Raw genomic sequence first — 57671 nt, 5'->3', positions numbered from 1 at the left:
GATGGTGCGTTTGCCGATGTCGGACATGAGCCAATCCCTGAACACATTCGTATAGGGCGCGTCGGTTTGCGACAGATGCCAAAGGGTGCCGCCGCCGCGAAAAACCGGTGTGCCGGTGTGGCCGATGGTGACATCCGCGTCTTGCGGCACGCGGGTAATCCGGATGCCAGTTTTCAGGGAAAAGCGTGGCAACAAGTGGTTGGCAAATCCTGTTTCGCTCAGGGATTGGGGCAGTTGCAGACTGAAACTTTTTTCCTGAGCCGCCAGTGGCGCGGCCAGCAGGCTGACGCACAGAGCGATTTGTTTCCACATTCCAACGGCTCCAATCTTGCGCCCCAGCCTAGGAGCGTTAGGGTCGCGGCGTCAACATTTCAGGTAATTCAGGGGACTATGTGATGAGTGAAGATTTCAACATGTCGATGCGCAAATTTCTTAAACAGGTTGGTGTGACATCCCAGCAGGCGATTGAAGAAGCGATGCGCAAGGCGGGGGATACCTCGGGCCAGAGCTTTGAAGCAAAGATGGTGTTGACCATTGATGGTGTGGACCTTGAACATGTCGTTACCGGCAAGATTGAAGGCGCATAAATGTCTCTGACCCGCGAAGCAGTTCTTGCCTGCCTGAAAGAAATCAAAGCGCCTTCGGGTGTTGATCTGGTCGAGGCCGGGTTGGTCCGCGCATTGAATGTCGATGATAATTCGGTGCGGTTCGTGATGGAAGTCGACAGCCCAGACCCGTTTATGGCGGCCAAGGTCGAAGCGGAGGCGGCGCTGGCGGCATTGGGTGCATCCGCTGTGTCTATTGTGATGACAGCCCACAGCAAGCCGACTCCGCCGCCGGATTTGAAGGCGGGGCGCAAGGCAGAACCTGCAGGGCCGGAGAAGGTGCCGGGTGTGGACCGCATTATTGCCATTGCGTCGGGCAAGGGTGGGGTTGGAAAATCCACTGTTGCGGCAAATCTGGCATGTGCGCTTGCCGCTGAAGGCCGGCGTGTCGGCATGTTGGATGCGGATGTTTACGGGCCGTCACAGCCGCGGATGCTGGGCGTGTCTGGCCGCCCGCAAAGCCCTGACGGCAAGCTGATTTTGCCGCTGCGCAACTTTGGTGTCACGATGATGTCCATCGGTTTGATGACCAACGATGATCAGGCCGTGGTTTGGCGCGGTCCGATGTTGATGGGGGCCTTGCAACAGATGTTGACACAGGTGCAATGGGGCGCGCTTGACGTTCTGATCGTTGATCTGCCCCCCGGCACCGGGGACGTGCAAATGACGCTGGCGCAAAAGGCGCAACTGGACGGTGCGATCATTGTCTCGACGCCGCAAGATGTTGCGCTGCTGGATGCCCGCAAGGGGATCGACATGTTCAACCAGATGGGCACGCCGATCATCGGGATGATCGAGAACATGAGCACCCATATTTGTTCTGCATGCGGCCATGAGGAACATGTATTTGGCCATGGTGGCGTTAAATCCGAAGCCGAAAAGCTGGGTGTGCCTTTGTTGGCGGAAATTCCGCTGCATCTGGATATCCGTCTGGCGGCGGATGGGGGCGCGCCGATTGTCGTGTCGAAGCCGGAAACCGCACAGGCGCAGGCGTTTCGCAGCGTCGCCAAATCCCTGATCGAGATGGGCAAGGCATGAGCGTTCCCAGCTTTCCACCGTTGTTTAGCGGGCTGTCCGTTGAAGGGCATGTTGACCCGTTCGACAAAGCCTGTGTCGAGGCCACGCGGGGCTGTGATGCCGGGTTGGTGGTGTATAATCTGGGGGCCAATGATTTGCAGGCGGCACTGGTTTTTGCGCCGGATGTTGTCTTGGCCGATGCGGTTGCAATGATGCCGCTTTGCGCCGTGGGGTTTCAAAATGCATTGGGGGCGCTGGCACCGCCAGAAGTGGCAGTACATCTGGACTGGGATGGTGGTTTGCGGATCAACGGCGCGGCTTGCGGGCGGATGCGAATGGCATCTGGTGGCACAGACCCCGAAGCCGAACCGGATTGGTTGGTGGTTGGGTTGCAATTGCCCCTTTGGCCGGCCAGCGATGCCCCGGGTGAAACACCTGATCAGACCGCGCTTTATGCGGAGGGTTGCGCAGATGTGAACGCCGCAGATTTGCTGGAATCCTGGGTCAAACACACGCTTGTGGCGATCAATACCTGGCTGGAGGACGGTCCGGCCCCGCTGCATAAAGAGTGGCGCGGGTTGGCGCATGGTATTGGGGAAAATACTAAAATCAACGATGTGTCTGGTACGTTTTTAGGGGTGGATGAACGGTTCGGTATGTTGCTGCGCACGGATGATACCACCCATCTTTTTCCGCTGACCGGTCTTCTGGAGGACCAATGATATGATGCTGGCACGGGCAATTCACTTTGACGAAAGCGACATGAATGTCTTTCACAAACCGGCCTGCACCGGCGAATGGTGCATCGCGGGGGGATTTGAGTTTTCCAATTGGTCACAGGCCGATCTGACTGGCAAGGCGCGGCAAGCATTCTCAAATGGTTGGCTAGGAGCGGAGACCTTCGGGCGGGTGACCTTTGTGGCGGTCACACAGATCGAGCCGTCAGAATTTGCTGCGCTCAAATTGGCCTTGGCCGAACACTTTGTGCAACTCTATGGTGCCCCCTCGGTAGAGGCCGCGGCCCAAGTAGCCGAAGATGAATTGCGCCATATGGCAGAGCTTTGCGAAGATCAGGAGGCCAACACCTTGTTGACGGTGGCGCGGGAACTGACCGAAGCAGGTGTAAAAGAGAGCTTTCGTACGATTGCGCCGCGTGATGCAGGGCTGGATCAGTTCGCCGTCCATGGTGATCTGGATGGCGGTGGGTCCTGACCCTAAGGCATTTGGCGGATGGGTTGAATTCTCTGATGTCGTCGAAAATAAGAGATTTTGGCGCGCTTTAATGGAGCAGCGGGTCTCATTTCTGGCTGATTTATTCTGCGGTTAGGTCAAAGCTCATAGCTAATCTTGTGATTGCCTTCTGTTAATTCTTGAGGTTCTTATATCAATACATGAATAGTATGTACCTTGCAGTATTTTACAAAAATAAATAGATCAATACTAGAACAGTCGCGCAATATTTGAATTTATTGTTGCTCGTCTTGCTCATAGTCCTTATCTATCCTCAATATATCATCAGCAGCATCAAATTGTTGCATCGGTTCAATATGGGCCGGGATTAAGTTGTCTGGTTAGAGTTGTGGGTGTGCAGTGGCTTCACGGTTGGAGATTTTCCTTGTTTTTGTTTGCTTGGCCCTAACTGGCGTTGCGTACTCGGTAAACGTGCAGGACGAACGGCGGGTTGCTGAGATGGAATTTCAGCGGATTGTCGATGACAATGTCGAAGCGCTGCGCGAACGGATGAACAGTTATCTCCTGACGGTTCGGGGTACGGCCGCTTATATTTCAGCATCTGACGATGTCACGCATCTGGATTTCCGGCATTATGTAAGTGCTTTGGAGATTGAAGAACGCCTGCCGAGCATTGCGGGGCTGGGCTATTCCGTGCAGGTACCTGATGCCGCACTGGACGATTTTGTGCGTGACACGCGCGCGGCGGGGCAGCCGGGCTTCGAGATCCAGCGCAGGTCGCAAAGTGATCCGCATTTTATCGTCAAATACATTGAGCCGGAAGCGACCAACGCAAAGGCCGTCGGTCTTGATATCAGCTTCTCCAAAGAGCGTGGCTTGGTTTTGGAAGAAGCCCGCGACACTGGAATGCCGCAGATTACGCCCCCGATACAGCTGGTGCAGGAAGACAGATCGTTGCCGGGGTTTGTCATGCTGATGCCCATCTATACCGATGCTGGAGAGAGCGGCGAAGAGTCGGTATTTTTGGGGTGGGTCAACGCGGCTTTTGTCGCGGAAAATCTGCTGCAAGGGCTGACATTGGGGCAGGGCGAACTCTATAGTCTTCAGGTTTTTGACAAGACCGCAACGCAGGATCTTTTGATCTTTGACGGGGCTGAGGGAAAAAGCGATAAAGGGGTCTATAGCGCGCAACAGGAGTTTGATCAGATAGGCCGGACCTGGGTTCTGTCCTATAACAGCACTGTGGCATTTGATGCGGCGCTGAAGTCCTATCAACCGCTGTCCGTGTTGGTTGCTGGTCTGGCGCTGACTGCTTTTGTTGTGCTGATTTTCAGAAACCTTCAGGCACGCGCTGACAGTCTTAGAAACAGTGCGCTGGAAAGCGGGCGTCAGGCGCAGGCCCGTGCCGAGGAAAATCGGTCGATTGTTGAAAACGCAGTTATTTCTGTTCTGGTATTGGACGTAGCGGGCAAGGTTTTGGTGGCCAATCAGGCGGCAGAGCGGTGTTTTGGATATACGAAAGATGAAATGAGCCGTTTGCATTTCGATGCTCTGACCACCGAAATTGATGATCCAGATGAAAATCATAACGCTTTGGGGCATACCAAGAACGGGCGTGTGCTTGAGCTGGATTTGCAGTGTAACGAATGGCTGACTAGTGATGGTGAAATGCGCACGACCGCGATTGCCCGTGATCTTACCGAGCAAAACAAGGCCCAGCGGGAGTTAAAGGGGCATAAGGTACTGAACGACATGGCTTTGCAAGGGTCAGAGATCGGGGTGTTCGACGTTGATCTGGTGACCGGTCTGTCCGAAGTTTCCGAAACCTGGTGTCGGATCATGGGGTATCCTGATGGGTGTAACGGAATGAACACACAAGAGAGTTTCCTTTCGCGTATACACCCTGACGACCTGCCCTTGCTGCAAAAGGCCGATCTGGATTGTATTGAGGGGCGGACGGAACGTTCAACATCGGAGTACCGCCTTAAATCGGTTGAAGGTGGTTGGCGTTGGATGCGTTCTGATGCGGTGGTTGTGGAGCGCGACCTTGACGGCAAAGCACTACGCCTGATCGGGACGCAATCGGATGTGACCGAACTGCGCCGGGATCGTAACGCGCTTGAGGCCAGCGAAGCGCAGTTCCGGCAGGTGCTTTCAAGCGCGCCCATCGGTATGGCGCTTATGGATGATACGGGCAAGTTCCGGAACGTGAACAAGGCATTCTGTCATCTGACCGGACGCAGCGAAATTGCATTGGTTAATGGCGTGAGTCTGGCAGATTTGATGCCGGAAGAAGACCGTCAGGAGTTGTACAAACAAATCACCCAGATGATGCAGAGCGGCAGCGCGACGGTCTATGCCGCGGAACATCGGATATTGGACGGTTCGCAGGATGAACGCTGGGGGCTGGTGAATGTTTCTTGGTCGTTTGACAAGAATGTCGGGGGCAACCTGTTCATTGCCCAGATCATTGATATCACTGACCAAAAGAAGCTTGATTTAATCAAGGGGCAGTTCGTATCTACGGTCAGTCACGAGTTGCGCACCCCATTGACGTCGATCAAAGGGGCGTTGGGGCTTTTGACGGCCAGCAAGGATGAAAACCTGAGTCAGGGTCAGATCCGGTTAATTGATATTGCCGGACTGAATGCAAACCGTCTGACTGACATTGTGAACGACATTCTGGACCTTGAAAAAATTTCATCCGGAGAGATATCGTTCAACTTTGATGATGTTGATCTGACAGAGGTTGTGGAAACTGTGGTGTTGGAAATGACACCTTTCGCCAGTACTCATGCCAACACTTTGCGGGTTGAGGTCGTTGAAGATGACCTGAGCATTTTTGCGGATGTGGGGCGGACAAAGCAGATTCTGGCGAATTTGATTTCGAATGCCTGCAAGTATTCCGACAATGATAGCGAAGTTCTGATTAAGGCGGAGCGGCTGGAGGAGACGGCGATTGTCTATATCCAGAATACCGGTCCAGGCGTGCCCGAAAGCTTCAAGAACCGCATATTCAAAGCCTTCTCGCAGGCGGACAGTTCGGATACCCGAGCCAAGGGCGGAACCGGCCTCGGGCTTAATATCACACGGCAGATTGTTATGCGCCATGGCGGCAAAATCGGCTATAAGAGTACGCCGAACGGTTTGACCGTGTTCTGGTTCACATTGCCATTGTCCGAAAATTCGGCGCATCTTGAGGCTCCTGTAGAGGCCTTGCCTAAGGCCGCGACGGGTAACAAGCTGTCGGTGTTGCATGTTGAGGATGATGCAGATTTCGCTAAGGTTGTCGCAGGGGCGTTGGATGAATTCGCGACGGTTTCTCATGCGACATCCGGAACGGCGGCCAAACGGTTGCTTCGCAAAACTTCGCCTGATGTTGTTATTCTTGACTGGGGCCTGCCAGACGGGCGGGCGCAGCAACTGCTTGACGATATTTGCAAGCTGAAACCCGATGTGCGGGTGATTGGCTTGTCTGCGGATACTGATCTGCAATCCGATCCGCGGTTGTTCTCTAGTATGATTAAAGGTCGTACGGACCTTGCAGAAGTTGCGGCAGAAGTGAACCGCTGCCATGCGTTGGCATCTTGATGTGTATGTAGACAAAATTCCTAATTTGGTGGAGCGCGCCACATTTATGCCCGCTTTATCGACAATAGTATTTTTGAATTGATTAAAATTGCTTTGCTTCGCGATATTTTGCGGGGCGTGGGTTGGAAAGGCAAAGGTGAAACTGTGCGACCGGTTTATTTTAAAGGCGACACCGCATTTTCGGCGGCTCTAGGGTGCGGGTTAGCAGCCGGATGGTACGGCGCGGCTTCTGCGGTGTTCCCTGAGGCCGCAGGCGGAATTATTCCCGCTGCCGGTGCCATCGGGATCGCAGGTTTCTTGCCCGTGGTGTTAGGGACCCGTCCATTTGGTCAGAAAGCACCAGAGGCGGCGCGGTCCCATTCTAACATGCTAAAACAGCTTCAGGCGCTTGATATGCACGCCGGTATCAACATGGTAAGCAATGAGGGGATCCTTAGCGAGGTCAACGACCATCTTCTTGCACTTACCGGATATGATAGAAAAGAGCTTATCGGACAGCACGTTAAGATGTTGTACGACGAAGTGTCCCAATCACAGACCTGCGACATTCGCAATTTTCTCGAACAAGGCAGTACCTGGCAAGGTGAAACCCATTTGCGGCGCAAAGACGGTAGCACCCTTGTAACGCAGGCAACGATCATCCCGATCTTTGACAAAAAAGGTAACTGGGCAGGGTCAATTTCGGCCCGTACCGACGTTACAGAAACAAGTAAGTTGCAGGCGGAGCGCCATTCCGCGCAAACCCTGAATGAGCTGCGCGATGACATTTGGATCATCGACGCGCAGACCGAAAAGTTTAGCTATCTCAACGGCTCAGCCAAAGAACGACTGAAATTGGTCAATGAGGAGTATCTGGAGAAAGATCTGGGTGACTTCAATCTGGCCAGCGAAATCGAATCCGTTTTGAAGGCGTGCCGCGCGCTGCGTGCCTCGGGCGATGTCACGACACAGTTCGAAGCCGAGTTGGTTGGCACACCAATGTATGTCAGCATCAAGTATCTGCCTGATCCCAGAGGGGCTGGCAGATATCTTATCGTTTCAACGGATATTTCGCACCGGTTGGAGCAGGAGCAGCGCAAATCGGCATTTATCTCGACAGTGAGTCATGAACTGCGGTCTCCGCTGACCTCGATCAAGGGGGCCATGGGGCTGCTGTTGTCCGGTTCGGCAGGCGAGTTGCCAGACAAGGCGCTGGCGCTGCTTGAGATTGCGCATCGTAACGCGGACCGTTTGATCCTGATCATCAACGACATTCTGGACATGGACAAGATTTCAAACGGTCAGATGGAGTTTGATATCAGCGACGTTGATCTGGTTGAGCTTCTGAAAGAAGCTGATCGGGCGAACGCCATGTTGCAGCAACGTTTCGGTGTTGTTGTAACCCTGAGCGGTGCTGACAAGCCGGTGTTCCTAAAGACAGATCCGAACAGGTTCATTCAGGTCCTGACCAATCTGATGTCGAATGCCTATAAATTCTCGCCGCCAAACGGGCGTATTGTTCTTGATATTGCCGATGCGGGCGAACACGTGCGTGTGTCGGTGAAAGATGAGGGGCAGGGGATTCCGCTGGCCGAGCAAGGCAAGATCTTCGACCGTTTTGCCGATATGACGAATTCGGACCGGGCTGCCATGGGTGGTACTGGTCTTGGATTGAGCATCTGTAAAGCCATTGTTGAAAACCTTGGCGGGACTATTGGTTTCGACACAAAAGAAGGTGTCGGTACGACATTCTTCTTTAACCTTCCGAAAAACGAACCAGCTTCTAACGCGGTTGATGACGTTGACGTCAAACGCATTGCATGATCGGAGACTTCGAGATGATCAAACTATTACACGTAGAAGATGACGCGGACATCCGCGAGATTGCCGACATGGCGCTCAGCCTCTCGGGTGAATTTGATGTGGTGCAGTGCGAGACTGGCGAGGCAGCACTGGCCTATGTCGAGAACTACACGCCTGACGTAGTGTTGTTGGATATGATGATGCCGGGCATGACCGGTCGTCAGACGCTGGAAAAGATGCGGGAAAAACCAGAATTCGCAACCGTGCCGGCGATCTTTATGACTGCGCGGGCGCAGCACGCCGAGATTGATGAGCTGTTGCAGATCGGGGCCGCTGACGTGATCAGCAAGCCCTTCGACCCGATTTCGCTAGGCGATCAGATCAAAGAAGCGATGCAAAAAGCAGGCATGACCGCCGCCGCCTAAAGTGTCCTGCCTTTAACCTGAAGCATTTCGTATCCCCGATGTCCCGAGAGCGCGCAGCGTGGCAGGGTATTGGGGATTCATGTTTAAGGTCGGGCGCTATAGTCAGGGTTGTTGGCTTTTTTGAATACGGGTCTGTCGGGGTGTTGCTCTGGCAGATTTTTAGTTTTCTTGGCTATCTCGTATTGATGAACACGCGCTTCGGTACGGTTTTGGCGCATGGCAGAACGTTGATCAGGTTTAAGGCGGAGCGCTCTAAAATACAGAAAATGCCGGATCAGGGGATGGCCCCGCGCCAGAATTGTTGCCAGTAACGCGGGGGGCGTCAGGCCTGTTGTCGCGTAGGATCACCGGGCCAAGTATCATGGGCAAATAGGGGCATCGAAAGATCCCTGAGGCCAAGTTTTCGATACCATAGGAATTTTTGGTTAAGCCTGCCAGATGGCATACTCGAAGCCCAGCGTTTCATTAGCGCTGCGCGATGACCTTCTGACCTTCGCCGACGAAGCCGTCGATCAGTTCCACGGCGTCAATCAGTTCAGATGACGGATCGCCAAGATGGGCAATGATTGCGTTCTCAGCGTTGCGTGCAGCCAGACCCAGGTCATGAAAGCCCAAGGAGCCCGCGCTGCCTGAAATCTGATGCAAGATCCCTTGCGCAGTTTCAAGATGGGCCGCAGCTTTGGTCGGATCGGTGCTTTTCCACGCGGAAAGCGCGTGTTGCGCAATGGTGGTCTGGCGCTCTTGTAACATGCCAATGAAGCGCTCTTTGATCCGTTCAATGCCGGGTAGGGCGTCCATAGTATCTTTCATGCTCTTTGCTCCACTGACCAGAGGTCGGACATTGACCGCTCGTGTGCTTCACTGGCAGCTTCTGCTGACGTATGGGCCGCTGCGACGGCCTCCATCACTGAATCGGCAGATTTCCAGATCAACCGGATTGCCTCGCCCGCGCTGACGCGGACATAAAGTTTGCGGGCCGAATTATCATAAAGCTCGGTCCGGGACAGCGATAGGTTCACGGCGTCCATCAGGGCCGACATTTTCGGTCGCCAGCCACTTTCCGTGACGCAGACAAAAGTGCCACTGCCGGCATAGGCCATCAGGAACTGGTGCCCGGCAAGCGTGTCAGAGATAATTTCCGCGACATCCGAGATCAGGCTGTAGAACTCGAAGGGTGTCATGGATTGATGGTGTTCATCAATTTTGCGGATCGTGAAGGCAAAAGTCGTTGACCCGAACAGGGCACCGCGTGAAAGCTGGGCCACATAGTTCTGCATCGCCATGTATTCAATCACATTATCGACGTCATAGATCGAAATTGGTTCATGCAGTTCCAACGCGTTGTCCGGCGCATCCGGTTCCGAAGGCGATGAGATATTCTGTGTCGCGAAAATCTTGCGGGTGCGTTCCTGACGTGCCTGAACAAGGCCTTCGACCAGACCTAGCCGCGCGCGCAATTCCGGCACCTCGAAAGGTTTGGTGATGTAATCAGTTGCCCCAGCGGAGAACGCCGCATCGACATAGCGTTTGTCCGACATCGCGGTCAGCATCAGGATCGGGGTGTCAGTATAGGACGGCAGAGAACGGACATTCTTGGTCAGGTCGATCCCGTCCATCTGTGGCATCTGGATATCAAAGAGAAAGCAATCGAATACTTCCGCTTCAGAAGCTTCCAAAAGCTGGAGGGCTTCCGGGCCGGACAGTGCTGTTGTCAGCTCATGTTCACCTATCATGCATACGAACTGGTCCAGCAGTTCAAGAATAATAGGATCGTCATCGACCGCGAGGATTTTCATCGTTTTCTCCGTTGCCTGCATTTTGCCGGAAGGCAATCGTCAGGATTTTTTGTTCTTATATCAACGTGCCGGTAAAAGGTGGCCAAAATTGGGCATCTTGAAACAATACTTGAAAAAATCCGCTTTTGTTGCAGTTTTCCCAACGACCACCGGTTTATCCTTCTTCAGAAAGTTTGTTGTTGAGCCGGGCAAACAGATCGTTTTCTTCGCTGGCAGTAAGATGGGGCCCGGATGATTCGATGTTGATGCAGTCTCTAAGTTTGTCGCTGGCAGAGAGGTTCGACCACATGCGTTGTGGCGAGACTTGTGAAAAGGTACAGCTGGGCGGCACTGGCACACCAGTCTGGGTAAAATCCCAGGCCGCTTGCAGGTGTTCGGCAAACTCCGTTGTCAGTTTATCCTGATCCATACGCTTGCGGTCCATGACGGTACCAAAGAAACGCCCATTGCCGACGTAAGATAGGTTGAGGTTCTTTTCGTTCAGTGTCTTGACCGCTGTTGCTCCGATGATCTCAAGGCACTGACGGAAGGCCGGCGACCTGACGGTCCGGTAAATGCCACGCAGACCCGAAACATTAAGGGTGAACATCGACATGGCAAAACAGTTCGCGCTACAGCGCAGCAATTGATTTTCATGTGCCAGAATGGTGGTCATTCCCGGTACGCCTAGATCCAGCGGCTCATCAAAGCGCAGTTTCATGGAGTCGCTGAGTGCGCTCATTGTGTGCTGCGCTTTGGCAAGGCTTTGGTTCAGCAAACCGGCCATCACAACCCGCCCGGTCAATTCGACCGGTTTCAGGGGTTTGTTGATAAAATCTGTCGCGCCGGCTTCGAAGGCCCGTGCCATCAAGCCAACTTCGTTGCTAGCAGTGATCATCAGGATAGGCGTGGAGTAGCATTGCGTCGTTTGGCGCAGCAATTCACACATCTGGATGCCGTCCATTCCGGGCAGCATAATGTCCAGCAGGATACAGTCAAAAGGCTGCTGTGTTTCATGTAATGCCTCCAGCGCGCTTTCCGCTGAGTCATACATGTGAAGATGATAGCCCAGATCCTCGGTCAAACAGTCCGCAAGGAGATCAAGAATGATCGGATCGTCATCTACTGCCAAAATGCGCATTGCTGTGGTTTCCTATCTTTGAATGGCGAATGGAGCGGCCCGCCAATTTACTCACGTTCAACAGATCAGCAATCCTCGGCAAATCAGTGGCCAGTTTGTGACAAGTTTTAGACAACTTGAGAGGGAAACCCTCATTTCGGCCCTATTTGGCCTTTTGCGCCAGAAAACGGCGAAAACTTTCCACAAATTTGCCTAAGTTCTGGGGCATCCATCTTGGCAACTTTATGATTGGCAAGGAAACAAGATGAGAATTCTCGCTGTAGATGACGACCCGATCGTATTGGATTTGCTGTCAGTGGTCCTGAAGCAACAGGGCCATGACGATGTTGTCGTCGCAGCATCCGGACGTGCGGCACTTGAAATTCTTGATCGGGATGAGGGACGGTTCGATGTTCTGGTTCTCGACATTGCCATGCCGGAAATGGATGGTGTGACCTTGTGTCGGAAAGTCCGGCAGTTACCGTTGTATGTGGATACACCGATCATCATGCTGACGGCGCAATCTGACCGGCGCTCTATCGAAAGTGCGTTCGGTGCTGGTGCGAATGACTATATTGCCAAGCCGTTTGACGTAAAAGGTATTGGTATCAGGCTGCAAATTGCCCAACGCATGATGGCGGAACACCGGATAATTCTGGACGTCAAAGACCTGCCTGCGGGACAGGAGGGGACCGAAGGTGAACATGGGTTTGGCCTTGACGATGCGGTTTGCCTGCGCGGTGTCAGACAACATACGGACGAGTTCTCGTTGGGTAACTACCTGTCAACGATGGAACGTTACAGGGTTGATGAGACATCCGTTTTTGCGGGACAAATCCTGTTGTTTGATACGCTGTACCGGACCTGTACTGACGAAGAACTGGCCATAGTTTTGTCTGAGGTCTGGAACAGTATCTCTGCCGCCGCGGACAATTCCAGATTGCTGGGCACCTATGTGGGCTCAGGCACATTTATTATGATCGCGGCGTGCAGCATTCAGGATGAATGGTTGGCGTTGGAACCGACGATTAAGGCCCATTTGGCAAAGTCGGAACGTTTGCAACAGGCGCGGCTGGGATGCCCTGTCGCGGTTGCACTGGGGCGCCCGTTCCGGCCCAATGCCAGCAAGACAAAACGTGTTAAACCGACATTCGATCGGGCGCGCCAATTGCTTCAGAAGCGGTTGGAAACCGACGCCGCCAGCGGTTGATGGCGGGGGCTGCTGATCACTTGTTTTGTACTAAAAGAGTGGGAAACACCGGCGTCATCCGCCGGTGTTGATCGTTGTGGGGGCACCTGTCGTTCAGGCCGTCCCTGTATTCCATCAAGACAGGGGACGCCCGGGTTTTTCCAGTGGCCCAAGGCTGTCCAGATAGCTGCGGTCGAACTCTGGCTCATAAACCGGGAATCGCACCTGATTGTCGCGGAAGCTTTTGTGGGGTTGACCCATGCGCAAGATGCCCTCGCGCCGTGAACGGCGGACCAGTTCAAAATCAACCTCGATCGGGATCATCTCTTCTTGCACATTGCCCCGGTGCAGGATTTGCCCAGCGGGATCAATCACCAGCGAATACCCGTTGCCACCCGCCAACAAGCCGTTGATGTGGAAGATGTAGCTTTGGAACATTGCGGCTGATCCCTGAGCAATTGCCAGATCGGCAGGACGGTCAACAAAGCTGGCCAGTACAGGGTTGATAATTACCTCAGCGCCCATGGATGTCAGGGTGCGGGTCACTTCGGGGAACCAAAGATCATAGCAGATCGACACGCCGAAACGGCCAGCCCCCGGAACGTCAAAGATGCAGAAATCCTCGCCTTGGGTCACGCCTTCTTCGTAAGGGGTAAAGGGGAACATCTTGCGATAGCGGGTCACGACCTCGCCTGCGGGGTTGAATACCGGGGTGGTGTTATAGATGTTGTCGCCGTTCTTTTCGAAATAGCTGCCGGGGATCAGCCAGCAATCAAAGCGGCGGGCCAGCTCGGCAAGGTCCTGTTCGATTTTGCCGCCGATAGGTTGGGAGGCAGTCTTGTTTGGGCCATGCGGGGCCAATTCGCTGAACACAACCATTTGTACCCATGGATAGAGGCTGAACAAAATCTCCATGCGTTTGCGCATCTCGTTGATGTTGTTGTGCATCGTGATGTGCATCTGGATGCCGGCGATTGAAAAGCGAGACATATATTCTCCTAGCTAGGTTAATGTGTTGCAGCGCGGATTTATGCAGTGGTGGGGGCAATTGGCCCCGCTGAATTCGGGGGGGAGTCTGGCGGATAGGTGCTGGCGGTCTCTGGCGAGACGACCTGCAAGGGCCGGCTGTGGGTCAGGGTTTGCGAGCCCTTCTCCGTATATTGCACCAGGCGTTCGCCGGATGTGATGTCGCCCAGATTGTGATTTTCTTGGGATCCATCCATCCAGTGTAAAGACATGGTTTGCGTCGTGGGGCGGTAGGCGGCGGTATAGACCGTGCCAAACCCTTTATCGTAACCGGTGCTGGCAAGCGGGCGGGAAAGGAAGGCCCCGGTCAATTGTTCCGCCGTCAAGTGGCGGTCCTGATAAAGTGCTTCGAGGTGATCGGAACGCCCGACGGTATTGGAAAATCGCCCGTGGCGTGGCCACTCAACACCCAGCTGGTGATTGGTGGTAAAGGGATTGCGTGTGACAATTGCGGGGCGATCAGGGGCCAGTAGGACGGTGGCCCAATCACCAGCGGCATCCGCCACAGTGACATTGTAGGACATATGCGAAGGTACAGTGCGCAGGGCCTCGACCGCCTGCTGCACGTCTGCGCATATTTCCAGCACATAACGGATAATGAGCGGAATTCCAAAGCCGTCGGCGGCAATGGTGCGACCGCCAAAGGTCAGGGAGGCGGCAAGCCCTGCATCATTCATGCCATCTGCCAGCCCGACGATCCCTTCGACCATGCCCATCACGCGCCGCCCACGCCAGTTACTGGCCAGCAATGTGGATTCGTTCAATTGGGGATCGAGATCATAGTTGCGCAGCAACACCGGACCCTGATCATCAACAAGGACCGCCTGCGAGCAATGCACAAGATATCGCGGCGGTGACCAAAAGCTGAGAAATAGGGCGGCGTCCTGATCTGCGTCGCAGACATTCACCCATGTGTCCCAGAGGTTTTCGAATTCGGGCATGTGATGGCGTAACGCCAGACGGGCATCACGCAGGTCGGTTTCCACGGTTGTCTGGCGTTCGCGCATCCACTCGGACCAGCCCGGCCAGCCACGCGCGAACACCTGACGCAGGGCGTCAGAAGGGCGTTCTTCTGTCAGGCTTCGAAAGTTGAGCTGCATGTTCTGACCATCTTTTCAAGGAAGTGCAATTGCGTGCGCTTGCGCGTGGTTCTCATGTGCCGTGATTGGCTGAGAACACCATTGTTCATGGTGTAGCTTTATTGACTTTTACGCTGTAGGTGTCAAGAAGAGTGGATGCTTCAGTCTCCAGTCCCCCATGGCACAATTCGCCAAAACGACATCCCTACCTTGATCGAAACCTACCGGATTACCCAATATCCGACCGTCGTCAGGGTGCGGCGCACCATTCAGGGCGGCGGTTACGGAGATCAGAATCGCAATCCCTATACCTGGACGGTTTTCTTTCTGGTTGATGATCATTGGATGTCCCTTGAAAGCGCGCGTGGGATGCCCCGCGAGTGGGGCAGCCTCGACAAGCTTGAGGTTTGGTTACGTGGTATGGGCTTTGCGTTTTTCTGGGTGCGCAATGATATTGATGCTGTCGGAGAGATGAACGGGGAGCTTGACCAGCCCCCCGCATCCGAAACCTAGAACCACTTACCTGCGGTCATATCCGGCGGCATTGCAACGTCGGTTTCTGCCGTCAGGGGCACAGATTTGAACTCTGCCTTGATCGCGCTGTTCCACTGTTTTGCCCGTTCCAGCAGCTCGCGGTTATCCGATTGCATCCGCCCGCGGGCCAGGACGCACCCTAGGTCCGCCCCGTGATAGCAATATTCGCCCGTGCCATAGACACGTAGATAGAACGCTTCTTCTTCGTCGCCCAGTGCGTTGATGTTATGGCCGGCCCGCACGAACTCGATCTCGCCTTCACTGTCCATTTTCCAGATGCCGGATCTGGGTGCCTGTGTGATCAGCTCGACCTTGTCTTCGGTCTGTTTGAGAATCAGTTGGGTCCAGTAATCATAGTGATTCCAGCGGCTTTGCACTTCTTCGATGTCGATTTCGTATTCCACATCCATGAATTCCAAAAGGTGGAACAGGAACATCGGACAGCCGCCGTAGGTCGATGTAATCAGGTTGGTGGGGGGAGACGCACCCGAAACCCGCGGATTGATCTCGCCAAGGTAAACCTCGTTGGTATCGGTATCGAGTAGGAAGTCGGTGCAAAAGACGCCCTTGTACCCTTCTACATACAGCTGATCCCCCAGCTTGCGCGCCATTTCCCGGACCTTGTCGGGCACGCCATCGGGTAAAATCGCGGGCGAAATATCGTTGCCACACCAGCCACCCTTATAGGGGGTAATTTCCTCAAAACCGGTGATGTCGGTCATGACCGGACCCACCAGCGTGCCGTGTCGTGTGGCGCAGCCTTCAATGGTTCCGGGCAGGTGGTTGATGCGTTTCATCACCTTCAGCTCTTCGCCAACGATCTTGCTGGAGAACTTATCCCAGTCCTTCTTGGATTTGATGAAGAAGGTTGTGCGCCCGCTGTCGCCATAGGGGGTCTGCACCACCAGATCCTTGCCCAGTTTGGCGCTTGCGGCCAGTTTGTTCAGTTGGTTGTAGTTGTCGGCATAGCCCATGGTGTTGGGCGCACTTTCAACACCGGCCTCATTGCCGATGCGGGTGGTTTCGATCTTGCTGTCCAGACGGTGGCGCAAATCATTTGAAGGCAGCGCAATTTTAACGCCTACTTCCTCGCACAGCGCTTCTGTTTTTTCATCGAACATCACAAAAATCGCGAGGCCGGGATCACGTTCTGCGACGCGGGCGCGAAATTCGGGATGATCCACCAGGTAATTGCCCACATCCTCCATTGATTGAAAAACTGGCGCGCCGATCTGTGTTGGTTTGAAGACCCGCGGATGCTGCCCGTCGAAGACATCAAAATAGTTCACGAATTCCAACCCACCGACCCATTGGTCCAGTCCCATAAGGTTAAATGGTGTGGGCATCACCACATATATCGGCGTTTTGTTGCGCCGCAGGTATCGGTAAATTTCGGTCAATCCGACCAGCTTTTCTTTTGTTTCGGCCATTTTCGGCTCTCTCCCGTTGGTGCTTTCTTTGACGTGCGGTTGCGCTTTTACGCTTGGGTCCGTCACGGTGTGACGTCGCAGTAACCCTAGCGGGATTTTCTGCGCTGTCTCTGCCAAAAGTTTCCACATGCGGCGTGAGGGCCTCTGAAACTTTGTGAAATCCAAATTGTTACTCGCTTTGCATTTGTTGCTAGGACTTCTGCCGCTGTGATATTTTTGGTGGTTTGGCGTCGCTTTCGTAACATTATCATTGCCTACAGTATAGTCCATGATGTAGCTTTGCCTGCAAGCCACGTTTATCGCGGTTGAAAAGGTGTGATCAGCAAACTGGTCGCGCCGGAAATAGGAGTAGCGCTCGAAGCGCTCGATCTGGAGGGATTACTTTAATGAACATGAACCTGTTCACACGCCGCGCTGCGGTGGCTGCATTGTCCGGGGTTGTGGCACTGTCCACCTTGGCAACATCTGCGATGGCGGACACAACACGTCTTCGGTTTCACACGTTTTATGGCACCGAAATTGATGACATTCTGAAGAAATTTAAAAACACGGTGAAGGAAAAGTCGGGCGGCGATCTGCGGCTGACGGTTTTCCACGGTGGTGAACTTGTAGCAAGTGACCAGCTGCTTGATGCGGCAAAGAAAGGTACGATCGACATTGCACACGGGCACGGTGGGTACTGGTCCGGTCAGGTTGATATCGGCAATATCGAAGCAGGTTTGCCGGGCGGTTGGACCAGCCTTGATGAGGCAAAGGCGTTTTTCGACAGCGCGCCGGTCAATGATGTGCTGACCGAAGCCTATACTGAAGCAGGTGTCGTTTATCTTGGTAAAGGTTATGGTCACGATTACGATCTGCTGACGAAAGAACCTGTGACATCGCTTGCTGATTTGAAAACGCGCAAGATTCGTGCGACATCGAACGTTGCTAAGGTTTTGGAATATTTTGAAATTCCTACTGTTTACTTGCCATCCGGTGAACTTTACATCGGGATGTCCACAGGTGTGATTGACGGAGCGATCTACGGTGGTCCGATTGAGTATGAACAGCTGAAACTGAACGAGACTGCAACGCATTATACGCGTTTGAACATGCTTATGCCGGGCTGGACTGAAACTTTCCTTGCCAACCCAGAAAAGTGGAATGGCCTGTCCGACGAGCATAAGGCCATCATGCAGGAAGCGACTGCACAGTTCGCTCAGGACATCAATGACTGGCTGGCTGAAGGTAACCAATCGGTTGTCGACAAAGGTGACGTGTTTGAATTCGCAACCCTGCCCGAGGCAGATTCCAATGAATTGACTGTTGCTGCGCAAGAAGTCTGGCAGGAAGAAGCCGGCCGTTCCGAGCGTAATGCCAAGTTGATTGACCTGCTGGTTGAGAACGCCAAGGCACAGGGCCGTTTGTGATGAATTGGGTGACAAGGTATCTTGTCGCCCAGGATGGCCTTTCCGAATTTGTAGGAAAGGCCATTTCCTGGCTCACGTTGGGCATGATCGGCGTTCTGATGGTCGAGATCGTATCCCGCTATTTTCTGGACGCGCCAACCCTATGGGCGCATGAAACCAGCACCATGCTCTATGGTGCATTCTGTATGCTGGCTGGTTCCTACACCCTGCGGCATCGCGGCCATGTCCGCAGCGAAGTCATCTGGGGGGCTTTGCCCAAACGCGGACAGGCGTTTTGTGATGTGATCATCTTCTCCGCCGGATTTGTGGTTTTGGCGATTTTCCTCAAGCTTGCAATTGGCTTTGCCGCCGAAAGTTGGGCAGTGCTTGAGTATTCAAACAAAAGCATGTGGCAACCGCCGCTGTACCCGATCAAGACGGTCATCCCCGTCGCGGTTGGTTTGGTATTGCTACAGAATATTGCCGAGCTTTTGCGCGCTGTGCTGACGGTGTTGAATATTGATTTTGATGACCCTCGTGAATGCGAGCCGGAAATTGACATTGACCCTGAGATGCTGGCCGTTGCGACCAAAGCAGACGTTGCAGCGCCTTCCAACAAACGCTGATTTTCAGGAACAGCACGCTGTTGCCTGACTAAGGATATACTAATGGAAAATCTGGACCCTTTGGCCATCACGGCGATTATGTTTTCGTCGATGCTGTTGCTGATGGCACTTGGTGCGCCGCTTGCCTGGGCATTAACGATTTGCGGAGTCGGCAGCGCCTTTGCGATTTACGGGGATGGCGGGCTTGATCTGCTGATTTCTTCGACCTTCAGTGCGATGGATAACTTCCTGCTGGTTGCCTTGCCGCTGTTCATCTTTATGGGCCTTGTGCTGCAACGGTCTGGCATCACCGATGATTTGTTTGAAATGATTCACAAGCTGATGGGCGGTCTGCCCGGTGGCTTGGGCATCGGAACGGTCATCATCTGCGCATTGATTGCCGCTATGGCGGGCGTGTCCGGGGCAGCGACGGTCAGTCTTGGCATTATTGCCCTGCCGGCCATGTTGAACCGCGGCTATGACAAACGCTTGGTCACCGGCACCATCATGGCGGGTGGGGCGCTTGGGTTTTTGATCCCGCCCAGTGTGTTGATGATCATCTATGCCTTCCTCAGCCGCGATTCCGTGGGCAAGTTGTTTGCGGCTGGTTTGCTGCCGGGGTTGATGCTGGCGACGATCTATATCTTTTACATCCTGATCCGGTGCCGGATTAACCCGACGCTGGGCCCGCCCGCCGAAGAGCGGTTCACAGCGGTTGAAAAGTTTAAATCCCTGCGTTTTCTGATTGCGCCGGGCCTGCTGATCTTTACCGTTCTGGGCTGCATTATCGGTGGCATCACCTCGCCGTCCGAGGCATCGGCAATCGGGGCGTTTGGGGCCTTGCTGATCGCGGGTGTGCAGGGACGGTTAAGCTGGGACATGATGCGCTATGTCATGCTGTCCACAACCAAGCTTATGGGCATGTTGATGTGGATCACTATCGCGGCTGTGTTCTTCTCCAAGATTTATGTCGGTGTGGGTGCCGGTGCGGTCGTGGGTGAATTGATCGAAGATTATGATCTGTCACCGAACCTGGTTATCATTGCCATGTTGGTTGCCTATTTCGTGCTTGGCATGTTCCTCGATGACTTTGCGATTGTCTTTATCACTGTGCCATTGTTCGTGCCGATCGTCCGTGACCTTGGGTTTGATACGACTTGGTTTGCGGTTCTGTTCATTCTGAGTATGCAGTCGGCTTATCTGACGCCACCGTTTGGTTATAACCTGTTCTACATGCGTTCAGTGGCCCCCAAGGAAGTGTCGATCATCGATATCTATTGGGGGGCGATCCCCTTTGTCGGATTGCAGATTCTTGGTCTGGCGCTGGTGTTCTTGTTTCCGCAAATTGCGCTGTGGTTGCCCAGCATCCTGTTCTGATGTTGCGTTCCTGTTAGACGTAGAATGCCCGGGGAGTGTTTCCCGGGCATTCTTGTTTGGTTTACCGCAACCAGATAGGTTGCGTGGCCATATAACCGATCAGTCGCGGCCCGCGATGTTGATCCAAGTGGTTTTCAATTCAACGTATTTATCCATCGCGTGCAGGGATTTATCCCGCCCGATGCCGGATTCCTTGAACCCGCCGAACGGTGTTGTCATGTCGTCACAATCATAGCAGTTCACATAAACAAGACCGGCGCGGATGCCTTTGGACACCTGGTGTGCGGTTGTCAGGTCATCGGTCCAAACCGCTGAGGCCAGCCCGTAGCAGCTGTCATTGGCAACCTTCACTGCCTCCTCAACACTCTCCACAGGAATGACCGTCAGCAGAGGGCCAAAGATTTCTTCTTGTGCAATGCGCATATCGTTGGTTGCATTGTCAAAGATGGTCGGTGCGATGTAGCTGCCGCCGGTGTCTTGTCGCGCCATGGTCCCGCCTGTGACCACATCCGCGCCATCGGTTTTTGCGTGTTCGACAAATTCCATGACCCGCACGGTGTGGTGCGCATCGACCATAGCGCCCATGCTTGTTGCTGGGTCCAGCGGATCACCGGGGGCATAGGACTTGGACACTTCTATCAGGGTTTCGACCACTTCGTCATGGACTGCGCGATCCACAATCAAGCGGCTGGGGCAGGTACACATTTCGCCCTGATTAAAGAACGCCGAATGCGCCGAGATGGTTGCCGCGTGTTTGGTGTCGCGATAGCTGGACAGGATGATGTTGGGGCTTTTGCCGCCCAATTCCAGACCTAAGCGTTTGAGGTTGGATTGTGCAGAGTATTCCATGAAATATTTGCCGACTTGGGTTGAACCGGTAAAGAACAACCCGTCCACATCCATGTGAAGCCCCAAGGCGCGCCCAACCTCTGGCCCGTCCCCTGTCACAACGTTGAACACGCCCGCAGGAACGCCGGCTTCCAAGGCAAGCTGTGCCAGCCGGATCGCCGAAAGTGAGGATTGTTCGGCAGGTTTTAGGACCACAGAATTGCCGGTCGCAAGGGCAGGGGCCACTTTCCAGGAGGCCATTAGCATTGGAAAGTTCCACGGTACAACGGCGGCAACCACGCCTAACGGCTCTTTTGTCACCATGGCCACGGCGTCGCGTGCGGTTGGGGCGATTTCATCATAGATTTTGTCGATTGCCTCGCCGTACCAATCAAAACAATTCGCCACGGCCCGCACGTCAATCGAGGTGCTGTCGGAAATTGATTTGCCCATGTCCAAGGTCTCAAGAAGCGCGAGTTCGTCGCGGTGGGCGCGGATAAGATCGGCCAACCGCCGCAAGACCAGTTTGCGTTCTGCTGGTGGTCTGGCAGACCAGCGGCCATCTTCAAACGCCCGCCGCGCGACCGCGACTGCGATGTCCACATCTTCCTGACTGCCGGACGCCACATCAGCAAGGTGGCGCCCATCAATCGGGCTGTTTGACGCAAATGTGCGTCCCGATGCTGCGTCCACAGACTGACCGTCGATGATCATTTTTGCGCCAATGTTCAATTGGGCTGCCTTTGCGTGCCAGTCGCTTGTCGATCGTTCAGTCATGCCACACCTTCATTTTTTGATATCAATATTTAAAATGATATCACAAAATATGAAAGTGGGGCAAGGCGAGTAGAGAAGCCGTCCAGAATGGCGGTTATTCGCGGTTGAATTACCCTACGTCTAACTGTCTGGCTGTGTGTGGCTGGCAAAGCTCAAGCGAGCAGGTGGCCTTCGGACTTCCGCGTCAGAAGGCTTCGCCCGCTCCGGCTGATACCTTCCCGAATATCGCTTTCAGTCGCGATAAGCAAAGCTGCTACATTGCGGGATCTGAGGGCGGACAAGATTTCCTTGTGACGGTCGATCTTGTAAAACTCGTTAACCCGTTTGACGACTTGTCGTTGAAACGGCCCCAGCTGCAACCAGACACTTTCGATCGCCGGCAAGGACACTTGATTGGGGTTGATCGAATATAGAACGCGATGGAATTCGAGATTGAGAATGGTCAACTGGTCTAGCGCTTCGTCGCGCAGTGCCTGATCCATATCATCGTCAAGAGACTGTAGTTGTTGAATAATTATGTCTGATACATAGGGTAAAGATCGCTCTGCTGCATGGGTTTCAAGCACAATGCGCAAAGCGACGAGTTCTTCAAAGCGGCCCAGTGTCATTTCCGGTACCGCCATCCGCCGGTTTGGAAGGATCTCGATTGCGTTTTCTGAACTTAGCCTGCGCACCGCCTCGCGGACTGGTGTCGGGCTTAATCCCATGGCCTCGGCCAAACCGCGCATTGTCAAATGCGTGCCGGGTTCGATGGTGCCGATCATGATTGCATTGCGCAATCGGGCGTAGACGGAATCCTGAACGGTGGTGTCTTCACCGACCTTTAGTTCGGGAATATTCAGGGTCTCGATTTCGGACACCGGGCCACCTTCTGATGCTGGGCTCTTCTTCCACTGTAGGGGAGGGGCGGGGTCAAGTAAAAGAAAATCAAAAGTTCACAAATGATATCACATAATGTACAGGTATATCTCAAAGGAGATTCTATGCCCGCTACTGACATAAAAAAATGGCTCGCTGACCGGCCCGAGATCCAGTCAATCTTTGCCTGTGTGTGTGATTTGAACGGAACCCTTCGCGGCAAGCGTGTGCCTGTTGAGCAGGCGGAAAAGGTTGTGGAAGGCGGTATGCGTATGCCGCTGTCCGTCTGTGGCGTGGATATCTGGGGCGAGGATATCGAGAACAGCAAGCTGGTTTTCGAAACCGGCGATTCTGACGGCCTGTGTGACTTTACCGGTCGGGACCTGTTGCCTATTTCCTGGACGGACCGGCCCACTGCCATGGCAATGTTGTGGATGCGTCAAGAGGACGGCACGCCGTTTGCCGGCGACCCGCGGCGTGCGCTAAGCAATATTGTTGACCGTTACAAGGCGCGTGGCCTGACACCTGTTGTTGCAACCGAACTTGAATTTTATCTTTGTGACCCGTCAGGCGATCAACCGATGGCACCGCAATCTCCGGTGTCCGGCAAGCGACTTGATTCCGACGGTGTGCTGTCGCTGGACGAGCTTCAGCATTTTGATGGGTTCTTGAACGACGTATATGACGCCTGCGAAGAGCAGGGCATTCCTGCGGATGCTGCCATTTCTGAAAATGGGGCCGGTCAATTCGAAATCAACCTGTTGCACGTCGATGATCCGCTTAAGGCAGCAGATGACGCTGTGTTGTTCAAACGTCTGGTGCGCGGTGTTGCCCGCAAGCACGGTTTCGCCGCGACGTTCATGGCCAAACCATACGGCCATCGCGCGGGCAGCGGTTTTCACGTTCACTTTTCCATGCTGGATGCCGAGGGCAACAATGTGTTCGACAATGGTGGCGAAGAAGGCACGCCGCTGATGTTGAATGCAGTTGCCGGATTGCTGGCGACCATGCAGGAAAACAGCCTGACCTTTGCGCCGCATGAAAATTCCTTTCGTCGGTTGATGCCGGGGGCACACGCCCCGACGGGTGTCGCCTGGGGGTATGAGAACCGTACCGCAGCGATCCGGATTCCGGGTGGCAACCACAAGGCGCGTCGTATTGAACACCGCGTCGCGGGCGCGGATGCGAACCCCTATCTGGTGCTGACAAGTATCCTCGGCGGTGCGTTGCTGGGCATCGAAAATGAATTGACCCCAAAACCCGCAATTATTGGGGATGCCTACCGGCTTGACCTGCCGCATTTACCATTAGACTGGGCCAGCGCAATCGAGGCCTTTGAAGATGGCGCACATGTAGCTGAGGTGTTTTCCGCTCAGCTGCAAACCATGTTTGTCGAATGCAAGGCGCAAGAACTCAAGCGGTTCGGGCAACAAGTCACCAATTTTGAATATCATTCCTATCTGGAGGTGGTCTGATGGCTGCACAACCTAAACATTATGCTGGCGATGGAAGCCACACTTCCAGCTATTATGCGGCTTCGGCAAACCCGTCTCCTGAGCGACCTCCACTAACTGGGGCAAAGGAAGTAGATGTTTGTGTCATTGGTGCCGGATACTCCGGTCTGTCCACTGCTCTGCATCTGATCGAAAAGGGCTATCAGGTTGCCATCATCGAAGGCGCGCGCGTCGGTTGGGGTGCCTCCGGGCGCAACGGTGGCCAGATCGTGAATGGGCTGAACGCCAGCCTTCAGACGATCAAAAAACGGTATGGCACACAGACGGCCACATTTGTTGCGGGGTTGGTGCAAGAAGGCGGCGAGATCATTCGCGAACGCATCAAAACCTATGACATCAAGTGCGACCTGAAGGAAAAGAACATTTTTACCGGGCTGACCAAGGCCCATATGCGCGAACTCGAAGAGCGCCAGAATGTCTGGAAAGCTTATGGGATCGACAATCAGGAAATGCTGGACAAGAACCAGCTGCGCGAACACATCAATTCGGATCTTTACGAAGGCGGGTTGATTGACCACTCCGGTGGACACATGCATCCGCTGAACCTTGCTTTGGGCGAAGCCGCAGCTTTCGAAAAGCTGGGTGGTACAATCTATGAAATGTCGATGGTGACCGGTGTTGATACCGATGCCGTCCGGCCTGTGATTACGACGGCCAAGGGTTCGATGACCTGTAAAACGCTGGTGCTGTGCGGCAATGCCTATCTTGGCCATGTTGTGCCCACCCTGACATCACGTGTGATGCCTGTATCGACACAGGTCATGGCCACAGAACCTTTGGGTGAAGAGTTTGCTCATGCGTTGCTGCCACAGGACGCCTGTGTCGAAGACATCCGCTATATCCTTGATTACTATCGACTTTCCGGTGACAAGCGGATGCTGTTTGGCGGCGGGACGGTATATGGCGGGGCAGACCCAAGCGACATCAAGTCCAAGCTGCAAAAGAACATGATCAAGGTCTTTCCACAGTTGAAGAACACGAAGATTGACTATGCATGGAGCGGCAACTTTGCGCTGTCGTTCAGCCGCGTGCCGCAAATGGGGCGCATCGGGAACAACACCTATTTTGCCCATGGGTATTCCGGCCACGGCGTGACCGGATCACATACTTTCGGGCGCATCCTGTCAGAGGCGATTGACGGTGATCTGACACGTTTCGACGTGTTCGAGAAAGTGCCTTGGTACCCGTTCCCGGGTGGCCGGATGTTCCGCGTTCCTTACTCCATGGCGGGATCATGGTGGTACGGGCTGCGTGACAGACTTGGACTGTAAAAAAAGAAACGAAAACGACCAAACTCTAGGGAGATAACATGAAGAACTTTACATTACTTTGCTCAACGATGGCTTTGACCGCTGGTGCCGCGATGGCCGAAGGCGAGCTGAATATCTACAACTGGTCGGATTATATCGCTGAAGACACGATCGCCAATTTCGAGGCGGCAACCGGTATCAGCGTTAACTATGACGTTTTTGACAGTAACGAGGTTCTGGAAGCCAAGATGCTGACAGGTGCCAGCGGTTATGACGTGGTAGTGCCTTCAGTCGAGTTCATGGCCCGTCAGGCCCAAGCGGGTGTCTTTGCCGAAATCGACAAAGACGCGCTTACCAACTATGGCAATCTTGACACTGGGATCATGGAAATCCTGGCGGTTAACGACCCGGACAACACCTATGGTGTGCCGTATATGATGTTCACAACCGGGCTGGGCTATAACGTTGGTGCGGTGTCTGAACGCATCGACGCGGACAAGATCGGCAGCTGGGACATGCTCTTTGACCCCGAAACCGCAGCCAAGCTGGCGGATTGTGGCATCGCCGTGCTGGACAGCCCGTCCGAGATCATGGCACCTGCATTGAACTATCTTGGTCTTGACCCGAATTCCGAAGACAAGGGCGACCTTGCCAAAGCAACCGAGCTTTTGCTGGCGGCCCGTCCTCATATTCGCTATTTCCATTCTTCCCAGTACATCAACGACCTTGCTAATGGGGATATCTGCGTCGCCGTCGGCTATTCCGGCGATATCCTTCAGGCACGCGACCGCGCCGCAGAAGCAGGTCAGGGTGTGGAAGTGGCCTATGCTATTCCAAAAGAAGGCGGTCAGGTTGGCTTTGATATGCTGGCCATTCCCGACGACGCGCCTAACGCTGAGAACGCGTTGAAATTCATCAACTATATCCTTGAACCCAAGATCGTCGCAGCGGTGACCAACTATGTTTACTACGCCAACCCGAACACTGCGGCGACAGAATTTGTTGTCGAAGAAGTTCGCACGGATCCCGGCATTTATCCTCCTGCCGAGGTCCAGGCGAAGCTGTTTTCCTTGCGGCCCCACTCTGCGCGATATGATCGTATGCTGACCCGCGCGTGGACGACGATTAAAACCGGCCAATAAATTTGTTATGGGGCACCGCTGTCAAGGCGGTGCCCTGTTCAATTGAACAAGGAAGCACACCATGACCGAAAGCACATCATCGATCGCGCAGAAACCTTGGGCCGATCCAAACGCTGAACCGTTTATGCAGATCAAGAACGTGACCAAGAAATTCGGCTCGTTTACGGCAGTGGAGAATGTATCGCTGGACATCTACAAGGGCGAGATTTTCTGCCTGCTGGGGGGGTCCGGTTGTGGGAAGTCGACGCTGTTGCGGATGCTGTCAGGGTTTGAAACGCCAACGTCGGGGCAGATCATTATCGACGGTCAGGATCAGGCCGGTGTCGCCGCCTATGACCGCGAAACAAATATGATGTTCCAGTCTTATGCCCTGTTCCCCCATATGTCGGTTGAAAAGAACATTGCCTATGGGCTTAAGCGCGCCGGTCTGCCGAAGGCCGAGATTGCAACCCGCGTGACCGACATCCTGTCACTGGTGCAGATGGATAGTTTCGCCAAGCGCAAGCCGCACCAGCTTTCTGGTGGGCAGCGCCAGCGGGTCGCCTTGGCGCGGGCCTTGGTGAAAAAACCGAAACTCCTGATGCTGGATGAGCCGCTGGGCGCCTTGGACAAAAAACTGCGCGAAGAAACACAATCAGAATTGATCAAGATTCAAGAAAGCCTTGGCGTGACCTTTGTGGTTGTGACCCACGATCAGGAAGAGGCGATGACACTGTCCAGCCGGATCGGCGTCATGACCGAAGGCGAGATCGTTCAAGTCGGCACCCCCCATGAAATTTACGAATATCCACAGAACCGTTTCGTTGCGGATTTCGTCGGATCGGTGAATGTCTTTGAAGGGCGTATCAAGGAAGACGGCGAAGACCACGTGATTGTTGAATCGCGGGATACCGGTTCGGATATTTATGTGCCGCATGGGATCAGTGGTGTCGAAGGTCAGAAGGTCGCCATCGCTGTGCGGCCCGAAAAGATTGAGATCGGCAAAACCGAGCTGGAGAATGTACGCAACTCAATCTCCGGGACGGTCGATGAGATTTCCTACATGGGAAATGTCACAGTCTATAAGGTGGTGCTGGACAGTGGCAAACGGGTTCGCGTCAGCCGGTCCAACCGCATCCGTTCAACCGAAGATGCACTGGCCTGGGGCGACGTCGTTCATCTGGGTTGGGCCGGCACAGCTGGTGTCGTGGTGACATCATGAGTGCGGTCAGCAAACTGCCCGGAGGCAGGTTTCTGGGCCGCTTTCTGGAGAAGATCGGATTTGGGGGTCGCAGCCTTGTTATTGCGGTGCCTGTGTTCTGGCTTTTGTTGTTTTTCCTGATTCCGTTTCTGGTTGTGGCAAAGATCTCCCTGTCCGAGGCGGCCATTGCACGCCCGCCTTATCTGCCGCTTTGGGAGTGGGAAGACGGTTTTCTAAACATCACGTTGAACTTTGGTAACTATCTGTTTTTGCTGGATGATCCGCTATACATGTCGGCCTATATCGAGTCTGTGAAGATCGCGGCGATTTCGACATTTATAACGCTGCTGATCGGCTATCCTATGGCTTATCTGATTGCGCGGTCTTCGCCGGACAATCGTAACATTCTGCTGATGCTTGTGATCTTGCCGTTCTGGACGTCGTTCCTGTTGCGGGTTTATGCGTGGATCGGTTTTTTGAAAGGCAATGGGATTATCAACAACCTTTTGCTTAAGACCGGCATTATCGACGAGCCACTGATTATGTTGCAAACCGATTTTGCCGTCTATGTGGGCATCGTCTATACCTATCTGCCATTTATGATCCTGCCCTTGTTTGCCAATCTGGTTAAGCTCGACGGATCCTACCTTGAGGCTTCTGCCGATCTGGGCGCACGTCCAATAACGACGTTCTTCACCGTCACATTGCCCCTGTCGATCAGCGGGATCATTGCCGGTTGTATGTTGGTGTTCATCCCGGCGGTTGGCGAGTTTGTGATCCCGGCTCTGCTTGGTGGGCCTGACACGCTGATGATCGGTGGTGTTTTGTGGAACGAATTCTTCTCAAACCGCGACTGGCCGATTGCCTCGGCTGTGGCGATTGTCATGCTGGTTGTTCTGGTCATTCCGATCATGCTGCTGCGCAAGGCACAAGCGGCTGAAGCGGAGGCGCACTAATGGGACATACATCCAAATTCCTCAAGATCACGGCAATGTTCGGGTTCATCTTTCTCTATGCGCCCATCGTTTCGCTGATCATCTTCAGCTTTAACGAAAGTAAACTTGTCACCGTCTGGGGCGGGTTCTCGACCAAGTGGTACGGAGCCCTGTTTCAGGATCCGCAAATTTTGCAAGCGGCATGGGTCAGCCTGAAGATCGCATTCTTGAGCGCCACAATTGCCGTGGTCATCGGCACAATCGGTTCTTTTGTGTTGATCCGATTCAAGCGGTTCCGGACGAAATCCCTGCTCAGTATGATGATCACCGCGCCTTTGGTCATGCCTGAGGTGATTATCGGACTGTCCCTGCTGTTGTTGTTTGTAGCGATGCAAAACCTCATCGGTTGGCCCGGTGGGCGTGGGATGTTGACGATCATCCTTGCGCATTCCACTTTCGGTGCGGCCTATGCTGCGGTGGTCATCCAGTCGCGTCTGGTCGATATGGATCTGTCCATCGAAGAGGCCGCGCAAGATCTTGGCGCGCGGCCGGTGCGGGTCTTTTTTGACGTGACCCTGCCGGTGATTGCGCCCGCACTTGTTTCGGGTTGGCTGCTTGCTTTCACCCTCAGTCTGGATGATCTGGTGATCGCCAGCTTTGTGTCCGGTCCGGGTGCGTCAACCTTGCCTATGGTGATCTTTTCCAAGGTCCGGCTTGGGGTCAGCCCCGACGTCAATGCCCTTGCCACGATCATCATCGGTCTTGTGTCGCTGGGGATTATTGTCGCCGCCTTGCAGATCAACCGCAGCAAAAAGCAAGGCGCGGACCGGTAGTCAGACGTTTGGGGGTTGGGTCTGTACAGGCCCAACCCGTCATGATGGTAAATTTAAAGAGGTTCACATGAAGATTGGTATCCTGCAAACCGGGCGCACCCCGAACGAGATACGTGAAGCCAATGGCGACTATGACGACATGTTTAAAAGCTTGCTGGCTGGTCGCGGATTTACATTTGAGACATACCCGGTGCTGGATGGTGTTTTCCCTGCTTCTGTGAATAAGGCAGATGGCTGGTTGGTCACTGGCTCAAAATTCGGCGTTTACGAGGATCACGACTGGATTGCGCCCTTGGAAAACTTCCTGAGGCAGGCTTTTGCTGCCGAGGTGCCGATCGTTGGCGTTTGCTTTGGCCATCAAATTCTGGCGCAGGCCTTGGGTGGCAAGGTTGAGAAGTTTTCGGGTGGTTGGCAGGTAGGTGCTACGGACTACCAGCGCGCAGATGGCACCAAAGAGTGTATTATTGCGTGGCATCAGGATCAGGTCACCGAGCTGCCAGAAGGGGCCGAGGTGCTGGGTGCGTCAGAGCATTGTGCATATGCGATGGTTTCATATGGTAACCGGGCCTTGACGGTTCAGCCGCATCCAGAATTCACTGGCCCGTTTATGGCCGATCTGTTGGGTGCGCGTGGCGATATTTTGCCTGACAACATCCTGAGTGGTGCGCAAGATCGGATCGGCGACACATTGACCTCGCTGGACTACGCTCAGAGGTTCGAGGATTTCTTTAAGGCGTCCAGCCTTTAACCTGACGCGTTCCCTATCTCCAATGCCCGGAGAGCGCGCAGCGTGGTAGGGTATTGGGTGTTATTGTTTAGGGTCAGGCGCGATTAGAAAAACTGAACAGCGGCACAGAAACTTGCCAGCGGTTAATACGCCGAACAATTCAACGGCATTCAGATGTGATTGATGCCCCTTTTCAGGGGCATCTTTTTTGAGGGTGCCGTGTCAGGTGGGAGCCGTGGTCTTGATCGACAGCTCTGCGTCAGAAAACCTGATTGGCGTGCGAATGCCCTTTACCCCCTGTGGCTCCACAACCAGCCCACGTGCCTGAACATGGGCGCTTCCCAGGTTTTCACCGACCGAGTTGATCGGTCCTGCGGGCACGTTATTCTGGGACATTGCCTCCAGTAGATCGGCAGCTTTCCATTCTTTGGTCGCGGCCGTCAGGATCCCGATCAAAGACTCCCGATTGTCGACACGGCTTTGATTGTTTGCAAAACGCGGGTCTTCGGCGGTTTCAGCCAATCCAAGGATACCACAGCACCGGATGAACTGGCCGTTGTTCCCGACCGCTAAAATGACATGACCGTCGGCGGTTTCGAACACGTCATAGGGGCAGATATTGGGGTGGGCATTGCCCATGCGCTGTGGTGATTTGCCAGAGGCCAGAAAGTTCATATTCTGGTTGGCAAGCAGTGCGGTCGCGCAATCAAGCAGCGACATATCGATGTGCTGCCCCTTGCCAGTTGCATGGCGTTGCTGGACCGCGGCGAGAATGCCGATCGTGCCATAAAGGCCGGTCACAACATCGGTGACCGCCACACCAACCTTTTGCGGCGCGCCATCCGGTGCCCCGGTCACGGACATCAGGCCGGACATGCCTTGCAACAGGAAATCATACCCCGGCAAGCTGGCCAACGGCCCGGTCTGTCCAAAGCCGGTTACCGAGCAATAGATCAGTCGCGGGTTCAACTTATGCAGGGTTTCATAGTCCAATCCGAATTTCGCCAGACCCCCAACCTTGAAATTCTCGATAAAAATGTCGGCGTCTTTGATCAGATCCAACACTTTCTCCATATCCTCGGGGGATTTGAGGTCTGCGCGCATACCGGTCTTGCCCCGGTTGGCACTATAGAAATAGGCCGCCGATTTATTTCCGTCGCGTTCGATGAAGGGCGGTCCCCATGTGCGGGTGTCATCGCCATCGGGGCTTTCGATTTTGGTCACATCGGCGCCCAGATCGGCGAGGGTTTGTCCGATCCAGGGGCCAGCCAGAATGCGCGCCAGTTCGACGACCTTGAGACCTTGCAGTGGCGACATATTTTTTTTCCTATAGATAAGGGGGGGTGCAGGCCGAAATGACTTCGGCAGCACGGTCAGAGATATTGCGAAAACGGTGGGGTTGGCGGCTGTTGAACAGATAGGCATCTCCGGCTTTCAGGACGCGGGATTCAGTACCGACTGTGACCTCCAATTCTCCGGAGATCACGATGCCGCCTTCGCTGGCTTCATGTTCGATCAGGTCTTCGCCCGTGTCCGCTCCCGCCTCGTAGCGTTCGTGCAGGATTTGCAGGCCGTGCGCCTTGGCGTCCCCGACTTGCTTCAGGGTCATGCGTGTCCGGATGGCTTCCTGACCCTGATATAGTTGTGATGTCAGATCCCGCAGGTCGTCAGGTTTAAAGAAGACTTGGGTTTGCTCGATCACGTCAGGCTCAAAAAACTCGGACATGTTCATGCCAAATCCGCCCAATATCTTGCGCAAAGAGGCGACGGAGGGGCTGCTTTTGCTGGTTTCGATCATTGAAATCTGACCGTGTGGCACGCCGGCCCTGTCGGCCAATTGGCGTTGGGAAAGCCCATATTGCTGCCGTATTTCTCTTAATCTTACGCCTACATCGAATTCTGTGTCTGTGGCTTCGCTCATGTTTTCGATCCAAGTTTAACTTTTGTTTCGATCATCGCACGAAAGCATTAGCATTGCTCAGGATAATGAGCAATATGCATTAAAGATTCGCTTGGAGGAACCTATGACCAATACGGAAAATCTTGTCACACGCCGGGACAATGCAGTAGCCAAAGGCGTCGGTACACGGGGCATCTATGCCGCTAACGCCCAGAACGCTGAGCTGTGGGATGTTGATGGCAAACGCTTTATCGACTTTGCTGCGGGGATTGCGGTTAACAACACTGGGCATCGCCATCCAAAGCTGATGGCCGCCGTTGCCCAGCAGTCCGAGCAGTTCACCCACACCTGCTTTCACGTTGCCCCCTATGAAGGGTACCTGAAGCTTGCTGAACGGTTGAACGCCTCGACGCCCGGTTCATTCGCCAAGAAAACCATGTTGGTCACCACCGGTGCAGAAGCCGTTGAAAATGCGGTAAAAATGGCCCGGGCTTATACAGGTCGATCCGGTGTTATCGCGTTTAGTGGGGCGTTTCACGGGCGTACCCTTTTGGGCATGGCGCTGTGCGGCAAGGTGAACCCCTACAAGAAAGCCTTTGGCGCGATGCCCCCCGAGGTAATGCACGCACCGTTCCCGAATGCCATGCAGGGTGTCACGGTCGAGCAATCCATCGCAGTTCTTGAAAACATGTTGCGTTCGTCGATTGATCCGGACCGGGTTGCCGCGATTATCATCGAGCCAGTGCAGGGTGAGGGTGGATTTAACACCGCGCCGCCGGCGTTCCTGCAAAAGCTGCGCGAGATTTGCGACACCCACGGCATTATGTTGATTGCGGATGAAGTGCAGGCCGGCATGGCGCGCACCGGTAAGCTGTTTGCGTTCGAACATTCCGGTGTTGTGCCTGATCTGATGGTGATGGCCAAAGGTCTGGCCGGCGGTTTCCCCCTGTCCGCAGTCACCGGTCGGGCGGAAGTTGTTGATGCCGCGCCGGTCGGCGGGATCGGTGGTACCTATGCCGGTAATCCGCTTGCCGTTGCGGCGGCGAACGCCGTGTTTGAGGTTATCGAAGAAGAGAACCTGTGCGACCGCGCGGTTACAATCGGTGACATGATCCAGACCCGGTTGAAAGCCCTTGCGAACCGTCAGGGTATGGAAGCCATCGGTGATGTGCGCGGCCTTGGCGCGATGGTCGCCTTCGAATTGGTTGCTGACCGCGAGAGCAATAACCCGGACGCACCCTTGACCGCGCGCGTCATTGCCGAGGCCGAAAGCCGGGGTTTGATCATTCTGCCTTGCGGCACATTTGGCAACGTCGTGCGTTTGCTGCCGCCGCTGACCACGCCGGTTGAACAAGTGGACGAGGCGCTGGACATCCTCGAAGCGTCGATCGAGGCGGCAATCTCGGCTCAGTAAAGGCTTTGCCTTTTGAAGCACCGCAGGTTCCCTGAAGCGCTGGAGTTTTACGATTCCATCACGCATCAGGGGTCTGCGGTGGTTTTGATATGGTTGGTACCAAGGGCAGTTCAGAAAGAGGCGCGGCGCATGGAAATGATCAAAACCATTGATCCAAGGGTCATGATCAGACAGGCCAGCGGAGAGGATGCCGCAGCTGTTCTGGGTTATATGCGCAAACTGGGTGCCTATCAAAAGATGTCAGAGGCGATCACGGCAACAGAGCCGGAGATAAAACGGTTGCTGGATGAGAACCTTGGCGCGGCGATTTTCGGCTATTATGATGCGCAGATTGTCAGCTTTGCCTTTTACCATCGCAAGGCTTCGGCATTTTCCGGGCGTTCCGGATTGTATATCGATGCATTTTTGGTCGATGCAGAGATCCGCCATATAGGTCTGGGTAAAATTCTGATGGGATACCTGTGCCGGTTGGCGTTGGATCAAGGGGACCAGTTTCTTGAATGGGGCTGTTTGGACTGGAACACACCGGCGATAGAATTCTACAAAAACCTAGGAGCCTATAGTGTGGATGACATGACGATTTATCGCTTCAGGCCTGAACACTTGCAGGCCGGTGCCCTGTTGTTCGAACCTGCACGCTAAAGCGTCCCGCCATTAACCTGAGCCATCATATATTGCTTTTCGCGTTCGACCAAAGGACGGGTGGCGAAAGCGATTCATGCTTAAGGCGGGGCGCTCTAGGGATTTTTCCGACAAAAGAACGCTGGCCGATGTGGCAGAGTGGTTGCAGGCATCCCCGAAGGTAGCGGCGAGCCATAGGGCCGCGGTAGATTTGGCACCGCTTTGAAATTTACTGCTGTGGATGCAAACCCGGTCCAAATTAACATAAGGTTTATTCTGGGCGCGCTGCTGTCCGGGGGTGCACATTCTAAACTGATGGATTGGATGCCCCTCCTGCTGGTTCAATATGGAGCCTGCCGAACTGCTTTGGTTCGGCAATATTGCAGGAGAAACAGATGTCAGAAGTACTTATTATTGGTGTCGAATTGGCCAAGCGCGTTTTTCAAATACGATAGCAACGTCGATCTTATGCACCGGTGATACTTTCTTGAGCACGTCGATTATTTTCTGAATGTCCATAGCGTCGTTCCATTCAGGAACAGCACCAACACAACGTCATTCACAAACGGATGTCATAGGGCCAATGGCTGATAGAAGATGTCTATACACATGGGGTGGTGTTTAGATATTTTGCGGCGATGGCCATCCTCCTAATAGTGCTGTAAAATTCATCGGTAATCGTGTGAATATCAACAATAATCCGTTGCATTCGCCTGGGCGTGATCCGCTCGGGTCGGAGGAATGCGGTTTAAAATGGCCAGGAACATTCGATGCTCGGTTTAGGACAACCATTTGAAACGAAGCCTGACGGTTGGACGTTTCTTTCCAGATTTCCAATGCTGACAGGGACAAGGTTCTTGGCGCCGATTTCTTTCAGCCAGGACGCCCGGGATGCTCGGCGCGCGGGCAACGCCCTATGATTGTCCGAGACCAGCCAGCCGCTTGGCAGTTGCTGTTTGCGATGCAGGGATCAATCATACCAAAAATCATTGGTAAGATATTGTTTGTAACAGTGATCTCCGCCGTTGTGTTTGTCGTTGACCGTTTTGTTTTTGGCTTACCCCATGTTTCGATCGCAGCAATGGGGATTTTTGGCGTGGCGCTATCCCTGTTCCTGGGGTTTCGCAACAATGCCGCCTATGATCGTTGGTGGGAAGGCCGCAAACTTTGGGGAGGTATGATTGCTGACATTCGTACATTGGGGCGGGACACGGTTTTATTTGTTCCTGATGCCAAAGCCCGGCGTGCAGTCTTGGAAATGGGGGCGGCCTTCGCCCACTTCCACCGCGGACATTTGCGCAAAGCTGATGTCTCGCTGCAGGCGGAACATTGGATCAGTGCCAGCCAAGTCAAAACTCTGTTGAAAACGCCAAATGCGGCCGATTCCGCTTTGCGCCAGATGGCCAATACCCTTGCAACGCTTGCGAAAGACGGTGGTCTCTCGGACTTTGGGCAGTTGCGGCTTAGCCAAATCCTCGCAAATTTGTCAGCAGCGCAGGCCGGTTGTGAGCGGATCGCAAATACACCTTTGCCTTTTGTTTACTCGCTGTTGGTCCGGCGTACGACTTATCTCTATTGCTGCCTTCTGCCTTTCGCTTTGATTGAAACGACGCAGCTTTTTGCACCATTGTTTTCAGCGATTGTGGCATATGTATTCTTTGGATTGCAGGCCGTCACGAACGAGCTGGAAATGCCCTTTCGAAATGTTGAAAACGGCCTGCCGCTGGATGCGATGTGCCGCATCATCGAGATTTCTGTCGCCGATGCCTTGGGCGATGCAGCACCGGAACCTCTGGAACCTGTCGCGCATGTCCTTACCTGATCGCAGCGCGAAAAAGTAAGGACATTACAGCGCTTGTCCGGTTTAGAAGTGCGCCGATCGTGTGGTTGAAGGCGCTGCCAATGGGGGGGCGAACCTTGTCAGGTCAATGCCCTCCACCGCGGTTTTGTACTCTTCCAGTGTCGGCGTGCGGCCCAGAATGGCGGAGAGAACAACAACCGGGGTCGATGCCAGCAAAGACTCGCCGGTTTTTTCCTCTGTATCCTCAACAACACGACCTTTGAACAGACGCGTCGATGTGGCCAGAACCGTATCGCCTTTGGCCGCTTTTTCCTGGTTCCCCATACACAGGTTACATCCGGGGCGTTCAAGATACAGGGTATTTTCATACTCTGTCCGCGCTTCTTTCTTTGGCATAAAGTCATCGAACTCAAAGCCGGAGTACTTCTGAAGTACCGCCCAATCCCCCTCTTCCTTCAACTCATCAATGATGTTGTAGGTAGGAGCGGCAACCACAAGGGGTGCTTTGAACGAGACATTACCTTGTTCTTTCTCAAGGTTTTTGAGCATTTGCGCCACAATTTTTACATCGCCCTTATGCACCATGCAGGAACCGACAAAACCCAGATCGACCTTTTTTTCGGCACGATAATGGGAAATTGGCCGGATGGTATCATGGGTATAGCGTTTGGAAACATCTGCGTTTGTCACATCCGGGTCGGCAATCATCGGTTCATTGATGACGTCCAGATCAACCACAACTTCTGCAAAGTACTTTGCGGTTTCATCGGGTATCAGAGCAGGTTTTTCACCAGACTGGATTTCTGCGATGCGGGTTTCGGCAATGTTGACCAACTTCTGCAGCATGCCGTTTTCATGCTCCATGCCCTTGTCGATCATGATCTGGATGCGGGATTTAGCGATCTCCAGCGATTTCACCAATGTCTCATCCTTAGAGATACAAATTGAAGCTTTCGCTTTCATCTCTGCCGTCCAGTCGGTGAACGTAAATGCCTGATCCGCAAGAAGCGTTCCCAGATGGACCTCGATGATACGGCCCTGAAATACGTTGTCGCCAAATTGTTCCAGCATCTGGGCCTGTGTGGCATGCACCACATCCCGGAAATCCATGTGCGGGGCCATTTCACCCTTAAAGGTCACCTTGACCGATTCCGGGATCGGCATGGACGCCTCTCCGGTGGCCAGCGCAAGGGCCACTGTGCCTGAATCCGCGCCAAAGGCCACACCTTTGGACATCCGCGTGTGGCTGTCCCCGCCGATGATAATCGCCCAATCATCCACGGTGATGTCGTTCAGCACCTTGTGGATCACATCCGTCATGGCATGATATTCGTTTTTGGGGTCGCGGGCTGTCACCAGGCCAAACTTGTTCATGAACGCCATAAGACGCGGCGTGTTGGCTTGGGCCTTAAGGTCCCAGACAGAGGCTGTGTGACAACCCGATTGGTACGCGCCGTCAACCGATGGAGACAACACTGTCGCGGCCATCGCTTCCAGTTCCTGACTGGTCATCAGGCCGGTGGTGTCTTGGCTGCCGACAATATTCACCTTTACCCGCACATCAGAACCGGCGTGCAAAACCTTGCCCGGTGTATTGCCGCGCGCGTTCTTGTTGAAAATCTTCTCAACCGCGGTCAGACCTTGCCCTTCATGCGAAATTTCTTTGGAAGCGGCAAAGGCCGATTTCAATTCAATGCCCAATGCTTCGCAGGCGAATGTCTGCAACTTTTTGCCAAATACAATCGCATAAGAGCCGCCAGCCTTCATGAACTCCAGCTTTTGCGGCGTAAACGAGCTGGCCATGTCGACCAACTCTTCGCCAGCCTCGCTCAACAGCTTTTTCTCTTTGGTGTTGATTGTCAGCACCGTGCCGGTTTCAACCGAATAGCGCTGTTCCAAGACCGGGTTGCCGTCGTTGTTCAGAACCGGCTTTCCGTCGGCGTCCAGCTTTTTGACCCAGTTCTTAAGATCGACACCGATACCGCCCGTTACACCGACAGTTGTCAAAAAGATTGGTGAAATGCCGTTGGTGCCTGCCACCACAGGGGCGATATTCACAAACGGCACGTAAGGCGAAGCCTTTTTGCCGGTCCAAAGCGCAACATTGTTAACACCTGACATCCGTGAGGATCCCACGCCCATTGTGCCTTTTTCCGCGATCAGCATAACGCGTTTATCTGGGTGCTGAAGTTTGAGCGCCTCGATTTCCTTTTGTGCCTCTTCGGAGATCATGCATTTACCGTGCAATTCCCGATCTGAGCGCGAATGCGCCTGGTTGCCGGGCGACAGAAGGTCCGTCGAGATATCACCTTCACCGGCGATAAAGGTCACGACTTTTACCTCTTCATCCACATCGGGCAGTTTGGTAAAAAACTCTGCCTCGGCGTAGCTTTCCAGAATGGCCCGCGCCATGGTGTTGCCTGCGTCCAACGCCGCCTTCAGGCGATCGGTGTCTGCCTCATAGAGGAAGACCTGGGTTTTCAATACCTCTGCGGCTTGCGTTGCCGTTTCGGCCTCATCGCCCAATGCCATATCCAAAAGCACTTCGACCGATGGTCCGCCTTTCATGTGAGACAACAGCTCGAAACTAAACGCCGGCGTGATTTCAGGGAGGCTTACCTCGCCGGTTGCCACCTGCTTGAGGAACTGTGCTTTGACGCCGGCCGCACCGGTCGTCCCGGGCAAGCTGTTGTAAATGAAGAAGTTCAACGCTTCATCACGATGCTCATGGCCCTCTTCGCGGATGATATCGATGATTTCAGCTGTCAGAGCAGCGTCATCGATGGGTTTAGGATTCAAGCCCTGCGCTTTGCGGGTCTCGATTTCCTCACGGTATTCTGTGTAAAGGCTCATGTTTATCATCCGGTCAAAATTCACAAGGGCTGCTCTGTCTGATCAGATTCAAAGAATCTGAACCCAGAATTGGCGATTTGTATGCTGCGGTATACCGAAACCGTCACTTAGACAAGGCCTCTGTTTGATCCACTGCCTCTCCTAACAGTTCCAGCGCGCGCCACAAAGGCCCGTGTGGCACTCATTGTCGCATATTAAGTGCCGCAGCCTAGCCCAGGCCGACATTTGCTGCGTCAGAGAGTTCAACCCATGATTAATCGACACCCTGTACAGAAAAACTTTCGAATCTAGCCTCCAACAGATCGACAGGACCACATAAATCCAGTTCGGCGTAACTTGACTTGGGCTTACCCCGATTGGGAACTGTATGTGTATGAGCCCGCCTCGCCGAAACGGTATCGCCCTTGATCGACAAGCCAAATCTTGGAATGGGCACGCAACATAAAATGCAGAACGATATGGGCCGGTTGCGTTTCATCCGGCCCAGAGTTGATTAAAATGCGATCCGTGCCGTGACCGCAAATGTCCGGCCCGCTTCATTCAACGGGATGACCCGCGATGACCCGATCCCATCAGAACTGCGCCCCGCATAGGTTTCGTCAAACAGGTTGCGCAGGTCAAAGCGAACCTCCAGATTCTCCATCTTTCGCGGCTTGTAGCTGGCATAAAGATTAACAGCCTCGTATCCAGGCAACTCAACCGCGGTATCATCGTTATCAAGCGCAATCTCAGCGGTGCCGCCAACACGCCATTCGTTTGTCACGTCCCAACCGGCCTCTAGTGCGATGATATGGCCGACAGGGCGGCCCAGATAATAATCTGTCGAACCGATCGTATCTTCGTTCAACTCAACGTCTGCATAGGTCCAGTTAAGCCGGGCAAATCCACGGTCCCAACCGTATTCCACAGACGCATCGATACCCTGCGACCTCAGATCAGCGGTTGCGCCACGGGCTCCGCCCGACGGCAACACGGCTGTAATGTCATCCACTTCAGTGCGAAAAAGCGCAGCACTTGCTTTCCAGGGGCCGTTGTCAAAACGCAGGCCAATACGGCCAGCGACGGCCCGTGATGAAGTGAAGCCGTCATAGCTCCAGCCACGACCAAAGTTAACAAGGGCCGCTTCGCCCAACTCGAACCCGCCCCAATTGGAGGCAAGACCGGCGTTCAACGTCAGCGTATCGGTAAGAACATAATCGACAGAACCGTTTACACTTACGCCTTCGCCGGAAAATTCAGACCCATCCGCCCCGGTGAATTCCTGTGCATCCACACGTGCGCCGTAGCTAAGGGAGACGCGGTCACTGATGTCCTGGCGCACTTGCGCAAAGATCCCGACGCTTTTCAGTTCTTCCTCGCCGGTATTGCCAAATGGCCCCGGCCCGCGCCCTTCGCCGCGCGCTGTTTCTCGAAAGAAATCCAGACCCGCTGTGACAGTGCCATTGGCAATCTGGAATTCGTTCTTGAAAGTACCGCTAAAGCTGGTGTTCGCCCCGTAAACACCGCTCGCGTCAATTTCTTGCTCGTTATAGCTTAGCTGGATCGTCGGGTCCCAAATGCCTTGCGGCTGTTCGTTAGTGTAGGTCAACGTATAGGAAGTGCGGCGCGACAATGCAGGCGTCAGAACTGAACCGCGTCCCACAACACCGGCAAAATCAGGCCGCGTGAACAAAATCCCGCCTGGCCCGGCTTGGGCGGCGCGCAAACCTGAATCTTCTGTCCGTGAAGCGGCAAATTCAACCCGATGGCCGGCTGCCGCAGTATAGGCCAGCTTGCCTACAAAATCGCTCAGGTCTGCCGCTGTTCCAAAAACCGCGTTGCCGTCACCGTCTTCATAATCATCGCTGTCGCGACGGGTCGCACTCAGCAGGTATTCAAAGCCGCCAGTCATACCATAAACGGCCGCCGCACTTTGCAGACCGCCACCGTTAGAGTCCCCGCCCAGCTTTCCATAGCCACCAAAGGTTTTGCCCTGTTGCAGCAGATCGGCGGCGTCTTTGGTTTCATAGGCAATTGAACCGGCCAAGGCGCTGGGGCCGGCATCCGCAGGGGCCAGACCTTCGCTTACTTCAACACGTTTAAGAAGTTCGGGATCAAGCAAGACGTTACCGGTGTGATGGAAGGCTGATTTGTTCTGTCGCGCCCCGTCGATCGTGACGGACAGCAGGCTTTCCTCGATGCCGTTAACAAAGACCTTTTGCGCAATCGCGGCACCTCCGCTGGCCGTGATCGAGCTTTCGCCGGCAAACACATCTTTGGTGGTAGATGGGTTGCGGTTTTCGATATCCGTATCGGTGATTTCCGAATTGCCTAGCAGAGCCTGCGCATCAGCGCTGCCGATACGAAGCACGCCAAGATCGACAGCATCTTGCGCGTAAGCGGCGGTTCCCTGGCAAAGGGCGGTTGTCAGCATCAGATAAGATGCCAGCGTTGTGTTCGTCATATCCCATGTTCCTTCTAGCGATGGATCGCTTTGATAGAGCTGGGATAGAGGTAAGTTCAGTGCCTGGCTTTCGATCAGTTTGCAGCACTAATGCACCTAATAGGCTGTTTCAATGGTGAAACTGATGCGCGTTCATTCCGTCGCGTTTCAGTGCGTGACGGAACACTGTGGTGTTTTTCCAGTCGCGCTAAAGCGCAGTGCGCAACTGATAACCAGGCGTGAACAAAAGACGCACCATTGTGACCGAGGCAGAGCTGTCCCAGGTCAGGCGGTCAATGGCAAATAGGGCGCTGCCCTGTGACACATTCAACATTTCCGCATGTTCCGCTGTTGCCTGCACGGCAGAAAACCCGATATCGCCATGCGTGTAAGGGGCATGTTTCATCAACCACTCATTTGCGCTCAATTTCTCAAAACTCTCCAGCTTTGCTTCGGGCACGACATTGGTATTGATCCAGCGGTCTTCGACCGCATAGGGGGTGTCATCGGACAGATGCAGCGCCTGCACATGCAGCAGGGCCTCACTTGCGCGGGTTTTCATCGCGCCGCTGACACTGACCGGTGGCGTCGTTTGTGACCGCTTGATCAGCAGGTACCCGTATTTCGCGCCATGTTCCTCGACCTCGTGGCGGATCACGGCAATATCAAGCGTGGCTTTGGCAACGGGTTCGGCGGCCACACGTGTCCCGGCCTTGCGTTTGCGGTCCAGAACACCGCTGTCTGCCAGTGATCTCAGCGCGCGATTCACCGTAGAACGCGCGCAGCCAAACTCAATCGCCAGATCAGCCTCGTTCGGGATCAGATCACCGGGGGCCCATTTGCGTGAATGGATCCGCCGGCGCACCTCTTCTTGTACGCTTCGCCAATTACGAAAGGTCGGCATATTCATAGGGCGTCTTTCAAGGTGTCGATTGTCCGTTTGTACGCAGCGACGATATCTGCGCGCTGAATATGATATCCGTCCTTTACCATATGTCGCCCAGCCGACCAAACATCCGTTACCAGTCGGTCATCACCGGCAAAAATCCAGGAATCCAGCACAGTGTCGTGTTCACGACCCCAAAGGTGTTCCGATGTTGTATCCAGCGAAAACATATCCGCAGATGATCCCACCTCAAGGCACCCTGTCTTGCGCCCGGAGGCTTGCGCACCGCCTCTTAGCACTGCGTCAAAGACCCGTCGACCGGTTGATCTGTCAGGCGAAGCCAGTGCCGCGCGGGTGCCGTCGCGCAACCGTTGAGAATAATCCAGCGTGCGGAGTTCTTCGCTCAGCGAAATGCGGATATTGCTGTCTGATCCGATGCCAATCGCCCCGCCGTTGTCCAGCCAGCGCACGGCGTCAAAAATCCCGTCGCCCAGACTGCTTTCCGTAATCGGGCACAGGCCGGCCACGGCACCGGATCGGGCAAGTGCGATTGTTTCTGTCGGGGTCATTTGTGTGCAGTGGATCAGGCACCAGCGGTCATTTAGCCCCATATGGTCCAAGGCCCAGTCAACGGGGCGCTTGCCCCATGCGCGTTCTACTTCCTCAACCTCTGCTCTTTGTTCGGCGAGATGCATGTGGATGGGGCCGCTGGGAAAAGCGGTGTTATAGGCTTTCAGATCGTCAATCCCGACAGCGCGCAGTGAATGCGGTGCCACGCCAATCTGCGTGTCTGCCGGGGCTTTAGCGATGCTGGCCCGCGCAGCGTCATGCAGTGTCTGGAATTGTTCGAAACTGTTGCCGAACCGGATTTGCCCCGCGGTCAAGGCGCGCTGGTCACATCCACCGTATTGATAATGCACTGGCAAAAGACACAGGCCGATGCCCGACTGCCCTGCCGCCGCCAGAACACGCTGCGACATTTCCGCAATGTTATCATAGGCCTTGCCGCCTGGTTGGTGGTGCAAATAATGAAATTCAACCGAGGCCCCATATCCCGATTCCAACATTTCCATCTGCACAAATGCTGTGATGGCCTCGATGTCTTCGGGGGTCAGTCGATCCAGAAACCGGAACATCAACTGGCGCCAAGTCCAGAAACTGTCGCTTGGATCAGGGCCGCGGCGTTCCGTCAGCCCAGCCATGGCGCGCTGAAAAGCATGGCTGTGCAGGTTTACCGGCGCGGGCAGCATCATCGGTACACAGGTGTCGCCAGCTGGCGTATCCGCCGCAATCGCGCTGATCCGGCCTGTGCCATCAATGTCGATGGAAACCCCGGAGGCCCATCCTGTTGGCAGCAAAGCCGTTTCAGCCCAAATCTTTTGCATGATCACTCCCCTTGACAGGCTATTATGTACGTACATAAAAACATTAAGAACGTCATTTAGCAAGTGAGTCGAAGAGATGCTGCTTACAAATGCCCAGATCGTTACCCTTCGGGATGATCACAGTTATGGCCTGATTACGAATGGCGCTATCGCTGTTGAAGACGAAAAAATCGCATGGGTTGGACGTGGCGATGCCATTCCCGATCCTTACCGTTCCAAATCGGTGTATGATCTGGCCGGCAAGCTGGTGACCCCTGCCTTGATTGATTGCCACACACATGTGGTGTTCGGGGGCAACCGTGCCGCTGAATTCGAGCAACGGCTGAACGGGGCCAGCTATGAAGAGGTTGCACGCGCGGGCGGCGGTATCGTTTCGACCGTCACAGCCACACGCGCCGCCACTGCGGACGCCCTGTTGCAAAATGCGCTGACGCGAGTGGACGCATTGATCGCCGAAGGTGTTACCTTGATCGAGGTGAAATCCGGCTACGGTCTGGATCGCGAGACAGAGCTGAAAATGCTGCGTGTGGCGCGTGAAATCGGCATGGCCCGTCCCGTTGATGTGCGCACCAGTTTTCTGGGAGCCCATGCCATTCCGCCCGAATACAAGGGCAAACCGGATGCCTATATCGACGATGTCTGCATCCCCACCCTGCGCGCCGCCCATGCGGAAGGTTTGGTCGATGCGGTTGACGGTTTCTGCGAAGGGATCGCCTTTGACACAGCACAGATATCCCGCGTGTTTGATGTGGCCGTGGAATTGGGTCTGCCCGTCAAGCTTCACGCGGAACAGCTCTCGAATATTGGCGGCACACAATTGGCGGCACGTTATGGCGCGCTTAGCGCAGATCATGTGGAATATGCCACAGACGCAGATGCCCAAGCATTGGCCAAGGCCGGGACCGTGGCCGTGGTTCTGCCCGGTGCCTATTATACCCTGCACGAAACACAGGCCCCGCCAATCGGGTCGTTTCGGGATCATGGGGTGGCAATGGCCTTGGCCACAGATTGCAATCCGGGGTCTTCGCCGCTGGCCTCGTCTCTTTTGACAATGAACATGGCCTGCACCTTGTTCCGCATGACACCGCTTGAAGCTTTGCTGGGTGTAACCGCCCATGCAGCCAGCGCATTGGGTGTCACGGACCGGGGCCGGATCGTCGCCGGGGCGCAGGCAGACCTTTGCGTCTGGGATGTGACCCATCCGGCGGAACTGGCCTATCGCATCGGGTTTAACCCGCTTTCCAATCGTATCTTCAGGGGGTCTCTATGACTGTCACACTCACGCCTGGCACCGCAACACTCGCGCAGTTGCAAGACATCTGGACGCATCAGCACCCCGTGGTTCTGCACCCATCGTCCCATGCCGGTATCGTGGCCGCACAGGCGCTCGTGATCAAGGCGGCCAATGGGGATGCAGCGGTTTATGGCGTCAATACCGGCTTTGGCAAACTGGCCAGTGTCAAGATCGCGTCCAAGGATGTGGCCACCTTGCAGCGTAACCTGATCCTGTCGCATTGCTGTGGCGTCGGCGAGCCGCTGGATGATGCGACCACACGCCTGATGATGGTTCTTAAACTACTGTCACTTGGGCGCGGGGCCTCCGGCGTGGCGATGACAACGGTCGAAATCATTCAGGATATGCTGGCAAAAGGCGTCACACCGGTCATTCCGGCACAGGGGTCTGTCGGCGCCTCGGGTGATCTTGCACCGCTGGCCCATATGGCCGCTGCGATGATCGGCGAAGGCGAGGCGATGTTTGACGGTCTGCGGATGCCAGCGGGCGAGGCCCTAGCCAAGGCTGGGATCACGCCGATCGTTCTGGGACCGAAAGAGGGTCTTGCCCTGATCAACGGTACCCAGTTTTCCACGGCCTGTGCGCTAGTCGGCCTGTGGGGTGCGTGGCGTAACGCGGCAACCTGTGTGCTGACCTGCGCATTGTCGACCGATGCAATTATGGGATCGACGGCACCTTTGCAGGACGCCATCCATACCCTGCGCGGGCACGCCGGCCAGATCGCAGTGGCGCGCGCGCAGCGGGCCTTGATGGCGGGGTCGCAAATCCGCGAAAGCCATGTTGATGGCGACACCCGTGTTCAGGATCCTTATTGCATCCGGTGTCAGCCGCAGGTGACCGGTGCCGCCATGGATTTGTTGCATTTTGCCGCCCGCACGCTTGAGGTTGAGGCGAACGCCGTAACCGACAATCCGCTGGTGCTGGTAGAGGACGACCTGATTGTGTCAGGGGGCAATTTCCACGCCGAGCCGGTTGGCTTTGCTGCCGATCAGATTGCCGTCGCAATTTCCGAGTTGGGCGCCATCGCGCAGCGGCGGGTGGCCCTGATGGTTGATCCTACTCTCTCCTTTGACCTGCCGCCGTTTCTAACCCCTGATCCGGGGTTAAACTCTGGCCTGATGATTGCCGAGGTGACCACTGCCGCGCTGATGAGCGAGAACAAGCATCTGGCTAACCCCTGCACCACTGACAGCACCCCCACCTCCGCCAATCAGGAAGACCACGTTAGCATGGCCGCCCATGCCGCGCGGCGCCTGTTGCGGATGAACAAGAACCTGAATGTCATTCTGGGCGTCGAGGCAATGTGCAGCGCACAGGGCATCGAGTTCCGCGCACCCTTGCAGACCAGTGATGCATTGAAGGCGGCGATGGCAGTATTGCGGGCGCAGGTGCCGGCCATTGCCGAAGACCGCTATATGGCACCCTCGATCGAAGCTGCTGCCGCCTTGGTTGAAACCGGGGCCCTTGCCGCGGCAGCCGCGCTGCCCGGCTTTGTCAAAGGTCAGGCGGCATGACACCTGTCAGCGTCAAGCAGGGCACCGGCCCCATCGTTCTGGGGCTGCCGCATACAGGGACATTTGTACCCGATGACATCGCGGCAAAACTGAACGACAACGGACGCAAGCTGGCGGATACGGACTGGTACATTGACCGGCTCTATGAGGGATTGCTGTCGGATGCGACAACCGTGCGCGCGAATTTCCACCGCTATGTGATCGACGCCAACCGCGATCCTTCGGGGGTCAGCCTGTATCCCGGGCAAAACACAACGACACTGGTTCCGCTGACCGATTTTGATGGGAAAGATATCTGGGACACCCCGCCTACGGGGCCAGAAATTGAAGAGCGCCGCCGCACCTATCACGCGGCTTATCACGCGGCACTCAAGGAAGAGCTGACGCGGGTACATGATCAGCATGGGGTCGCAATCCTTTATGATTGCCATTCCATTCGCAGCCGCATTCCCTATCTTTTTGACGGCACCCTGCCCGATTTTAACATCGGTACGAACAACGGCCAAACCTGCGCGCGGGTTCTTGAAACTGCGGCCTACGGTCTATGTCGCGCTGAAGACGGTTATAGCTCGGTACTGAACGGTCGGTTCAAAGGCGGCTGGACCACCCGACATTATGGCCAGCCAGAGACCGGTGTTCACGCCCTCCAGATGGAGCTGGCGCAATCCACATATCTGACGGCTGAAACCGCGCCCTGGACCTATGACAGTGCAAAATCCGAACGCCTGCGCGCGCCCCTTTCACGGCTGCTGGGCAAACTCTCACATATTGTTCTGAACGGAGACCTCTGATGACCAATTCCCGCCATAATCTGCGCGACATCTATCCCCCGACCGGCACTGAGATCACCGCCAAAAGCTGGCTGACCGAAGCGCCGATGCGGATGTTGATGAACAACCTGCACCCCGATGTTGCCGAGAACCCTCATGAACTGGTGGTGTATGGTGGCATTGGGCGGGCAGCCCGGACATGGGAAGATTTTGACGCCATCGTTGCAGCCCTGAAAGACCTTGATGAGACCCAGACGCTATTGGTGCAATCAGGTAAACCTGTGGGCGTATTCAACACCCACAAAGATGCCCCGCGTGTCTTAATTGCAAACTCCAATCTGGTGCCGCATTGGGCGAACTGGGACCACTTTAACGAGTTGGATAAAAAGGGTCTGGCAATGTACGGCCAGATGACCGCGGGTTCGTGGATATATATCGGCACACAAGGCATTGTGCAGGGCACCTATGAGACCTTTATGGAGGCGGGCCGCCAACATTACGACGGCAACCTCAAGGGACGCTGGATTCTGACCGGCGGTCTGGGGGGCATGGGCGGTGCGCAACCCTTGGCGGCTGTGATGGCCGGCGCGTGCTGTCTGGCTGTGGAATGTGACGAGACCCGTGCAGATTTCCGTCTGCGCACCCGTTACGTAGATGAAAAAACTCATGATCTGGACGAAGCACTGGCAATGATCGAACGCTGGACCAAAGCCGGCGAGGCAAAATCCGTGGCGCTGATTGGCAATGCCGCTGATGTGTTTCCTGAATTGGTCAAACGCGGTGTGAAACCCGATATGGTCACCGACCAGACCTCGGCACATGATCCGATCCACGGCTATCTGCCGCAGGGCTGGACCGTGGCGGAATGGCGCGCAAAACAGGAAAGTGCGCCGCAAGAGGTCGAAAAAGCCGCTCGCGCGTCGATGAAAACACAGGTCGCCGCGATGGTGGATTTCTGGAACGCCGGTGTGCCGACGCTGGATTACGGCAACAACATCCGGCAGGTTGCCCAGGAAGAAGGGCTCGAAAACGCCTTTGCCTTCCCCGGTTTTGTGCCCGCCTATATCCGCCCGCTTTTTTGCCGTGGCGTTGGCCCATTCCGCTGGTGTGCCTTGTCTGGCGATCCCGAAGACATTTACAAGACCGACGCCAAGGTCAAGGAACTGATCGACGATCCACATCTGCACAACTGGCTGGACATGGCCCGCGAGCGCATCGCGTTTCAGGGGCTGCCGGCGCGGATTTGCTGGGTCGGTCTGGGTCTGCGTCACAAGCTGGGCCTCGCGTTTAACGAGATGGTGCGCAACGGCGAACTTTCTGCACCTGTGGTGATTGGCCGAGACCACCTTGACAGTGGCTCGGTTGCCTCGCCCAACCGCGAAACAGAGTCTATGAAAGACGGCTCTGACGCGGTTTCGGACTGGCCGCTTCTTAATGCGATGTTGAACGTGGCGGGGGGTGCCACCTGGGTATCGCTGCACCATGGCGGCGGCGTTGGCATGGGCTTCTCGCAACATTCAGGTATGGTCATTTGCTGTGATGGTACCGAAGATGCCGACCGCCGGATTGCAAATGTCCTGTGGAATGATCCGGCAACTGGCGTCATGCGCCATGCAGATGCTGGATATGAAGAAGCCCTTGATTGCGCCCGTGAAAACGGCTTGAACCTGCCAGGTATTCTGGGCCGCTGAAAGAAAAGGAAACAGAGATGTTTTTAAAGAACGCTTGGTACGTTGCCGCTTGGGATCACGAGATCACACGTGAATTGCAACAGATTATGGTGCTTGGTGAAAAGATCTGTGTTTTCCGCTCTGAAGCTGGCGAGCTGGTGGCGCTTGAGGATGCTTGTCCGCATCGCAAGCTGCCACTCAGCAAGGGCCGGATCAAAGGAGATACGGTCGAATGCGGCTATCATGGGCTAACATTTAACTGTGCTGGGCAATGTGTCTGGGCCCCCGGCTCGGGCGGTATCCCGTCGAATGCCAAGGTGCGTGCCTATCCGCTGCACGAGAAATACGGGTTGGTCTGGATTTGGATGGGCAATCCGGCGCTGGCTGATCCCTCGGATATCTTCGAGATCGAGAATTACGCAGATCCTGCATGGGGCATCAACCGTGGCGACGCGATGGAGCTGGACTGCAACTATCTGCTGATGTGCGACAATCTGTTGGACCCGACACATGTTGCATGGGTCCACCAGAGCAGCTTTGCCGCTGATGCCACCAAAGACACGCCGCTGCGCATAAAAAAGACTGACGACGGTGTGATCGTGCATCGCTGGATGATGGATCACGAGCCGGCACCGTTTTACAAAAAAGTTGTCGAATTCGAGGGCAATTGCGACCGCTTGCAACACTACGAAGTGCGCTATCCATCCCATGCCTTGATTAAGGCTGTTTTCACGCCCGCAGGCACGGGCGGCCCTGATGGCCTGCTGCATGAAAAGACGTTTGTCATGGACAGTTATAATTTCATGACCCCGACGACAGAGACGCAAACACGGTATTACTGGTTCCAGCTGCGTAATATCCGCCCGGATGATAAAGAGCTGTCCAAGATGATGTCCGAAGACGTTCAGCACGCCTTTGAGGAAGACCGTGATGTTCTGAACGAGGTTCAAAAAGGCATGAGCAACAAGACAACGCCGCATATTGACTTGCCGATTGATGGCGGGCAATTGCGGTTCCGCCGGCAGTTGCAGGCGATGATTAACGAAGAACAACAAGTAGACAGCCAGATGGCAAAGTAGTCTAATCTGGCAATCATATATTGCAAACCAACAGTTTCGGGCCCGTTGGGGCCCGGCTGCCGCCCCGTTCCTCGGGCTGAAAGAGAAGACATGAGCAAACGCGATCAAGCAGATCTGGACCGGCCCGACCTCGTGCCGGCGGGTGCGTTCAGCTATCCGGTTAAAAACCCAAAACCGACCCGCTGGTTTGGGTTCCTGCTGCTGCCCCAGTTCACCCTGCTTGCCTTTAGCGCCGCGCTTGATCCGCTGCGCATCGCCAACCAGCTTGCCCAGAAACCACTTTACGGCTGGTCAGCCCTTTCACAAGACGGCAAGGCGGTAACATCATCGTCAGGGATCGACATCGACGTGCAGGCCGGCATCGCAGACTTGGCTGCCGACACCTATCTTTTCGTTTGCTCGGGTAACAACGGCACCAAGGTGGCACCGGAAAACCTGCTGGGGCAGGTCCGCCGCCATGCCCGGTTTGGCGGGAAGGTCGGCGGCATCTGCACCGGTGCCGCGACGCTTGCACGTGCCGGGCTTCTTGGTGGGAAACGGTTCACATTGCATTGGGAAAACCAACCCGGATTTATCGAAGCCTTTCCCGATCTTGAGCCAACACCGCAAAGATTTGAGGAAGATGGCACCCTGCTGACCTGTGGCGGCGGTGTCGCGGCAACAGAAATGATGATTTCCATCATTGCAAAAGACTATGGCGAGGATTTTGCCATCGCCGTTTCAGACATGTGTCTAAACGGGCCGGATGTCACCACGCGCGTCGAACAGCGGTCCTCGATTGCGAAGGCGATCAGCTCAAGAAACCCGCGCGTTCTTGCCGTGCTGCGGGCGATGTATGAAAATATCGAGAACCCGCTAACACTGGATGAACTGGCCACACATGCGGGCATCTCGCGCCGTCAGATCGAGCGCCAATTCAGACAGTTGCTGGACGAGGCCCCTGCCCAGACCTATCGAAATATCCGATTGGATCGGGCAAGATCACTGCTGATGGAAACCGATCTAAGCGTGGAAGAAATTGCAGTTGCCGCGGGGTTTAATGCCCGCAGCCTGTTTTCCCGGCATTACAAGGAACGCTACGGTGAAACCCCATATGGCCATCGTGGCCGGATCAGGGATTCGCAAATCACCTAAGCCATCTGACCGGGGCTAACGGTTCCGTGCCGCCATATAGGATTGTTTAAGCGTTTTCACGTCCCCGGATGCCAGTTGTTCCCGTGTTGGCGTGAACCCTTCCGCAATCATCTTGCGTGACAACATATGTTCACCGCCGCTGTTCAAGGTTTCGCATGTTACCAGATGACCATTTTTCAGGTGATAGACCGATTTCAAATTACCCTCCGCGTCGCGTGTCTCTATCTGTTCATCCGCTTCGTCGGACAAGCCAGCAATCTGAACCTTAAGCTTGCCAATGTCCGACCAGAACCAAGGCAGGGCGGTGTAGGGCGCCGGGCTACCTGTCAGCGTCAAAGCCAATGCACGCGCCTGATCGGTTGCGTTCTGAACCGACTCCAACCTTGTGCGTAAACCCAGGTGGACCTGAGGAAAGGCGACACAATCGCCAATTGCAAAGATATCGGCATCTTCTGTGCGCAGAAATTCATCGACAAGGATGCCATTTTCCGTACGCAGACTCGCATCCCGCGCCAGCATATCAACCGGCAAGGCACCGACTCCAATAAGGACATGATCGGCGGCCAGCACATTGCCTCCCAGATCGATGCCGCAAACGTTGCCGTCCTTTTGCGTAATCGCATCCACCGTCTGGCACAGATGCAGGGTGACATCGATTGACTGCAAATGGTTGGCAACCTGCTGCGCGATGGCATCACTTGTGGCCCGGCCCAACAAACGCGGCGCCACTTCGATTACGTCAACCTTCACCCCGCGCCCTGACAACATGGCCGCGGCCTCAAGCCCGATAAAGCCTCCGCCGATCACAGCTACACGGCGCATGGAAGGTAAGGCCGCGCGCATTGCCCGCGCATCCTGTGCAGTCCTGAGGTAAAACACTTCGGGCAGATCGGCCCCCGGTATCGACAGCCTGCGCGCACGGGTTCCAGTCGCAATGACCAGCTTGTCATAGGCAATTTTGCGGCCATCGCTGCAAACCACCACTTTGGCGGACCGGTCAATCTGTTCCACAACGGTGCCCAGTTTCAGGTCAATCCGATTCTGTTCAAAGAACACCTCGGCGCGCAAGGGCTGCAACGCGGTATCATGCGCCGCCATGAAGGATTTGGACAGTGGCGGCTTGTGGTAGGGGAAATCCGGGTCTTCCGACAGCAGGCTGACGGCGCCGTCAAACCCCGCGTCGCGCAGGCTGGCGGCCAATTGTACACCGCCATGCCCGGCCCCGATGATCAAAACGCCTGCCATGCTAGCGCCCGATCACTTTGAAAACAGTCCCGCCCAGATCCTCCGTCACAGCCAGCTGGCATGTCAGTCTGCTGTTGTCATGCATCTCTTCGGCGGTGAATTCCAGCGTGTCGGCCTCGTCGGTTTCCATTTTGGGCAGGGAAACGGGTGCCTCAACAACCAGACAGTGACAGGTCGCACACATGCAGGAACCGCCACACTCCGCATCAATACCGGCCACGCCGGCAGTGGTTGCGGCCTGCATGACGCTTTGTCCGCTTGTCACCTCAATCTCACGGCGCATACCGGAAGGTTCGATAAATACCAGCTTGGTCATATTCTGCTCCTCAGATGAATTGCCGACCACCGTCGACGACAAGGGTTTGTCCGGTGACAAAACCAGCAAGATCAGATGCCAGATATAACGCCGACCCGACCATATCATGCGCATCCGCAGACCGCTTGAGCGCCCCGCGCGTCACGCCGTAGTTCTGTGCATCCTCGATCAAATCAAGGCTGGCCTCGGTCAGGGTAAAACCCGGTGCAATGACATTTGCGCGGATGCCATCATCCCCCAGCTCACGCGCCAGAGACCGCGTCATTGCGATGACTGCCCCTTTGGAGGCCACATAATGCATCCATTGCGGCGAGCCGGAGAAAACCGTGGCAGAGGCCACGTTGACAATCGCGCCACCGCCGGCCTGCTTTATCAGGGGTGAAGCGGCGCGGGTCATTTGCCAGACCCCTTTAACATTGACCGCCATCACCTTGTCCCAGACATCTTCCTCGATCTCGGCAAAAGGCTTGCGTTCAAGCCCGGCATAGATCGCGGCATTGTTGATCACGATATCAAGCCCGCCAAGGGTCTGCTCGGCCACGGTGGCAAGGGCGGCACAGCTTGTTGCGCTGGTAACATCCACCTTGGCCCCGATTGCCTGTCCGCCCGCGCGGGTGATCCCTTCTGCGGTTTCGCGCGCGCCGCTCTCGTTCAGATCGGCGGCAATGACATGTGCGCCGGCGTCTGAAAACCCTTCGGCAAAGGCGCGCCCCAGACCGCCAGCGGCACCTGTAACGATGACGCGTTTATTCGCTAATCCCAGATCGGACATTCTAGATTTCCTTTAGATAGTGTTTTGACTGTGCTTCGGCACGTCCTGCCGCCAACAGGGCACCGGCGATGATCCGCCCTGCGGGGGTCAACATCGTGGGCATCACAAAGTCCTCAAGCATTGCCAGAGTTTCATCAATCCCGTTGCCGAACCAACCGCTGATTGTTGCCACCCCATGCGGTGTAAACCGCCACGCTTTGTCAGCATCTTTGACAAGAGCATCCTCTGGCGATGTCGCCCCCTGCCCCGTGTCGTGGCGGTCTATGATTGCAAGCACCGCATCAATATCAACACCGTTCGGCTGGTGCCTGCGCAGAATTTCACCGGCGATTTCCACACCATGCACCTCATGCGCGCGCACCAGATCGGGACGTGTTGCGTTGGGGCCCACGGCCTGGCTAAGCAGCTCAGGATCAATCCGTTTCCACCCAACATCGTGCAGCAAAATCGCCGGCAGTACGATGGCCGCATCAGCACCGCCCTCTTCTGCCAGCAAGGCCCGCGCCAAGCGATAGGAGATCAACGTGTGAACGTCATTTGAACGCACATCAAGAAAACCGCGGGCGTCCTGCCAAAGCGCAAGGTCGCGGGATATGAGCGTATCGGCAATCACGCAGGGACCTCGTAACTGAGGTACATGGTTTTGTATTCCAGATAACTTTCAACACCATAGCGGCCCTTTTCGCGGCCAAGGCCGCTTTCCTTTATACCGCCAAATGGCACGTAGTGAGACGACCGGTGAATGTCGTTCAACCAGACCGAACCCGCTTCCATTCCCTCGCAAAGGGTCAAACCCTTGGCCAGATCGCCAGCAAAGACAAACCCCGCCAGACCGTACCGGTTGTTGTTCGCGTGTTTCAGCGCCTCGAAAGCATCATCTACAACACAGATACCAAGCACCGGACCAAAGGTTTCTTCGGTCAGCACAAGCATGTCGTGGGTTGCATCGGCAATGATCGTTGGCGGGAAATAGAACCCTTGGTCAAATCCGGCACCTGTCTGGCGGTCGCCACCAAGGATTACCCGCGCACCTTTTTCACGTGCATCGGCGACCTGTATTTCGCTATTGGCATAGATTTTTTCATTAACCAGCGGACCAAGATCACCATCACAGCCCGCCGGAGCCAGCGTTAGCTGTGCCGCCTTTTCAGCCAGCCCGTTCAAGAATGCCTCGTACACCGGACGTTCCACATAGACGCGGTTGACGCGGTAGCAGAACTGTCCCGAATTGGCGAAACCATGCCGCGCAATGGCATTAACCGCCTTTTCAAGATTGGCGTCGGCACAAACAATAGCGGCACTTTGTCCGCCCAGTTCAAGCGTCACACGCTTCAATGTTCCTGTCGCCGCCGCCGCAATGGCCTTGCCGGCGGCGGTGCCACCAGTAAAGGCAATTTTGCGCGGCACAGGATGTTCGATCATCGCCGTGCCAATGCCGCGGCCCCTGCCCGTGACGACATTGAACACGCCTCGCGGAAGCCCTGCATCAAAGAACAGTTTGGCCAGCATCAGGGTAGACAGCGGCGTGTCTTCCGCCGGTTTGGCCACAACAGTGCAGCCAGCAACAAGTGCGGCACCCAGTTTGAACATCAACAGCGTGATCGGATAGTTGAAAGGTGTGATCGCCACGACCACACCCAAAGGATCACGGGTGACAATGGTCTTTTCACCCATTCCCGACGCCAGCGACATCGTGGCATTCAAGCGCAGACCTTCTTCGCCGTATACATCCAGCAAATCGGCTGAGCGGGTGATCTCGGCGACACAGGCCTGCAAAGGGCGACCCAGTTCGCGGTTAAGTGTCGCGCCAACTGCATCCGCGTTGTCGCGCATCGCCTGGGCACAGGCTTTCTGAATGCGGACACGTTCGGTCATGGGTACCTGTTTCCAGCTCTCAAACGCCTGCGCTGCGGCCTCGATGGCGGCATTGGCATCCCCTGCATCCCCGGTTGGAACGCTGTCAAAAACCGCGCCGGTGGCCGGCGCCGTCACGTTCTGGCGCGCGCCAGAGGCCGCCGGAGTCCATGCCCCGTTGATAAACATCTCCATGTGAGTTCCCCTAGAGTACGTGCAACATCAATGTGTTACGTGATGCGGCCAGTGTTTGTGCAGCAAACTGCCGGCCCGCTTCGGTTTCAAGTTTGTCTTTTTGATCCTCAAGCCGCTCTGCATAGGCACCGGGCGTCAGTTTGAACCAGTCACAGGCGACGGCGATACCGGTCACGTCAAAGCGCCACAGCTTGTCTGCGTCCCTGACGATCCGGTCATTCAGATGCCGCGGGTCCGGCCTTGTGTCGTGCCCGTCGATGATCTCGCAAACGGCGTCGATTGTGGCATCATCCCAAGCCGTAGATCTCAGCACTTCGGTGCCCAGTCTTACGCCTTCTTCTTCGTGCAGATAGCGCACGTCGGATTGCAGCATATTGGGCCCGCTGAACCCCTTTTCGATGATGTCCTGCATGTCGATCGAATGCCACCCGATATCATGCAGCAGGATGGCCAACAGACATATATCGCGGTCCGCTTCTGTATAGGTTTCCAGCAACTGCGCGGCCCACGCGAATGACAACGGGATGTGGACGTCGTTTTTGCGGGCCCGCATATAGGGTTTGGCGGCGCGCCATACGGGATCGTACCGTTCAAAACCTTGGCTCAAATCAAGCATTCCTGCCTCCAGTTCATGCGAGGTGCGCCAGATGCGCACCCCGGCCTTGCGTCAGCTCAACACGGTGACCTGTCCGGTGTTGCCGTCCACACGTATCCTGTCACCTGTCTTGATCTTGGTGCTGGCAGATCCGGTTCCCGTCACCGCCGGCAAGCCGTATTCGCGGCACACAATGGCAGCGTGGCTCATCATGCCGCCAATGTCGGTGACAGTGGCCTGAATCTTGCCAAACACAGGTGCCCAGCTTGGCGCGGTGACCGGCGCAACAAGGATTTCACCCTGTTCAATCTCGTCCAGCTGATCCGGGTTGCGGATCACCCGCGCGATCCCTTCAACCGCACCGGGGCTTGCCGCCATGCCGGTCAGGCCTTCGCTGGCCTCATCGCCGCCAATCCAGTTCTTGATCGAGTCCGAAGTGATGCCCCACAACATGATGGTAAACGGTTCCGTGATCACCTCGGGCGGGTTGTTCAATGCGGGCTGCGGTGCCTGCGTCGCCAGCGCATCAATGATGCCACGGCGCCGCTCGATCTCTTGCGGCCAATGTGTTGGTCCGGCCCATTCGCCGCCAACAGCCCAAGCATTGCCATAGTCGAAAATGACATCCCGCACCTCGTTACGGGTCAGGTAGAACATACCGTCTTCGGTTGGCCAGAACCCCTCTTCGTGAAGCAGCTTGGACAGCGCACGCATCTTTTTCCAGAACACGCCCATCGACCAATGTTCGATGTAGAAATTGTGATCTTCGACATATGGATAGACCGTCCGAGCCAGCCCCATTTTACCTTGAAACGCCTCAGCGGCTTCAGGCGACATCATCTCCTGATACTCTGACGCAATCCGGTCACGTTCGGCGTGAAGCGCGTCCATCGGACGCTCTATTGTCTCACCCGCCTCGATCCGTTCAATGTAATTGCGCAGATACCCCAGTGGAATATCAAGGTGTTCGTTCCAGTATTTGTCGGTTGAATAAAAACCATTGCCGGTGGTGTAATTGAACCACGGGTCTTTCGCGGCTTCCCATGCCGCAACCCATTTGGCACCCTCCGGCTGGCTTTGAACCGCGGCCAGCGCTTCCTCTACCGAACCGGTTTTCAATGCCTCTGCAACGCCCAGTTCCACCGCGAGACGGGCAAGTTTCTTTACCTCGTCATCGGGTCGGAACAAATCGCTGTTGTGGCCCTGCACCATCTTTGCAATCGCCTGATCCGGGATCGACGGGAACTGCTCCTTCATGAATCCAAAGAAATCCAGATAGGCGGCATAGCCAAGGTTCAGGAACTCAAAATGGTACTGCCATGTCCGATAAATCAGCTGGATCATGCGGTCATAGTTTTCCGAAAGGGCGGTTGTGTTATCAAGACCCACGCCATCCTTGACCCATTCCACCGGTACCACGTCAGGCAATTTTTCAAAGCTGATCGCTTCCATCTCGTCGATGTTGGCTTTTACCTTTTTGTGCCAGTTCTCAAGCAGAGACGGCCAGTTCTGGAAGTAATGCCCCGCACGGTCCATGAACTGCGGCACGCGGTCCTCGATCAACTCGGGCGCGACCCCGATAGGCGACATGTACACATAACCGTTGTGGATTCTGTAATCGACACCATTGGCAGGCGGCACCAGATAATGGCGGGTGTTATACTGGCCAAGACATTTGACCGCGAATTCAACCGTCATCGCATCAAAAGGCTTGAACGGGTTCGGCCAATGCTGGCTGTCACAGAACCAGAATTTTTGGTCCTCTTTCTCGCG

The 57671-nt window shown here is 55.1% G+C and carries 50 protein-coding genes (2 of these 50 cut by a window edge); 28 read left to right on the top strand and 22 right to left on the bottom strand.

All coding sequences use genetic code 11. The features are described 5' to 3' along the window. On the bottom strand, positions 1 to 312 hold the 5' portion of the coding sequence (locus HKX44_RS17895; RefSeq protein ID WP_276152682.1) for a hypothetical protein. The gene continues 414 nt to the left of window position 1, outside the view; 312 of the gene's 726 nt are visible here — the first part of the coding sequence; the start codon lies at positions 310 to 312; its stop codon lies beyond the left edge, outside the window. An 83-nt stretch (positions 313 to 395) separates the two neighbouring features. Between HKX44_RS17895 and HKX44_RS17890 the strand changes: the two genes are divergently transcribed. The 7 genes from HKX44_RS17890 (at position 396) to HKX44_RS17860 (ending at position 8611) form a co-directional block, all read left to right on the top strand. Then, positions 396 to 587, top strand: a complete 192-nt coding sequence (locus HKX44_RS17890) for a DUF6494 family protein (RefSeq protein ID WP_276152683.1) — start codon at positions 396 to 398, stop codon at positions 585 to 587. Beyond that, positions 588 to 1643, top strand: a complete 1056-nt coding sequence (locus tag HKX44_RS17885) for an Mrp/NBP35 family ATP-binding protein (RefSeq protein ID WP_276152684.1) — start codon at positions 588 to 590, stop codon at positions 1641 to 1643. It abuts the gene before it with no gap. Beyond that, on the top strand, positions 1640 to 2344 hold the full coding sequence (locus HKX44_RS17880; RefSeq protein ID WP_276152685.1) for a biotin/lipoate--protein ligase family protein: 705 nt from the start codon (positions 1640 to 1642) through the stop codon (positions 2342 to 2344). The genes HKX44_RS17885 and HKX44_RS17880 overlap by 4 nt, the downstream gene beginning before the upstream one ends. 1 nt (position 2345) lies before the next feature. Further along, a complete protein-coding gene (locus HKX44_RS17875) occupies positions 2346 to 2834 on the top strand; it encodes a DUF6505 family protein (protein ID WP_276152686.1) in 489 nt (162 codons plus the stop codon). Between the two features lie 477 nt (positions 2835 to 3311). Next, complete coding sequence (locus HKX44_RS17870) at positions 3312 to 6404, top strand: CHASE domain-containing protein (RefSeq protein WP_276153732.1); 3093 nt, start codon at positions 3312 to 3314, stop codon at positions 6402 to 6404. Between the two features lie 144 nt (positions 6405 to 6548). After that, positions 6549 to 8207, top strand: coding sequence for a PAS domain-containing sensor histidine kinase (locus tag HKX44_RS17865; RefSeq protein ID WP_276152688.1), 1659 nt, complete (start codon positions 6549 to 6551; stop codon positions 8205 to 8207). A gap of 14 nt (positions 8208 to 8221) precedes the next feature. Continuing rightward, complete coding sequence (locus HKX44_RS17860) at positions 8222 to 8611, top strand: response regulator (RefSeq protein ID WP_276152689.1); 390 nt, start codon at positions 8222 to 8224, stop codon at positions 8609 to 8611. A gap of 465 nt (positions 8612 to 9076) precedes the next feature. Here HKX44_RS17860 and HKX44_RS17855 read toward each other — a convergent pair whose 3' ends face one another. The 3 genes from HKX44_RS17855 to HKX44_RS17845 all read right to left on the bottom strand — a co-directional run bounded on the left by HKX44_RS17855 (position 9077) and on the right by HKX44_RS17845 (position 11527). Continuing rightward, positions 9077 to 9421 (bottom strand): Hpt domain-containing protein, encoded by a 345-nt coding sequence (locus HKX44_RS17855; protein WP_276152690.1) that lies wholly within the window; start codon positions 9419 to 9421, stop codon positions 9077 to 9079. Further along, positions 9418 to 10407, bottom strand: a complete 990-nt coding sequence (locus HKX44_RS17850; RefSeq protein ID WP_276152691.1) for a response regulator — start codon at positions 10405 to 10407, stop codon at positions 9418 to 9420. Before HKX44_RS17850 ends, HKX44_RS17855 begins: the two co-directional genes overlap by 4 nt. A 154-nt stretch (positions 10408 to 10561) precedes the next feature. Then, complete coding sequence (locus HKX44_RS17845; protein ID WP_276152692.1) at positions 10562 to 11527, bottom strand: response regulator; 966 nt, start codon at positions 11525 to 11527, stop codon at positions 10562 to 10564. 244 nt (positions 11528 to 11771) lie between these two features. On the opposite strand from HKX44_RS17845, the gene HKX44_RS17840 reads away from it, so the two are divergent. Further along, complete coding sequence (locus HKX44_RS17840; RefSeq protein WP_276152693.1) at positions 11772 to 12716, top strand: response regulator; 945 nt, start codon at positions 11772 to 11774, stop codon at positions 12714 to 12716. A gap of 114 nt (positions 12717 to 12830) precedes the next feature. On the opposite strand, the gene HKX44_RS17835 is transcribed toward HKX44_RS17840, so the two are convergent. Both HKX44_RS17835 and HKX44_RS17830 read right to left on the bottom strand, forming a co-directional pair. Continuing rightward, positions 12831 to 13685: a carbon-nitrogen hydrolase family protein gene (locus HKX44_RS17835; RefSeq protein ID WP_276152694.1), complete on the bottom strand. Its 855-nt coding sequence runs from the start codon at positions 13683 to 13685 to the stop codon at positions 12831 to 12833. Positions 13686 to 13723: 38 nt separating this feature from the next. After that, a complete protein-coding gene (locus HKX44_RS17830; RefSeq protein ID WP_276152695.1) occupies positions 13724 to 14821 on the bottom strand; it encodes a C45 family peptidase in 1098 nt (365 codons plus the stop codon). A gap of 135 nt (positions 14822 to 14956) precedes the next feature. Between HKX44_RS17830 and HKX44_RS17825 the strand changes: the two genes are divergently transcribed. Next, the gene (locus tag HKX44_RS17825) at positions 14957 to 15313 is read left to right on the top strand and encodes a hypothetical protein (RefSeq protein WP_276152696.1); all 357 of its coding nucleotides are present in this window, start codon (positions 14957 to 14959) and stop codon (positions 15311 to 15313) included. Here HKX44_RS17825 and HKX44_RS17820 read toward each other — a convergent pair. After that, on the bottom strand, positions 15310 to 16764 hold the full coding sequence (locus tag HKX44_RS17820; RefSeq protein ID WP_276152697.1) for a biotin carboxylase: 1455 nt from the start codon (positions 16762 to 16764) through the stop codon (positions 15310 to 15312). The genes HKX44_RS17825 and HKX44_RS17820 overlap by 4 nt on opposite strands. A gap of 386 nt (positions 16765 to 17150) precedes the next feature. On the opposite strand from HKX44_RS17820, the gene HKX44_RS17815 reads away from it, so the two are divergent. The 3 genes from HKX44_RS17815 to HKX44_RS17805 are packed head-to-tail and all read left to right on the top strand — an operon-like array spanning position 17151 to position 20134. Next, complete coding sequence (locus HKX44_RS17815) at positions 17151 to 18173, top strand: TRAP transporter substrate-binding protein (protein WP_276152698.1); 1023 nt, start codon at positions 17151 to 17153, stop codon at positions 18171 to 18173. Beyond that, a complete protein-coding gene (locus HKX44_RS17810; RefSeq protein ID WP_276153239.1) occupies positions 18173 to 18778 on the top strand; it encodes a TRAP transporter small permease subunit in 606 nt (201 codons plus the stop codon). Before HKX44_RS17815 ends, HKX44_RS17810 begins: the two co-directional genes overlap by 1 nt. Before the next feature lie 42 nt (positions 18779 to 18820). After that, entirely contained in the window at positions 18821 to 20134 is a 1314-nt protein-coding gene (locus HKX44_RS17805; protein ID WP_276152700.1) for a TRAP transporter large permease subunit, read from the top strand. 99 nt (positions 20135 to 20233) lie between these two features. On the opposite strand, the gene HKX44_RS17800 is transcribed toward HKX44_RS17805, so the two are convergent. Next, positions 20234 to 21739, bottom strand: coding sequence for an aldehyde dehydrogenase (locus HKX44_RS17800; protein ID WP_276152701.1), 1506 nt, complete (start codon positions 21737 to 21739; stop codon positions 20234 to 20236). 152 nt (positions 21740 to 21891) lie between these two features. Beyond that, positions 21892 to 22599 carry a GntR family transcriptional regulator gene (locus HKX44_RS17795; RefSeq protein ID WP_276152702.1) on the bottom strand — a complete coding sequence of 236 codons (708 nt, stop codon included), beginning with the start codon at positions 22597 to 22599 and terminating at the stop codon, positions 21892 to 21894. Between the two features lie 123 nt (positions 22600 to 22722). Between HKX44_RS17795 and HKX44_RS17790 the strand changes: the two genes are divergently transcribed. The 7 genes from HKX44_RS17790 (at position 22723) to HKX44_RS17760 (ending at position 30199) form a co-directional block, all read left to right on the top strand. Then, on the top strand, positions 22723 to 24072 hold the full coding sequence (locus tag HKX44_RS17790; protein WP_276152703.1) for a glutamine synthetase family protein: 1350 nt from the start codon (positions 22723 to 22725) through the stop codon (positions 24070 to 24072). Further along, positions 24072 to 25382: an FAD-binding oxidoreductase gene (locus tag HKX44_RS17785; protein ID WP_276152704.1), complete on the top strand. Its 1311-nt coding sequence runs from the start codon at positions 24072 to 24074 to the stop codon at positions 25380 to 25382. The genes HKX44_RS17790 and HKX44_RS17785 overlap by 1 nt, the downstream gene beginning before the upstream one ends. A gap of 38 nt (positions 25383 to 25420) precedes the next feature. Continuing rightward, positions 25421 to 26503 carry a polyamine ABC transporter substrate-binding protein gene (locus tag HKX44_RS17780; protein ID WP_276152705.1) on the top strand — a complete coding sequence of 361 codons (1083 nt, stop codon included), beginning with the start codon at positions 25421 to 25423 and terminating at the stop codon, positions 26501 to 26503. Between the two features lie 61 nt (positions 26504 to 26564). After that, positions 26565 to 27704, top strand: coding sequence for an ABC transporter ATP-binding protein (locus HKX44_RS17775; protein WP_276152706.1), 1140 nt, complete (start codon positions 26565 to 26567; stop codon positions 27702 to 27704). Continuing rightward, positions 27701 to 28639: an ABC transporter permease subunit gene (locus HKX44_RS17770; protein WP_276152707.1), complete on the top strand. Its 939-nt coding sequence runs from the start codon at positions 27701 to 27703 to the stop codon at positions 28637 to 28639. The genes HKX44_RS17775 and HKX44_RS17770 overlap by 4 nt, the downstream gene beginning before the upstream one ends. Beyond that, on the top strand, positions 28639 to 29451 hold the full coding sequence (locus HKX44_RS17765; protein ID WP_276152708.1) for an ABC transporter permease subunit: 813 nt from the start codon (positions 28639 to 28641) through the stop codon (positions 29449 to 29451). The genes HKX44_RS17770 and HKX44_RS17765 overlap by 1 nt, the downstream gene beginning before the upstream one ends. A 67-nt stretch (positions 29452 to 29518) precedes the next feature. After that, positions 29519 to 30199, top strand: a complete 681-nt coding sequence (locus HKX44_RS17760; protein WP_276152709.1) for a type 1 glutamine amidotransferase — start codon at positions 29519 to 29521, stop codon at positions 30197 to 30199. Positions 30200 to 30400: 201 nt separating this feature from the next. Here HKX44_RS17760 and HKX44_RS17755 read toward each other — a convergent pair whose 3' ends face one another. Further along, the gene (locus tag HKX44_RS17755; protein WP_276152710.1) at positions 30401 to 31495 is read right to left on the bottom strand and encodes a CaiB/BaiF CoA-transferase family protein; all 1095 of its coding nucleotides are present in this window, start codon (positions 31493 to 31495) and stop codon (positions 30401 to 30403) included. Between the two features lie 10 nt (positions 31496 to 31505). Further along, positions 31506 to 32099 carry a cupin domain-containing protein gene (locus HKX44_RS17750; RefSeq protein WP_276152711.1) on the bottom strand — a complete coding sequence of 198 codons (594 nt, stop codon included), beginning with the start codon at positions 32097 to 32099 and terminating at the stop codon, positions 31506 to 31508. Positions 32100 to 32202: 103 nt separating this feature from the next. Here HKX44_RS17750 and gabT point away from each other — a divergent pair, with 103 nt between their 5' ends. The 3 genes from gabT to HKX44_RS17735 all read left to right on the top strand — a co-directional run bounded on the left by gabT (position 32203) and on the right by HKX44_RS17735 (position 35935). Then, a complete protein-coding gene (gene gabT, locus HKX44_RS17745; protein WP_276152712.1) occupies positions 32203 to 33492 on the top strand; it encodes a 4-aminobutyrate--2-oxoglutarate transaminase in 1290 nt (429 codons plus the stop codon). 129 nt (positions 33493 to 33621) lie between these two features. After that, positions 33622 to 34134: a GNAT family N-acetyltransferase gene (locus tag HKX44_RS17740; protein WP_276152713.1), complete on the top strand. Its 513-nt coding sequence runs from the start codon at positions 33622 to 33624 to the stop codon at positions 34132 to 34134. Between the two features lie 895 nt (positions 34135 to 35029). Beyond that, entirely contained in the window at positions 35030 to 35935 is a 906-nt protein-coding gene (locus tag HKX44_RS17735; protein ID WP_276152714.1) for a bestrophin family ion channel, read from the top strand. A gap of 42 nt (positions 35936 to 35977) precedes the next feature. Here the strand turns inward: HKX44_RS17735 and HKX44_RS17730 are convergent, their stop codons facing one another. The 4 genes from HKX44_RS17730 to HKX44_RS17715 all read right to left on the bottom strand — a co-directional run bounded on the left by HKX44_RS17730 (position 35978) and on the right by HKX44_RS17715 (position 43460). Continuing rightward, positions 35978 to 38767, bottom strand: coding sequence for a bifunctional aconitate hydratase 2/2-methylisocitrate dehydratase (locus HKX44_RS17730; RefSeq protein ID WP_276152715.1), 2790 nt, complete (start codon positions 38765 to 38767; stop codon positions 35978 to 35980). Positions 38768 to 39260: 493 nt separating this feature from the next. Next, positions 39261 to 41210, bottom strand: coding sequence for a TonB-dependent receptor (locus HKX44_RS17725; RefSeq protein WP_276152716.1), 1950 nt, complete (start codon positions 41208 to 41210; stop codon positions 39261 to 39263). A gap of 187 nt (positions 41211 to 41397) precedes the next feature. Further along, positions 41398 to 42099 (bottom strand): GntR family transcriptional regulator, encoded by a 702-nt coding sequence (locus HKX44_RS17720; protein WP_276152717.1) that lies wholly within the window; start codon positions 42097 to 42099, stop codon positions 41398 to 41400. Beyond that, positions 42096 to 43460 (bottom strand): formimidoylglutamate deiminase, encoded by a 1365-nt coding sequence (locus HKX44_RS17715; RefSeq protein ID WP_276152718.1) that lies wholly within the window; start codon positions 43458 to 43460, stop codon positions 42096 to 42098. Before HKX44_RS17715 ends, HKX44_RS17720 begins: the two co-directional genes overlap by 4 nt. 76 nt (positions 43461 to 43536) lie before the next feature. On the opposite strand from HKX44_RS17715, the gene hutI reads away from it, so the two are divergent. The 6 genes from hutI (at position 43537) to HKX44_RS17685 (ending at position 50921) form a co-directional block, all read left to right on the top strand. Then, on the top strand, positions 43537 to 44730 hold the full coding sequence (gene hutI / locus HKX44_RS17710) for an imidazolonepropionase (RefSeq protein ID WP_276152719.1): 1194 nt from the start codon (positions 43537 to 43539) through the stop codon (positions 44728 to 44730). Next, positions 44727 to 46268 carry a histidine ammonia-lyase gene (gene hutH, locus HKX44_RS17705; protein ID WP_276152720.1) on the top strand — a complete coding sequence of 514 codons (1542 nt, stop codon included), beginning with the start codon at positions 44727 to 44729 and terminating at the stop codon, positions 46266 to 46268. The genes hutI and hutH overlap by 4 nt, the downstream gene beginning before the upstream one ends. Further along, complete coding sequence (gene hutG / locus HKX44_RS17700) at positions 46265 to 47059, top strand: N-formylglutamate deformylase (RefSeq protein WP_276152721.1); 795 nt, start codon at positions 46265 to 46267, stop codon at positions 47057 to 47059. Before hutH ends, hutG begins: the two co-directional genes overlap by 4 nt. Then, positions 47059 to 48729, top strand: a complete 1671-nt coding sequence (hutU, locus tag HKX44_RS17695) for a urocanate hydratase (protein ID WP_276152722.1) — start codon at positions 47059 to 47061, stop codon at positions 48727 to 48729. Before hutG ends, hutU begins: the two co-directional genes overlap by 1 nt. A gap of 17 nt (positions 48730 to 48746) precedes the next feature. Further along, on the top strand, positions 48747 to 49787 hold the full coding sequence (locus tag HKX44_RS17690; protein ID WP_276152723.1) for an aromatic ring-hydroxylating dioxygenase subunit alpha: 1041 nt from the start codon (positions 48747 to 48749) through the stop codon (positions 49785 to 49787). 90 nt (positions 49788 to 49877) lie between these two features. After that, positions 49878 to 50921, top strand: coding sequence for a GlxA family transcriptional regulator (locus HKX44_RS17685; protein WP_276152724.1), 1044 nt, complete (start codon positions 49878 to 49880; stop codon positions 50919 to 50921). A 15-nt stretch (positions 50922 to 50936) separates the two neighbouring features. On the opposite strand, the gene HKX44_RS17680 is transcribed toward HKX44_RS17685, so the two are convergent. The 7 genes in view from HKX44_RS17680 to HKX44_RS17650 are tightly spaced (at most 51 nt apart) and all read right to left on the bottom strand, a layout consistent with a single transcriptional unit that may run on beyond the window. Beyond that, a complete protein-coding gene (locus HKX44_RS17680; RefSeq protein ID WP_276152725.1) occupies positions 50937 to 52166 on the bottom strand; it encodes an FAD-dependent oxidoreductase in 1230 nt (409 codons plus the stop codon). Between the two features lies 1 nt (position 52167). After that, the gene (locus tag HKX44_RS17675; RefSeq protein WP_276152726.1) at positions 52168 to 52482 is read right to left on the bottom strand and encodes a 2Fe-2S iron-sulfur cluster-binding protein; all 315 of its coding nucleotides are present in this window, start codon (positions 52480 to 52482) and stop codon (positions 52168 to 52170) included. 10 nt (positions 52483 to 52492) lie between these two features. Then, a complete protein-coding gene (locus HKX44_RS17670) occupies positions 52493 to 53254 on the bottom strand; it encodes a glucose 1-dehydrogenase (RefSeq protein ID WP_276152727.1) in 762 nt (253 codons plus the stop codon). Between the two features lies 1 nt (position 53255). Next, complete coding sequence (locus HKX44_RS17665) at positions 53256 to 53867, bottom strand: HD domain-containing protein (protein WP_276152728.1); 612 nt, start codon at positions 53865 to 53867, stop codon at positions 53256 to 53258. After that, positions 53864 to 55303, bottom strand: a complete 1440-nt coding sequence (locus HKX44_RS17660) for an aldehyde dehydrogenase family protein (RefSeq protein WP_276152729.1) — start codon at positions 55301 to 55303, stop codon at positions 53864 to 53866. Before HKX44_RS17660 ends, HKX44_RS17665 begins: the two co-directional genes overlap by 4 nt. 10 nt (positions 55304 to 55313) lie before the next feature. Further along, a complete protein-coding gene (locus HKX44_RS17655; RefSeq protein WP_276152730.1) occupies positions 55314 to 55919 on the bottom strand; it encodes an HD domain-containing protein in 606 nt (201 codons plus the stop codon). 51 nt (positions 55920 to 55970) lie between these two features. After that, a protein-coding gene (locus HKX44_RS17650) for a PEP-utilizing enzyme (RefSeq protein ID WP_276152731.1) crosses the window boundary here: on the bottom strand, positions 55971 to 57671 show its 3' portion. 111 nt of this gene lie beyond the right edge of the window; the window shows 1701 of its 1812 coding nt (coding positions 112-1812); its start codon lies off the right edge, out of view — the gene reads right to left on this strand; the stop codon is at positions 55971 to 55973.

Source organism: Sulfitobacter sp. M05 (assembly GCF_029285175.1).
In the GTDB taxonomy this organism is placed as follows: domain Bacteria; phylum Pseudomonadota; class Alphaproteobacteria; order Rhodobacterales; family Rhodobacteraceae; genus Sulfitobacter.
This window is presented reverse-complemented; position numbering and strand designations above follow the sequence as displayed.

Coding starts and splice junctions, on each gene's coding strand:
- HKX44_RS17890 (WP_276152683.1), top strand. CDS start 396: ATGAGTGAAGATTTCAACATGTCGATGCGCAAATTTCTTAAACAGGTT.
- HKX44_RS17885 (WP_276152684.1), top strand. CDS start 588: ATGTCTCTGACCCGCGAAGCAGTTCTTGCCTGCCTGAAAGAAATCAAA.
- HKX44_RS17880 (WP_276152685.1), top strand. CDS start 1,640: ATGAGCGTTCCCAGCTTTCCACCGTTGTTTAGCGGGCTGTCCGTTGAA.
- HKX44_RS17875 (WP_276152686.1), top strand. CDS start 2,346: ATGATGCTGGCACGGGCAATTCACTTTGACGAAAGCGACATGAATGTC.
- HKX44_RS17870 (WP_276153732.1), top strand. CDS start 3,312: ATGGAATTTCAGCGGATTGTCGATGACAATGTCGAAGCGCTGCGCGAA.
- HKX44_RS17860 (WP_276152689.1), top strand. CDS start 8,222: ATGATCAAACTATTACACGTAGAAGATGACGCGGACATCCGCGAGATT.
- HKX44_RS17855 (WP_276152690.1), bottom strand. CDS start 9,421: ATGAAAGATACTATGGACGCCCTACCCGGCATTGAACGGATCAAAGAG.
- HKX44_RS17850 (WP_276152691.1), bottom strand. CDS start 10,407: ATGAAAATCCTCGCGGTCGATGACGATCCTATTATTCTTGAACTGCTG.
- HKX44_RS17845 (WP_276152692.1), bottom strand. CDS start 11,527: ATGCGCATTTTGGCAGTAGATGACGATCCGATCATTCTTGATCTCCTT.
- HKX44_RS17840 (WP_276152693.1), top strand. CDS start 11,772: ATGAGAATTCTCGCTGTAGATGACGACCCGATCGTATTGGATTTGCTG.
- HKX44_RS17835 (WP_276152694.1), bottom strand. CDS start 13,685: ATGTCTCGCTTTTCAATCGCCGGCATCCAGATGCACATCACGATGCAC.
- HKX44_RS17830 (WP_276152695.1), bottom strand. CDS start 14,821: ATGCAGCTCAACTTTCGAAGCCTGACAGAAGAACGCCCTTCTGACGCC.
- HKX44_RS17825 (WP_276152696.1), top strand. CDS start 14,957: ATGCTTCAGTCTCCAGTCCCCCATGGCACAATTCGCCAAAACGACATC.
- HKX44_RS17820 (WP_276152697.1), bottom strand. CDS start 16,764: ATGGCCGAAACAAAAGAAAAGCTGGTCGGATTGACCGAAATTTACCGA.
- HKX44_RS17815 (WP_276152698.1), top strand. CDS start 17,151: ATGAACATGAACCTGTTCACACGCCGCGCTGCGGTGGCTGCATTGTCC.
- HKX44_RS17810 (WP_276153239.1), top strand. CDS start 18,173: ATGAATTGGGTGACAAGGTATCTTGTCGCCCAGGATGGCCTTTCCGAA.
- HKX44_RS17805 (WP_276152700.1), top strand. CDS start 18,821: ATGGAAAATCTGGACCCTTTGGCCATCACGGCGATTATGTTTTCGTCG.
- HKX44_RS17800 (WP_276152701.1), bottom strand. CDS start 21,739: ATGACTGAACGATCGACAAGCGACTGGCACGCAAAGGCAGCCCAATTG.
- HKX44_RS17790 (WP_276152703.1), top strand. CDS start 22,723: ATGCCCGCTACTGACATAAAAAAATGGCTCGCTGACCGGCCCGAGATC.
- HKX44_RS17785 (WP_276152704.1), top strand. CDS start 24,072: ATGGCTGCACAACCTAAACATTATGCTGGCGATGGAAGCCACACTTCC.
- HKX44_RS17780 (WP_276152705.1), top strand. CDS start 25,421: ATGAAGAACTTTACATTACTTTGCTCAACGATGGCTTTGACCGCTGGT.
- HKX44_RS17775 (WP_276152706.1), top strand. CDS start 26,565: ATGACCGAAAGCACATCATCGATCGCGCAGAAACCTTGGGCCGATCCA.
- HKX44_RS17770 (WP_276152707.1), top strand. CDS start 27,701: ATGAGTGCGGTCAGCAAACTGCCCGGAGGCAGGTTTCTGGGCCGCTTT.
- HKX44_RS17765 (WP_276152708.1), top strand. CDS start 28,639: ATGGGACATACATCCAAATTCCTCAAGATCACGGCAATGTTCGGGTTC.
- HKX44_RS17760 (WP_276152709.1), top strand. CDS start 29,519: ATGAAGATTGGTATCCTGCAAACCGGGCGCACCCCGAACGAGATACGT.
- HKX44_RS17755 (WP_276152710.1), bottom strand. CDS start 31,495: ATGTCGCCACTGCAAGGTCTCAAGGTCGTCGAACTGGCGCGCATTCTG.
- HKX44_RS17750 (WP_276152711.1), bottom strand. CDS start 32,099: ATGAGCGAAGCCACAGACACAGAATTCGATGTAGGCGTAAGATTAAGA.
- gabT (WP_276152712.1), top strand. CDS start 32,203: ATGACCAATACGGAAAATCTTGTCACACGCCGGGACAATGCAGTAGCC.
- HKX44_RS17740 (WP_276152713.1), top strand. CDS start 33,622: ATGGAAATGATCAAAACCATTGATCCAAGGGTCATGATCAGACAGGCC.
- HKX44_RS17735 (WP_276152714.1), top strand. CDS start 35,030: ATGATTGTCCGAGACCAGCCAGCCGCTTGGCAGTTGCTGTTTGCGATG.
- HKX44_RS17730 (WP_276152715.1), bottom strand. CDS start 38,767: ATGAGCCTTTACACAGAATACCGTGAGGAAATCGAGACCCGCAAAGCG.
- HKX44_RS17725 (WP_276152716.1), bottom strand. CDS start 41,210: ATGACGAACACAACGCTGGCATCTTATCTGATGCTGACAACCGCCCTT.
- HKX44_RS17720 (WP_276152717.1), bottom strand. CDS start 42,099: ATGAATATGCCGACCTTTCGTAATTGGCGAAGCGTACAAGAAGAGGTG.
- HKX44_RS17715 (WP_276152718.1), bottom strand. CDS start 43,460: ATGCAAAAGATTTGGGCTGAAACGGCTTTGCTGCCAACAGGATGGGCC.
- hutI (WP_276152719.1), top strand. CDS start 43,537: ATGCTGCTTACAAATGCCCAGATCGTTACCCTTCGGGATGATCACAGT.
- hutH (WP_276152720.1), top strand. CDS start 44,727: ATGACTGTCACACTCACGCCTGGCACCGCAACACTCGCGCAGTTGCAA.
- hutG (WP_276152721.1), top strand. CDS start 46,265: ATGACACCTGTCAGCGTCAAGCAGGGCACCGGCCCCATCGTTCTGGGG.
- hutU (WP_276152722.1), top strand. CDS start 47,059: ATGACCAATTCCCGCCATAATCTGCGCGACATCTATCCCCCGACCGGC.
- HKX44_RS17690 (WP_276152723.1), top strand. CDS start 48,747: ATGTTTTTAAAGAACGCTTGGTACGTTGCCGCTTGGGATCACGAGATC.
- HKX44_RS17685 (WP_276152724.1), top strand. CDS start 49,878: ATGAGCAAACGCGATCAAGCAGATCTGGACCGGCCCGACCTCGTGCCG.
- HKX44_RS17680 (WP_276152725.1), bottom strand. CDS start 52,166: ATGGCAGGCGTTTTGATCATCGGGGCCGGGCATGGCGGTGTACAATTG.
- HKX44_RS17675 (WP_276152726.1), bottom strand. CDS start 52,482: ATGACCAAGCTGGTATTTATCGAACCTTCCGGTATGCGCCGTGAGATT.
- HKX44_RS17670 (WP_276152727.1), bottom strand. CDS start 53,254: ATGTCCGATCTGGGATTAGCGAATAAACGCGTCATCGTTACAGGTGCC.
- HKX44_RS17660 (WP_276152729.1), bottom strand. CDS start 55,303: ATGGAGATGTTTATCAACGGGGCATGGACTCCGGCGGCCTCTGGCGCG.
- HKX44_RS17655 (WP_276152730.1), bottom strand. CDS start 55,919: ATGCTTGATTTGAGCCAAGGTTTTGAACGGTACGATCCCGTATGGCGC.